Annotated in this window: 58 protein-coding genes and 1 tRNA gene (1 of these 59 running past the window's edge); 31 read left to right on the forward strand and 28 right to left on the reverse strand. The window is 69.9% G+C overall.

Annotation, left to right across the window (positions count from 1 at the left end; all coding sequences use genetic code 11):
• Nucleotides 1–20: 20 nt before the first annotated feature.
• Genes A5705_RS02405 through A5705_RS02415 form a run of 3 tightly spaced genes read left to right on the forward strand, consistent with a single transcriptional unit; the run spans nt 21 to nt 4,148 of the window.
• On the forward strand, nt 21–1,211 hold the full coding sequence (locus A5705_RS02405) for an amidohydrolase family protein (RefSeq protein ID WP_068275088.1): 1,191 nt from the start codon (nt 21–23) through the stop codon (nt 1,209–1,211).
• 10 nt (nt 1,212–1,221) lie between these two features.
• Nucleotides 1,222–2,943, forward strand: coding sequence for an amidohydrolase family protein (locus A5705_RS02410; protein WP_067874288.1), 1,722 nt, complete (start codon nt 1,222–1,224; stop codon nt 2,941–2,943).
• On the forward strand, nt 2,940–4,148 hold the full coding sequence (locus A5705_RS02415) for a cytochrome P450 (protein ID WP_231964230.1): 1,209 nt from the start codon (nt 2,940–2,942) through the stop codon (nt 4,146–4,148). The genes A5705_RS02410 and A5705_RS02415 overlap by 4 nt, the downstream gene beginning before the upstream one ends.
• A 6-nt stretch (nt 4,149–4,154) precedes the next feature.
• Here the strand turns inward: A5705_RS02415 and A5705_RS02420 are convergent, their stop codons facing one another.
• The 5 genes from A5705_RS02420 to cobC form a co-directional block, all read right to left on the reverse strand.
• Nucleotides 4,155–4,679 carry a TetR-like C-terminal domain-containing protein gene (locus tag A5705_RS02420; protein ID WP_231964229.1) on the reverse strand — a complete coding sequence of 175 codons (525 nt, stop codon included), beginning with the start codon at nt 4,677–4,679 and terminating at the stop codon, nt 4,155–4,157.
• Nucleotides 4,680–4,756: 77 nt separating this feature from the next.
• Nucleotides 4,757–5,872: a bifunctional RNase H/acid phosphatase gene (locus A5705_RS02425; RefSeq protein WP_067874282.1), complete on the reverse strand. Its 1,116-nt coding sequence runs from the start codon at nt 5,870–5,872 to the stop codon at nt 4,757–4,759.
• The gene (locus tag A5705_RS02430; RefSeq protein ID WP_067874280.1) at nt 5,869–6,606 is read right to left on the reverse strand and encodes a zinc ribbon domain-containing protein; all 738 of its coding nucleotides are present in this window, start codon (nt 6,604–6,606) and stop codon (nt 5,869–5,871) included. The genes A5705_RS02425 and A5705_RS02430 overlap by 4 nt, the downstream gene beginning before the upstream one ends.
• Nucleotides 6,603–7,751 (reverse strand): Nif3-like dinuclear metal center hexameric protein, encoded by a 1,149-nt coding sequence (locus A5705_RS02435; RefSeq protein ID WP_067874278.1) that lies wholly within the window; start codon nt 7,749–7,751, stop codon nt 6,603–6,605. Before A5705_RS02435 ends, A5705_RS02430 begins: the two co-directional genes overlap by 4 nt.
• Entirely contained in the window at nt 7,748–8,974 is a 1,227-nt protein-coding gene (gene cobC, locus A5705_RS02440; protein WP_369803292.1) for an Rv2231c family pyridoxal phosphate-dependent protein CobC, read from the reverse strand. Before cobC ends, A5705_RS02435 begins: the two co-directional genes overlap by 4 nt.
• Between cobC and A5705_RS02445 the strand changes: the two genes are divergently transcribed.
• From A5705_RS02445 to A5705_RS02455, 3 genes are read left to right on the forward strand one after another with little or no spacing between them, the layout of a single operon-like run.
• On the forward strand, nt 8,950–9,576 hold the full coding sequence (locus A5705_RS02445) for an HAD-IA family hydrolase (protein ID WP_067874494.1): 627 nt from the start codon (nt 8,950–8,952) through the stop codon (nt 9,574–9,576). The genes cobC and A5705_RS02445 overlap by 25 nt on opposite strands.
• Nucleotides 9,569–10,060, forward strand: a complete 492-nt coding sequence (locus A5705_RS02450; RefSeq protein ID WP_067874273.1) for a low molecular weight protein-tyrosine-phosphatase — start codon at nt 9,569–9,571, stop codon at nt 10,058–10,060. Before A5705_RS02445 ends, A5705_RS02450 begins: the two co-directional genes overlap by 8 nt.
• Nucleotides 10,060–10,869: an SURF1 family protein gene (locus A5705_RS02455; RefSeq protein WP_068275091.1), complete on the forward strand. Its 810-nt coding sequence runs from the start codon at nt 10,060–10,062 to the stop codon at nt 10,867–10,869. Before A5705_RS02450 ends, A5705_RS02455 begins: the two co-directional genes overlap by 1 nt.
• Nucleotides 10,870–10,948: 79 nt before the next feature.
• Here the strand turns inward: A5705_RS02455 and A5705_RS02460 are convergent, their stop codons facing one another.
• Both A5705_RS02460 and A5705_RS27635 read right to left on the reverse strand, forming a co-directional pair.
• Nucleotides 10,949–11,878 carry a cobalamin biosynthesis protein gene (locus A5705_RS02460; protein WP_068275094.1) on the reverse strand — a complete coding sequence of 310 codons (930 nt, stop codon included), beginning with the start codon at nt 11,876–11,878 and terminating at the stop codon, nt 10,949–10,951.
• A 38-nt stretch (nt 11,879–11,916) separates the two neighbouring features.
• A complete protein-coding gene (locus A5705_RS27635; protein WP_156763007.1) occupies nt 11,917–12,057 on the reverse strand; it encodes a hypothetical protein in 141 nt (46 codons plus the stop codon).
• Nucleotides 12,058–12,133: 76 nt separating this feature from the next.
• Between A5705_RS27635 and A5705_RS02465 the strand changes: the two genes are divergently transcribed.
• Entirely contained in the window at nt 12,134–12,949 is an 816-nt protein-coding gene (locus A5705_RS02465; protein WP_068275097.1) for an oxygenase MpaB family protein, read from the forward strand.
• Here the strand turns inward: A5705_RS02465 and A5705_RS02470 are convergent.
• A complete protein-coding gene (locus A5705_RS02470) occupies nt 12,946–14,064 on the reverse strand; it encodes an epoxide hydrolase family protein (protein WP_082956272.1) in 1,119 nt (372 codons plus the stop codon). The two genes, A5705_RS02465 and A5705_RS02470, sit on opposite strands and share 4 nt — an antisense overlap.
• 5 nt (nt 14,065–14,069) lie before the next feature.
• Entirely contained in the window at nt 14,070–14,321 is a 252-nt protein-coding gene (locus A5705_RS02475; protein ID WP_082956249.1) for a hypothetical protein, read from the reverse strand.
• A gap of 117 nt (nt 14,322–14,438) precedes the next feature.
• Between A5705_RS02475 and A5705_RS02480 the strand changes: the two genes are divergently transcribed.
• Nucleotides 14,439–16,310 (forward strand): propionyl-CoA synthetase, encoded by a 1,872-nt coding sequence (locus A5705_RS02480; protein ID WP_068275105.1) that lies wholly within the window; start codon nt 14,439–14,441, stop codon nt 16,308–16,310.
• Nucleotides 16,311–16,473: 163 nt separating this feature from the next.
• Here the strand turns inward: A5705_RS02480 and A5705_RS02485 are convergent.
• From A5705_RS02485 to A5705_RS02500, 4 genes are all read right to left on the reverse strand, one after another.
• Nucleotides 16,474–16,545: transfer RNA gene (locus A5705_RS02485), tRNA-Val, on the reverse strand.
• 49 nt (nt 16,546–16,594) lie between these two features.
• Entirely contained in the window at nt 16,595–17,056 is a 462-nt protein-coding gene (locus A5705_RS02490) for a peroxiredoxin (protein ID WP_067874238.1), read from the reverse strand.
• Nucleotides 17,056–17,478, reverse strand: coding sequence for a DUF3052 domain-containing protein (locus tag A5705_RS02495; RefSeq protein WP_067874235.1), 423 nt, complete (start codon nt 17,476–17,478; stop codon nt 17,056–17,058). Before A5705_RS02495 ends, A5705_RS02490 begins: the two co-directional genes overlap by 1 nt.
• A gap of 93 nt (nt 17,479–17,571) precedes the next feature.
• Entirely contained in the window at nt 17,572–18,162 is a 591-nt protein-coding gene (locus A5705_RS02500; RefSeq protein WP_067874232.1) for a hypothetical protein, read from the reverse strand.
• Between the two features lie 105 nt (nt 18,163–18,267).
• Between A5705_RS02500 and aceE the strand changes: the two genes are divergently transcribed.
• The 7 genes from aceE to A5705_RS02535 all read left to right on the forward strand — a co-directional run bounded on the left by aceE (nt 18,268) and on the right by A5705_RS02535 (nt 28,033).
• Nucleotides 18,268–21,057 carry a pyruvate dehydrogenase (acetyl-transferring), homodimeric type gene (aceE, locus tag A5705_RS02505; RefSeq protein ID WP_067874230.1) on the forward strand — a complete coding sequence of 930 codons (2,790 nt, stop codon included), beginning with the start codon at nt 18,268–18,270 and terminating at the stop codon, nt 21,055–21,057.
• 161 nt (nt 21,058–21,218) lie between these two features.
• A complete protein-coding gene (locus tag A5705_RS02510; RefSeq protein WP_067874228.1) occupies nt 21,219–22,535 on the forward strand; it encodes a CdaR family transcriptional regulator in 1,317 nt (438 codons plus the stop codon).
• A gap of 152 nt (nt 22,536–22,687) precedes the next feature.
• Complete coding sequence (locus A5705_RS02515; RefSeq protein ID WP_067874225.1) at nt 22,688–23,605, forward strand: ACP S-malonyltransferase; 918 nt, start codon at nt 22,688–22,690, stop codon at nt 23,603–23,605.
• A gap of 81 nt (nt 23,606–23,686) precedes the next feature.
• A complete protein-coding gene (gene acpM, locus A5705_RS02520) occupies nt 23,687–24,034 on the forward strand; it encodes a meromycolate extension acyl carrier protein AcpM (protein WP_003872368.1) in 348 nt (115 codons plus the stop codon).
• Nucleotides 24,031–25,281, forward strand: a complete 1,251-nt coding sequence (gene kasA / locus A5705_RS02525; RefSeq protein ID WP_067874222.1) for a 3-oxoacyl-ACP synthase KasA — start codon at nt 24,031–24,033, stop codon at nt 25,279–25,281. The genes acpM and kasA overlap by 4 nt, the downstream gene beginning before the upstream one ends.
• A 36-nt stretch (nt 25,282–25,317) precedes the next feature.
• Nucleotides 25,318–26,571: a 3-oxoacyl-ACP synthase KasB gene (gene kasB / locus A5705_RS02530; protein ID WP_067874218.1), complete on the forward strand. Its 1,254-nt coding sequence runs from the start codon at nt 25,318–25,320 to the stop codon at nt 26,569–26,571.
• A gap of 40 nt (nt 26,572–26,611) precedes the next feature.
• The gene (locus A5705_RS02535) at nt 26,612–28,033 is read left to right on the forward strand and encodes an acyl-CoA carboxylase subunit beta (RefSeq protein WP_067874215.1); all 1,422 of its coding nucleotides are present in this window, start codon (nt 26,612–26,614) and stop codon (nt 28,031–28,033) included.
• Between the two features lie 83 nt (nt 28,034–28,116).
• On the opposite strand, the gene A5705_RS02540 is transcribed toward A5705_RS02535, so the two are convergent.
• From A5705_RS02540 to A5705_RS02555, 4 genes are all read right to left on the reverse strand, one after another.
• Nucleotides 28,117–29,655, reverse strand: coding sequence for an FAD-dependent monooxygenase (locus A5705_RS02540; protein WP_067874213.1), 1,539 nt, complete (start codon nt 29,653–29,655; stop codon nt 28,117–28,119).
• A gap of 88 nt (nt 29,656–29,743) precedes the next feature.
• Nucleotides 29,744–30,361, reverse strand: a complete 618-nt coding sequence (locus tag A5705_RS02545) for a TetR/AcrR family transcriptional regulator (protein ID WP_067874211.1) — start codon at nt 30,359–30,361, stop codon at nt 29,744–29,746.
• A gap of 54 nt (nt 30,362–30,415) precedes the next feature.
• Complete coding sequence (locus A5705_RS02550; protein WP_067874210.1) at nt 30,416–31,948, reverse strand: glycerol-3-phosphate dehydrogenase/oxidase; 1,533 nt, start codon at nt 31,946–31,948, stop codon at nt 30,416–30,418.
• Entirely contained in the window at nt 31,945–32,514 is a 570-nt protein-coding gene (locus tag A5705_RS02555) for a TetR/AcrR family transcriptional regulator (RefSeq protein ID WP_068275108.1), read from the reverse strand. The genes A5705_RS02550 and A5705_RS02555 overlap by 4 nt, the downstream gene beginning before the upstream one ends.
• Before the next feature lie 47 nt (nt 32,515–32,561).
• On the opposite strand from A5705_RS02555, the gene A5705_RS02560 reads away from it, so the two are divergent.
• Together A5705_RS02560 and A5705_RS02565 are read left to right on the forward strand one after the other, a co-directional pair.
• Nucleotides 32,562–34,142, forward strand: coding sequence for an FAD-binding oxidoreductase (locus tag A5705_RS02560; RefSeq protein ID WP_068275414.1), 1,581 nt, complete (start codon nt 32,562–32,564; stop codon nt 34,140–34,142).
• Nucleotides 34,139–35,065 (forward strand): diacylglycerol kinase, encoded by a 927-nt coding sequence (locus tag A5705_RS02565; protein WP_067874206.1) that lies wholly within the window; start codon nt 34,139–34,141, stop codon nt 35,063–35,065. Before A5705_RS02560 ends, A5705_RS02565 begins: the two co-directional genes overlap by 4 nt.
• On the opposite strand, the gene A5705_RS02570 is transcribed toward A5705_RS02565, so the two are convergent.
• The 3 genes from A5705_RS02570 to A5705_RS02580 all read right to left on the reverse strand — a co-directional run bounded on the left by A5705_RS02570 (nt 35,046) and on the right by A5705_RS02580 (nt 37,556).
• Nucleotides 35,046–35,558 carry a DUF3145 domain-containing protein gene (locus tag A5705_RS02570; protein ID WP_067874489.1) on the reverse strand — a complete coding sequence of 171 codons (513 nt, stop codon included), beginning with the start codon at nt 35,556–35,558 and terminating at the stop codon, nt 35,046–35,048. The genes A5705_RS02565 and A5705_RS02570 overlap by 20 nt on opposite strands.
• A gap of 160 nt (nt 35,559–35,718) precedes the next feature.
• Nucleotides 35,719–36,540 carry a serine hydrolase gene (locus tag A5705_RS02575; protein WP_067874204.1) on the reverse strand — a complete coding sequence of 274 codons (822 nt, stop codon included), beginning with the start codon at nt 36,538–36,540 and terminating at the stop codon, nt 35,719–35,721.
• Nucleotides 36,537–37,556, reverse strand: coding sequence for a methyltransferase domain-containing protein (locus tag A5705_RS02580; protein ID WP_067874202.1), 1,020 nt, complete (start codon nt 37,554–37,556; stop codon nt 36,537–36,539). The genes A5705_RS02575 and A5705_RS02580 overlap by 4 nt, the downstream gene beginning before the upstream one ends.
• 180 nt (nt 37,557–37,736) lie before the next feature.
• Here A5705_RS02580 and A5705_RS02585 point away from each other — a divergent pair, with 180 nt between their 5' ends.
• Both A5705_RS02585 and A5705_RS02590 read left to right on the forward strand, forming a co-directional pair.
• Nucleotides 37,737–38,822 (forward strand): S-(hydroxymethyl)mycothiol dehydrogenase, encoded by a 1,086-nt coding sequence (locus A5705_RS02585; RefSeq protein ID WP_068275111.1) that lies wholly within the window; start codon nt 37,737–37,739, stop codon nt 38,820–38,822.
• Nucleotides 38,822–39,445 carry an MBL fold metallo-hydrolase gene (locus tag A5705_RS02590; RefSeq protein WP_068275114.1) on the forward strand — a complete coding sequence of 208 codons (624 nt, stop codon included), beginning with the start codon at nt 38,822–38,824 and terminating at the stop codon, nt 39,443–39,445. Before A5705_RS02585 ends, A5705_RS02590 begins: the two co-directional genes overlap by 1 nt.
• A gap of 20 nt (nt 39,446–39,465) precedes the next feature.
• Here A5705_RS02590 and A5705_RS02595 read toward each other — a convergent pair whose 3' ends face one another.
• Nucleotides 39,466–40,521 (reverse strand): PE family protein, encoded by a 1,056-nt coding sequence (locus A5705_RS02595; RefSeq protein WP_197521229.1) that lies wholly within the window; start codon nt 40,519–40,521, stop codon nt 39,466–39,468.
• A 161-nt stretch (nt 40,522–40,682) separates the two neighbouring features.
• The gene (locus A5705_RS02600) at nt 40,683–41,393 is read right to left on the reverse strand and encodes an SHOCT domain-containing protein (protein WP_068275120.1); all 711 of its coding nucleotides are present in this window, start codon (nt 41,391–41,393) and stop codon (nt 40,683–40,685) included.
• Nucleotides 41,394–41,490: 97 nt separating this feature from the next.
• On the opposite strand from A5705_RS02600, the gene A5705_RS02605 reads away from it, so the two are divergent.
• From A5705_RS02605 to A5705_RS02615, 3 genes are all read left to right on the forward strand, one after another.
• Nucleotides 41,491–42,447, forward strand: a complete 957-nt coding sequence (locus A5705_RS02605; RefSeq protein WP_068275123.1) for an SDR family oxidoreductase — start codon at nt 41,491–41,493, stop codon at nt 42,445–42,447.
• Between the two features lie 13 nt (nt 42,448–42,460).
• Complete coding sequence (locus A5705_RS02610; RefSeq protein WP_068275126.1) at nt 42,461–43,567, forward strand: SAM-dependent methyltransferase; 1,107 nt, start codon at nt 42,461–42,463, stop codon at nt 43,565–43,567.
• 74 nt (nt 43,568–43,641) lie between these two features.
• The gene (locus tag A5705_RS02615) at nt 43,642–43,995 is read left to right on the forward strand and encodes a hypothetical protein (RefSeq protein WP_067874185.1); all 354 of its coding nucleotides are present in this window, start codon (nt 43,642–43,644) and stop codon (nt 43,993–43,995) included.
• 13 nt (nt 43,996–44,008) lie between these two features.
• Here A5705_RS02615 and A5705_RS02620 read toward each other — a convergent pair whose 3' ends face one another.
• Together A5705_RS02620 and A5705_RS02625 are read right to left on the reverse strand one after the other, a co-directional pair.
• Nucleotides 44,009–45,709: an Hsp70 family protein gene (locus A5705_RS02620; RefSeq protein ID WP_067874183.1), complete on the reverse strand. Its 1,701-nt coding sequence runs from the start codon at nt 45,707–45,709 to the stop codon at nt 44,009–44,011.
• A 108-nt stretch (nt 45,710–45,817) separates the two neighbouring features.
• Complete coding sequence (locus A5705_RS02625; protein ID WP_067874484.1) at nt 45,818–46,903, reverse strand: dihydrodipicolinate reductase; 1,086 nt, start codon at nt 46,901–46,903, stop codon at nt 45,818–45,820.
• Nucleotides 46,904–46,988: 85 nt separating this feature from the next.
• Here A5705_RS02625 and A5705_RS02630 point away from each other — a divergent pair, with 85 nt between their 5' ends.
• The 3 genes from A5705_RS02630 (at nt 46,989) to A5705_RS02640 (ending at nt 49,269) form a co-directional block, all read left to right on the forward strand.
• Nucleotides 46,989–47,336, forward strand: a complete 348-nt coding sequence (locus A5705_RS02630; protein WP_067874180.1) for an MmpS family transport accessory protein — start codon at nt 46,989–46,991, stop codon at nt 47,334–47,336.
• 11 nt (nt 47,337–47,347) lie between these two features.
• Nucleotides 47,348–48,643, forward strand: a complete 1,296-nt coding sequence (locus A5705_RS02635; RefSeq protein WP_068275129.1) for a cytochrome P450 — start codon at nt 47,348–47,350, stop codon at nt 48,641–48,643.
• An 86-nt stretch (nt 48,644–48,729) separates the two neighbouring features.
• A complete protein-coding gene (locus tag A5705_RS02640) occupies nt 48,730–49,269 on the forward strand; it encodes an ester cyclase (RefSeq protein WP_068275132.1) in 540 nt (179 codons plus the stop codon).
• 21 nt (nt 49,270–49,290) lie between these two features.
• On the opposite strand, the gene A5705_RS02645 is transcribed toward A5705_RS02640, so the two are convergent.
• Nucleotides 49,291–49,998: a haloacid dehalogenase type II gene (locus A5705_RS02645; RefSeq protein WP_082956251.1), complete on the reverse strand. Its 708-nt coding sequence runs from the start codon at nt 49,996–49,998 to the stop codon at nt 49,291–49,293.
• A gap of 65 nt (nt 49,999–50,063) precedes the next feature.
• Here A5705_RS02645 and A5705_RS02650 point away from each other — a divergent pair, with 65 nt between their 5' ends.
• The 5 genes from A5705_RS02650 (at nt 50,064) to A5705_RS02670 (ending at nt 53,056) form a co-directional block, all read left to right on the forward strand.
• On the forward strand, nt 50,064–50,432 hold the full coding sequence (locus tag A5705_RS02650; RefSeq protein WP_067874172.1) for a YidH family protein: 369 nt from the start codon (nt 50,064–50,066) through the stop codon (nt 50,430–50,432).
• Nucleotides 50,429–50,749: a DUF202 domain-containing protein gene (locus A5705_RS02655; RefSeq protein ID WP_067874169.1), complete on the forward strand. Its 321-nt coding sequence runs from the start codon at nt 50,429–50,431 to the stop codon at nt 50,747–50,749. The genes A5705_RS02650 and A5705_RS02655 overlap by 4 nt, the downstream gene beginning before the upstream one ends.
• 107 nt (nt 50,750–50,856) lie before the next feature.
• On the forward strand, nt 50,857–51,588 hold the full coding sequence (locus A5705_RS02660; RefSeq protein ID WP_068275135.1) for a cutinase family protein: 732 nt from the start codon (nt 50,857–50,859) through the stop codon (nt 51,586–51,588).
• 68 nt (nt 51,589–51,656) lie between these two features.
• The gene (locus tag A5705_RS02665; RefSeq protein ID WP_156763008.1) at nt 51,657–52,175 is read left to right on the forward strand and encodes a nitroreductase family deazaflavin-dependent oxidoreductase; all 519 of its coding nucleotides are present in this window, start codon (nt 51,657–51,659) and stop codon (nt 52,173–52,175) included.
• Nucleotides 52,172–53,056 carry an alpha/beta fold hydrolase gene (locus tag A5705_RS02670; RefSeq protein WP_068275138.1) on the forward strand — a complete coding sequence of 295 codons (885 nt, stop codon included), beginning with the start codon at nt 52,172–52,174 and terminating at the stop codon, nt 53,054–53,056. Before A5705_RS02665 ends, A5705_RS02670 begins: the two co-directional genes overlap by 4 nt.
• Here the strand turns inward: A5705_RS02670 and A5705_RS02675 are convergent.
• Nucleotides 53,035–53,622 (reverse strand): TetR/AcrR family transcriptional regulator, encoded by a 588-nt coding sequence (locus A5705_RS02675; RefSeq protein WP_067874478.1) that lies wholly within the window; start codon nt 53,620–53,622, stop codon nt 53,035–53,037. The two genes, A5705_RS02670 and A5705_RS02675, sit on opposite strands and share 22 nt — an antisense overlap.
• 88 nt (nt 53,623–53,710) lie before the next feature.
• Here A5705_RS02675 and A5705_RS02680 point away from each other — a divergent pair, with 88 nt between their 5' ends.
• Nucleotides 53,711–54,937 (forward strand): S9 family peptidase, encoded by a 1,227-nt coding sequence (locus A5705_RS02680; RefSeq protein WP_068275141.1) that lies wholly within the window; start codon nt 53,711–53,713, stop codon nt 54,935–54,937.
• On the opposite strand, the gene A5705_RS02685 is transcribed toward A5705_RS02680, so the two are convergent.
• Nucleotides 54,934–55,623: an Rv3717 family N-acetylmuramoyl-L-alanine amidase gene (locus tag A5705_RS02685; protein ID WP_369803296.1), complete on the reverse strand. Its 690-nt coding sequence runs from the start codon at nt 55,621–55,623 to the stop codon at nt 54,934–54,936. The two genes, A5705_RS02680 and A5705_RS02685, sit on opposite strands and share 4 nt — an antisense overlap.
• Before the next feature lie 77 nt (nt 55,624–55,700).
• Nucleotides 55,701–55,807: the 3' end of a hypothetical protein gene (locus A5705_RS02690; RefSeq protein ID WP_082956255.1), read on the reverse strand. The gene runs 232 nt beyond the window's last position; only the last 107 of its 339 coding nucleotides appear in the window; its start codon lies beyond the right edge, outside the window; it ends in the stop codon at nt 55,701–55,703.

Consider the following 55,807-nt stretch of genomic DNA (forward strand, 5'->3'; position numbering starts at 1 on the left):
TCCGACCATAGTCGAAAGGTATGGCGCTGCTGCCAGACCCTGATCCCCGGCGGCGACAGCACGTCGTGATCTCGGTCGACGACCACGTCATCGAGCCGCCCGACCTGTTCGTGGGGCGGCTGCCGGCCGCGCTGGCCGAGCGCGCACCGAGGGTCGTCGAGACCGACGACGGGCGGCAGGTATGGCGCTACGAGGGCCGCGAGTACCCCAACATCGGCCTCAACGCCGTGATCGGCCGGCCGCGCGAGGAGTGGAGCATGGAAGCCGCCCGCTTCGACGAAATGCGGCGCGGCTGTTGGGATATCGACGCGCGAATCGACGACATGGACCTCGCCGGCATCTGGGCATCGGTCAACTTCCCGTCGCTGATCGCCGGGTTCGCCGGCACCGTGTTCTGGAAAAGCGACGACCTCGAGCTGGGCCTGGCCACCTTGCGGGCCTGGAACGACTGGCACCTCGAGGTGTGGGCCGGCAGCTACCCGGACCGCATCATCCCGCTGCAGCTGCCCTGGCTCGCCGACCCGCGGCTCGCCCCCGACGAGGTACGCCGCAACGCCGCGCGCGGATTCAAGGCGGTCAGCTTCCCCGAGCTGCCCGCGCAATGCGGGCTGCCGAGCCTGCACAGCGGTGCCTGGGAGCCGTTCTTCGCCGCCTGCGAGGACACCGGGACGGTGGTGTGCTTGCACACCGGCTCTGCGCAGTGGGCGCCAATCCCCGCCCCGGACACGCCATTCGAGACCATCACCACCCTGTTTCCGGTGAACGGCCTGGTCGCCTGCGCCGACATGCTCTGGTCGGGCATCCCGGTGCGGTACCCGAAGCTGAAAATCACCCTGGCCGAGGGCGGCCTGGGTTGGGCGGCCATGCTCGGCGACCGCGCCGATTACGTTCTGGCGCACTCGGCTTCGGGCCACGAGGGCGGCGCGTGGAAGAGTGACCTGCTGCCCAGCGAGGTGCTGCGGCGCAACTTCTGGTTCTGTTCGATCGACGACCCGCACGCGTTCGGCGCCCTCGACGCGATCGGCGCCGACCGCATCCTCGTCGAAAGCGACTACCCGCACGCCGATTCGACCTGGCCCGACACCCAAGAGGTGGTGGCCCGCAACGTCGCGGGTCTGCCGGCGGACGACGTGGCGCGGATCACCCACCTCAACGCGGCTCAGCTGTTCCGCCACCCGTTGCCGGACGAAAGCTGGCTGGCCACAGCGTAGGAGGCCTGAAATGCTCGACCTGCTCATCCGCGACGCCCAGATCGTCGACGGCACCGGCGCGCCCGCCCGCCACGGCGACGTCGGCGTCACCAACGGCCGCATCGTCGCGGTCGGCCAGGTCGACGACCCGGCCTCGAAAACCGTTGACGCCCATGGCCGGACGCTGGCCCCGGGCTTCGTCGACCTGCACACCCACTACGACGCGCAACTGTTCTGGGACCCGACCGCGAGCCCGTCGGTGCAGCACGGCGTCACCACGGTCTTCGGCGGCAACTGCGGCTTCACGCTGGCGCCGGCGGCCGCCGAGCAGCACGACTACCTCACCCGGATGCTGGCGCGGGTGGAAGGGATGCCGCTCGACGCGCTGCGGGCCGGACTCGACTGGGGCTGGGCGTCGTTCGGCGAGTGGCTGGGCCGCCTCGACGGCCGCATCGCCGTGAATGCCGGTTTTCTGGTGGGTCATTCGGCGCTGCGACTGGCCGCGATGGGCGGCGACGCCGTCGGCGGCGAGGCCACCGCCGAACAGGTCGACAAGATGGTCGCGGTGCTGCACGACGCGCTGGCCGCCGGCGCGCTCGGGTTGTCGACGAGCCAGTCCCCGACCCACAACGACGGCTCCGGCCAGCCGGTCCCGTCACGCAGCGCGACAAAGCAAGAACTCGTCGCGCTGGCGGGCGCTCTCCGCGACCACCCCGGCACCACCCTGGAGGGGATCATCGCCGGCTGCCTGTCCGGCTTCACCGACGAGGACATCGCGCTGCTCACCGACATGTCCGTGGCCGCCGACCGGCCGCTGAACTGGAACCTGCTGGGCGTCTCGGCGGCCAACCCCGCCGGGCACGAACGACAGCTGCGCGCCTACGACGCCTCGGCGCGACGCGGCGGCCGGGTGGTGGCGCTCACCTTGCCGCAAGCCATGAAGATCCGGCTGTCGTTCCTGTCCGGCTTCGTCCTCGACGGGCTGCCGGGCTGGCGCGACACGATGCACCTGCCGGTGCCGGAACGCCTTACCGCACTGGCCGATCCGCAAGTTCGCCGGCGCCTTGCCGAGGGCGCCGCCGCCAAAGAAGCGGGCATGCTGCGCGGCCTGGCGCAGTGGGACCGCCTGGTCATCGTCGAGACGTTCGCCCCCGAGAACGCCGACGCGACGGGCCGCAGCGTCGGCGAGGTCGCCGCCGCCCGCGGTAGCCAGCCGTTCGACACCCTGCTGGACGTCGTCATCGCCGACGAGTTGCGCACCGGCCTCTCCCCTCCGCTGACGGGCGACGACGCGGCCGACTGGAAGATGCGCGCGGAGGTGTGGCGGCACCCGGGGGCGGTGATCGGCGGCTCCGACGCGGGCGCCCACCTCGACATGATGTGCGGCGCGATCTACACGACTGCGCTGCTCAGCAAGGGCGTGCGCGAGCACCGGGTCGTCACGCTCGAGGAAGCCGTCCGGCTGATCACCGACGTGCCGGCCCGGTTCTACGGCCTGACCGAACGCGGCCGCATCACACCCGGCTGGCACGCCGATCTGGTGCTGTTCGACCCCGCGACCGTCGGCCACGGGCCGGAGCGCACCCGCTACGACCTGCCGTCGGGCGCGCCCCGGTTGGTCGCCGACGCCTACGGGATCGGCTCGGTGTGGGTCGGCGGCGTCGAGGTCTGCCGCGACGGCGCCGCCACCGGCGCCCTGCCCGGCAGGGTGCTGCGGTCGGGCCGCGACACCCAGACGGTGCCGGCCTCGTGACGGTCGACGGATTCGACCCCGCCGAGCTGCAGAGTGGCCTGCTCATGCAGGTCGAAAACGTGCACGAGCGGCTGCGCGAGGCGCGGGCCCGCCACCGGGTGATGGTCGGGAACCCTTTCGCCGAGGTCAGCTCCGGGCAGGTCGGCGACCTCGGGGTGACCGTGCTCGGATACGACGAGTGCCAAACGGTGCTCACCCACCCGGACGCGTTCTCGTCGTCGATCTACGACCAGATCATGGGCCCCGTGATGGGCCGCACCCTGCTCGAACTCGAGGGCGCCGAGCACCGGGCCGGCCGGGCCCTGGTGTCCCCGTCGTTCCGCACGGCGCTGCTGGAGCGCTGGCGCGCCGAGCTGGTGGAGGTGGTGGTCCACGAGCTCATCGACCGGTTCGCGCCGCGCGGGCGCGCCGAGCTGGCCCGCGAGTTCACCTTCGCGTTCCCGGTCCAGGTCATCGCGCGGATCATGGGCCTCCCACGCCGGGATTACCCGCGCTTCCAGCGGCTGTCGATCGAGTTGCTCAACGTGGTCTACGACTGGGACCGCGGCATCGCGGCGTCCCGGGAGCTGAAGAGCTACCTCGCGGAGATCCTGGCCCAACGGCGGCGTCGCCCCCAGGACGACCTGATCAGCACGCTGGCCGAGTCGGAGATCGACGGCGCGCGCCTGACCGACGACGCGATCTTCGCGTTTTTGCTGCTGATCCTGCCCGCCGGCGTCGAGACGACCTACCGCGCGTCGGGCAACCTGCTGGTCGCCCTGCTGTGCGAGCCCGGGCTGGTCGAGGCGCTGCGCTCCGATCGCGGCCTGGTGCGCGGCGCCTTCGAGGAGGCGCTGCGCTGGGAACCGCCGATCACCACGGTGGTGCGGCGGGCGGTCCGCGACTGCGAGCTCGGCGGCGTCGCGATCCCGGCCGGCACCAACGTCAGCGTCAGCGTCGCGGCGGCCAACCGCGACCCGGCGCGCTACCCCGACCCGGACCGCTTCGACCCCACCCGCAAGAACATCGCGCACCTGACCTTCGGCGGTGGCCCACACCTGTGCCTGGGCATGCACTTGGCGCGGATGGAGGGAACGGTGGCCATCAACGCGCTGCTCGACCGGCTGGGCGACCTGCGGCTCGACCCGAGCGCCCCGGCACCGCACGTCGTCGGTGTGGCGTTCCGCTCGCCGGCGGCGCTGCCGGTCGAGTTCGCCGCGACCTGAGGTCGGCTATTTTCGCGCCAGCGCGTGCCATGCCATATCGGCTACCGCCTCGCAATAGCGGTCGTCGACCGGGACATCGGAGTAGAGGGCGCGAACGTTCAACGGCGCCAGGACGATCTGCACGGCGGCCAGGGTGTTGACGCCGTCACGCAGATCGCCACGCTTCCTGGCCCGGTCAACGACCTCGCGCACGACGGCAAAACGAGCCTCCCACACCATCATTCGCGCCTCTTCGTCGTGTGGTCCGCGACGGTCCATGACCAGCGCCCGCATGAACGCGCGGCCCGCCTTGCTGTTGATCCGATCGGACAGCTTCCGGGTCAACGCCAGCAGGTCGCCGCGCAACGAGCCGGTGTCGGCTATCGAGCTGTAGGCCTCCGCATCGGCCAGGGCCGCGGCAACGATGAGTTGCTGCCGGCTGCCCCAGAAACGGTAGATCATCTCGCGGTCGAGATTGTGGCGCTCCGCCAAGGCCTCGATGCTGAACCGCTCGACACCCCAGAGGGTCAGCTCATCGAGCGCCGCCGCCATCACCCGCGCCCGGATGTCCGCGGGAACAGCTTCAACGGGTGGCTGAGACGGCTGCATCGGTGCCCCCTTATACCCGCCTAAAGATAACCCGTCTGGTTCACCAGCCGCACCGACGATGCTCCGTCCGAATAAAACTCTGCGATGCTCAACGATGCCAGATCAAGATGCAATCGGTACAGGATCCCCGGGCCGGCGTCCAGCGCGAGCCGCAACAGCATCTTGATCGGGGTCACGTGTGACACCACCAGCACCGTGGCGCCCCGGTGCGCGGCGATCACCCGCTCGCGCACCCTGAGCACCCGATCGAGCACCGCATCGAAGCTTTCACCGCCCGGCGGGGCGGTGCTGGTGTCGCGCAGCCAGCGCCGGTGCAGTTCCGGATCTCGTTCGGCCGCTTCGGCAAACGTCAACCCCTCCCACGCCCCGAAGTCGGTCTCGATCAAGTCCTCGTCCACGGTCACGTCCAGCCCGAGCGCCTTGGCGGCGGTGGCCGCGGTGTCGTAGGCGCGCTGCAGCGGCGACGAGATCACCGCGGCGATCCCGCCCCGCTGCGCCATGTAGCGCGCCGCGGCCCCCGCCTGTTGGCGCCCGGCGTCGGTCAGCGCCGGGTTGCCGCGCCCCGAGTAGCGGCGCTGCGCCGACAGCTCGGTCTGCCCGTGCCGCAGCAACAGCAGCCGGGTCGGGGTGCCGCGCGCGCCGGTCCAGCCGGGCGACGTCTTGGCCTCCACCGCTGCGGTTTTCTCCGGCTCGACGACCGGCGGATCGGATTGCGCCACCGGCTCGGCGGCGCCGGCGGCGGCGTCCATCGCCTCGTTGGCCAGCCGATCGGCGTGCGAGTTGCGGTCGCGCGGAACCCACCGGTAGCCGATCCGGTCGAACCGCGATGCCAGCTCGCGCGCCTGGGCGTGGAGCTTGATGAGGTCGGGATGTTTGACCTTCCACCGCCCGGACATCTGCTCGACCAACAGCTTGGAATCCAGGAAGACCTCGGCCTCGGTGGCGCCCGCCCGCAGGGCGTCGTCCAAACCGGCTATCAGCCCGCGGTATTCGGCGACGTTGTTGGTCGCGATGCCGATGGCCTGCTTGGCCTCGGCCAGCACGGTCTCGCGGTCCGCGCTGCGCACCACCGCGCCGTACCCGGCCGGCCCGGGGTTGCCGCGCGAGCCGCCGTCGGCCTCGATGACGACCTTCACTTGTCGAATCCCTTGACCCGCAGCAGGATTGCTCCGCATTCCGGGCAACGCACCAGCTCGTCCTCGGGGGCGGCGGAAATGCGGGACAGTTCACCGCGGCCGATCTCGATCCGGCAGGCCCCGCACCGATGCCCGAGCAACGGCCCGGCGCCCGGGCCGCCGCCGGCGCGCTGGCGCTCGTACAGGGCGGACAGGGCGGGATCCAGCGCCGCGGACAGCGCGTCGCGCCGCGACGAGTGCTGCTGGCGGGCCTCGTCGATTTCGGCGGCCGCGGCGTCGAGGGCCCGCTGGGCGTCGGCCAGCTCGGACTGCAGCGCCTCGACCGCCGCCTCGTCGGCGGCCAGCCGGGCCTGCAGCTCCTCGCGGCGCTCCATCACCTCCAGCAGGGAGTCCTCCAGGCTGGTCTGACGCCGCAGCAGGGTCTCCAGCTCGTGCTGAAGGTCCGCCAGCTGCTTGGCATCCGTGGCGCCCGATTGAAGCATCGCGCGGTCCCGGTCCTCACGCTGCCGCACCGCCTCGATCTCCGCCTCGAAGCGTGACACCTGGGCGTCCAAGTCTTCCAGGGCGATTCGCACCGCGCCCAGCCGGTCGGCGGCGGCGTTGTGGTCGGCGCGGATCCGATCGACCGCCTCTTGCTGCGGCAGGTGGGCGGCCCGGTGCTCGATGCGCGACAGCTCCGCGTCCAGCTTCGACAATTCGAGCAGCGAAAGTTGCTGTGTCACCTCGGCTTTCATGGCGGTCCTCCCCCGTCGTCGTAACCCAGATGCCCGACATTCCAAGGGTCGGTGCGGATGGTGCACACGTGCACGGGCAGCGCCGACCCGAAACGCGACCGCAGCACGCCGGCGGCCTGCTCGCACCAGGGGAATTCGCTTGCCCAGTGCGCCACGTCGACCAGGGCCACACTCGAGGCCCGGCGGTGCTCGTCGGCCGGATGGTGGCGCAGATCGGCGGTGACGTAGGCCTGCACGTCCGCGGCGGCCGCGGCGGCCAGCAGCGAGTCCCCGGCGCCGCCGCACACGGCGACCCGCGACACCGGCAGGTCGGGGTCCCCCGCCGCGCGCACGCCCCACGAGGTCCGCGGCAACGCGGCCCCGACGCGGGAGACGAAGTCGCGCAGCGGCTCCGGCCGCGGCAGCCTGCCGACGCGGCCGAGCCCGGCGTCGCTTGGCGGGGGCACCAGCGCGAAGATGTCGAACGCGGGCTCCTCGTAGGGATGGGCGGCGCGCATCGCCGCCAGCACCGCGCGCCGGGCGCGGGCGGGAGCGACGACCTCGAAGCGGTCCTCGGCCACCCGCTCGACGCTGCCGACGCTGCCGATCGCGGGAGAGGCACCCTCGTGCGGCAGGAACTGCCCGATGCCGCTGACGGTCCAGCTGCAGTGCGAGTAATCGCCGATGTGGCCGGCGCCGGCCTCGAACACGGCGTCCTGCACCGCCGCGGCGTTCTCGCGCGGCACGTAGACGACCCACTTCTCGAGATCGGCTGCGGCCGAGACCGGTTCGAGGGCGGCCTCGACGGTGAGGCCGAGGGCGTCGGCGAGCGCGTCGGACACACCCGGCGACGCGGAGTCGGCGTTGGTGTGCGCGGTGAACAGCGAACGCCGCGTTCGGATCAGGCGGTGCACCAGCGCGCCCTTCGGCGTGCTGGCGGCCACGGTGTCGACCCCGCGCAGCAGCAGCGGGTGATGGGCCAGCAGCAGGCCGGCTTCGGGCACCTCGTCGACGACGGCCGGGGTCGCGTCGACCGCGACGGTCACCGAGTCCACCGCGTCGTCGGGGTCGCCGCACACCAGCCCGACCGAATCCCACGACTGGGCCAGGCGCGGCGGGTACGCCTCGTCGAGCACGGCGATCACGTCGGCCAGCGGCACGGTCACCGCGACACCCCGGCGATCGCGTCGACCAGCAGCGGCCACTCGGGGCGCACCGCGGCCCGCAGGTACCTCTCGTCGAGGCCGACGAAGGTGTCGCACCGGCGCACGGCAATCCCCTTGCGCTCCAAATTGTTTCGCAGCGAGGCGGCGTCCGGATGCCGGAACAGGACGAACGGCGCCCGCCCGTCGACCACGTCTGCGCCCACCGACGCCAGGCCGGCCACCATCTCGGCACGCAACCGCGTCAACCGCAGCGCACCGGCCGCCGCCTCCGCCACGGCCCACGGCTCGCAGCAGGCCGCGATGGCGGTCAGCTGCAGCGTCCCCACCGGCCAGTGGGCGCGCCGCGCCGTCAACCGCGCCAGCACCTCCGGCGCGCCCAGCGCATAACCCACCCGCAGGCCGGCCAACGCCCACGTCTTGGTCAGGCTGCGCAGCACCAGCACGTCGGGCAGGGAGTCGCCGGCCAGCGACGCCGGCTCGCCGGGAACCGAATCGGCGAACGCCTCGTCGACCACCAGGATCCGGCCGGGCCGGCGCAGCGCGATCAGCTGCTCCCTGGTGTGCAGAACCGAGGTGGGGTTGGTCGGGTTGCCGACCACCACCAGGTCGGCGTCGTCGGGCACCCGCGCGCCGTCGAGGCGAAACGGCGGCTCGAGCACGACATGCTCGACGGGAACCCCGGCCGCGCCCAGCGCCACGGCCGGTTCGGTGAACGACGGCGCGACGAGCGCCGCGCGCGCCGGGCGCAGGTTGGGCAGCAGCCCGAACCCCTCGGCCGCCCCGGCCAGCGGCAGCACCTCGTCGCGGGCGCGGCCGTGTCGCGCGGCGGCCGCGTCCTGGGCCCTGTGCACGTCGCGCAGGCTCGGGTAGCTCGCCAGGTCTCCCAGCCGCTCGGCCAGTCGCCGCGTCAGCCACTCCGGCGGCCGCGGCTGCCGGACGTTGACGGCGAAATCGAGCATCCCGGGCGCGACCGCCTGATCACCGTGATAGCGGTCCGCCGCAGGCGGGCTCGGGTTCAGAGTCGCCATCCGAGAAACACTAGTGGGCCCCCGCGAGCGCGTGGCGGGAACGCCGTCGCACCAGGAAACCGGCCATCGAGGACAATAGTGAGGTGACAGGCACAGCCGCCCATTGCCCGCCTCCAGCTCACCGCGCCGCGCGTCGCGCTCCGTCGGGCGGCGCCCAGGTGGCGGACCTGGTGATCTTCGATCTCGACGGCACACTGACCGACTCGGCGGAAGGGATCGTCGCCAGCTTCCTGCACGCGCTGGGCCACATCGGGGCGGCGGTGCCCGAGGGCGATCTGGCCGCTCAGATCGTCGGCCCGCCGATGGACGACACCTTCCGCTCTCTGCTGGGCGACTCGGCCGAGGAGGCGATCGCGGCCTTTCGGGCCGAGTACGGCGCCCGCGGCTGGGCGATGAACACGCTGTTCGACGGGATCGAGCAGCTGCTGGCCGACCTGCGCGCCGCCGGCGTGCGGCTGGCGGTGGCCACCTCCAAGCTGGAGCCGACCGCCCGGCGCATCCTCGCCCATTTCGGGCTGGACCGATATTTCGAGGTCATCGCGGGCGCGGCGCCCGACGGCTCGCGCAAGAGCAAGGAAGAGGTGCTGGCCCACGCGCTGGCACAGCTGCGGCCGCTGCCCGAGCGGGTGCTCATGGTCGGCGACCGCAGTCACGACGTGCACGGCGCGGCCGCGCACGGCATCGACACCGTGGTGGTCGGCTGGGGCTACGGGCGCGACGACTTCGGCGACGCGAACAGCGCCGGGATCACGCACGCCGCGACGATCGACGACCTGCGGAGGGCCCTGGGTGTCTGAAACTCTGCACGTTACCTTCGTCTGCACCGGCAACATCTGCCGCTCCCCGATGGCCGAGAAGATGTTCGCCGACCAGCTGCAGCGGCGCGGCCTGGGTGACGCGGTGCGGGTGACCAGCGCCGGCACCGGCAATTGGCACGTCGGCAGCTGCGCCGACGACAGGGCCGCCCGGGTGCTGCGCGCCCACGGCTATTCCACCGCCCACTGCGCCGCCCAGCTCAACGATGACCACCTCGCGGCCGACCTGGTGGTGGCCTTGGGGCGCAACCACGTTCGGATGTTGCGCCAGCTCGGCGTCGACGAGGAGCGGATCCGGATGCTGCGGTCGTTCGACCCACGCTCGGGCGCCCACGCCCCCGACGTCGAGGACCCCTACTACGGCGACCCCGAGGACTTCGAGGAGGTGCTGGCCGTCATCGAGGCCGCGCTGCCCGGCCTGCACGACTGGGTCGACGAACGGCTCGCGGAGAACGGGCACGGCTGATGCGCCGCTGGGCATTTCTGCTGCGGCCGGGCTGGATAGCGCTGGCCCTGGTGGTCGTCTCCTTCACCTACCTGTGCTTCATGGTGCTCGCGCCGTGGCAGCTGGGGAAGAACACCAGGACCTCCCGGGAGAACCGCCAGATCGAGTACTCCCTCAACACCGCGCCTGTTCCCCTGAAAACGCTGCTGCCCCAGCAGGATTCGTCGGCGCCGGGCGCACAGTGGCGCCGGGTCACGGCGACCGGCCATTACCTGCCCGACGTTCAAGTCCTGGCCCGACTGCGGGTCGTCGAGGGTGACCCGGCGTTCGAAGTGCTGGCGCCGTTCGTCGTCGACGGCGGGCCCACCGTGCTGGTGGACCGCGGTTACGTGCGGCCCCAGCAGGGCTCACACGTGCCCCCGATCGCCCGCCCGCCGGCGGAGCCGGTCACCCTGACGGCCCGGCTGCGTGACTCGGAGCCCACCGCTCCGGGCAAGGATCCCTTCGTCGCAGACGGCGTGCGACAGGTGTATTCGATAAACACCGAGCAGGTCGCGGCGCTGACCACGGTGCCGCTGGCCGGGTCGTATCTCCAGTTGGTCGAGAACCAGCCCGGCGGGCTGGGCGTGATCGGCATCCCGCACCTCGACGCCGGACCGTTCCTGTCTTACGGCATCCAGTGGATTTCGTTCGGCATCCTGGCGCCGATCGGGTTGGGCTACTTCATCTACTCCGAGATCCGCGTCCGCCGCCGGGAGAAGCACGCGGCGCCGGAGGCCCCGACGACGGTCGAGGAGAAACTCGCCGACCGCTACGGCCGCCGGCGATAGCGACGATCAGTGTGCGCTGAGGGCTTTCAGTGTGCGCTGAGGGCGCGAAAATTGCGATGGTCCCGCCCTACACGCACTCTCAACGCCATCGATGCACACTCAACGCCCCGAAAAGCCCGATCAACAGCGCCGCGGCCGCTTGAACCGCCCGCGACAAGGCCACCGCGCGGCGCAGGTCGTCCACCTCGGGCTGCCGGCCGTCGCCGAGCGTCGGCCGGATCTGCAGCTCGTGGTGATACTGGGTGGGACCGCCGAGCCGGACGCCCAGCGCCCCGGCGAAGGCCGCCTCGACCACACCGGCGTTGGGGCTGGGATGCCGGGCCGCGTCGCGGCGCCAGGCGCGCAGCGCGGCCGCCGGGGATCCGCCGACGACGGGCGCACAGAGCACCACCAGCGCCGCGGTCGCGCGCGCCGCGCCATAGTTGGCTGCGTCATCCAATCGCGCTGCGGCCCAACCGAATCGGAGATAACGCGGAGACCGGTGGCCGACCATCGAGTCCAGCGTGTTGATCGCGCGGTAGGCCAGCGCCGCGGGCGCCCCGCCGGCCGCCGCCCACAGCAGCGGCGCCACCTGGGCGTCGGAGGTGTTCTCCGCGACCGATTCCAGCGCCGCGCGGGTCAGGCCGGCGGCGTCCAGCCGCGCCGGGTCGCGCCCACACAGCGACGGCAGCAGCCGTCGCGCGGCCGCGACGTCGTCCCGCTCGAGCAGCCGCGACATCTCCAGTCCCGTGCGCGCCAATGAAGTTCCGCCCAGGCATATCCACGTGGCCGCGCCGGTGGCGGCGGCGGACCGGCGGGCGACGGCCGCGGCCGGCACCGTCACCGCGCCGACCAGCAGGCCCGCGTGCAGGGCGCCGGCGGCCTTGCTGTCGCGGTAGGTGACGCGCTCCAGCGCCGCGGCCGCGCGGCCGAACAGGGCGACCGGATGGCCGCGTTGCGGGTCGCCCAGGGCGAGGTCGGCCAGGTACCCGGCCAGCACGCCCGCGATCCGGGGCCGCGTCGCAGACACCCCGGCAGCGTCTCACACGCGCCGCGGCGTCGGCCGCGCTAGATCGCCAGAACGGCGGCCACGATCACGACAAGGATCAGCAGGCCCACCACCCACCACAGCAAGGCGTCGGGGTCGGCCGTCGGTGCCAGGTTGGGCGGGCGGGCGAGTGGCCGCGGGTTACCGGGTTGAGTACTCATCGTCCTCGACTGCCCATTTTCCGGCGGAAATAACGCCCTGCCGTGGTGTACTCGACGCCATGAGGGGTAATCCGCGATGATGCGGCCGGCGACCCGGATCGCCGATTTGCTGAACCCGGCGGCGGTGTTGTTGCCCGCCGCGAACGTGATCATGCAGCTGTCCTTGCCCGGCGTGGGTTACGGCGTGCTGGAAAGCCCGGTGGACAGCGGCAACGTCTACAAGCATCCGTTCAAGCGGGCCCGCACCACCGGGACCTACCTGGCGGTGGCGGCCATCGGGACCGAGTCCGACCGGGCGTTGATCCGCGGCGCCGTGGACGTCGCGCACCGGCAGGTTCGCTCGACGTCGTCAAGTCCGGTGTCCTACAACGCCTTCGACCCCAAGCTGCAGCTGTGGGTGGCATCGTGCCTGTACCGCTACTTCGTGGATCAGCACGAGTTCTTGCATGGCCCACTCGACGACTCCACCGCCGACGCCGTCTACCGCGACGCGAAGCGGTTGGGCACCACGCTGCAGGTGCCCGAGCGCATGTGGCCGCCGGACCGCGCCGCGTTCGACGAGTACTGGAAGCGCTCCCTCGACGAGCTGCGCATCGACCCGCCGGTGCGCGAGCACCTGCGCGGGGTGGCGTCGGTGGCGTTTCTGCCGTGGCCGCTGCGGGTCCTGGCGGGACCGTTCAACCTGTTCGCGACGACGGGATTCCTGGCCCCCGAGTTCCGGGCGATGATGCGGCTGGAGTGGTCGCCGGGCCAGCAGCGCCGGTTCGAGTGGCTGCTGGCCGCCCTGCGGCTGGCCGACCGGCTGATCCCACACCGGGCGTGGATCCTCGGCTATCAGATTTACCTGTGGGACATGCGCTTTCGGGCGCGCAGGGGCTGGCGGATCGTCTAACGCACCGTCGCGAAAAACGCCCGCACGTCGTCGACGAACAGTTCCGGTTGCTCGAACGCGGCGAAGTGGCCGCCGCGCGGCATGTCCGTCCAGTGGGTGATGTTGTACACCGGCTCGCACCAGCTTCGCGGCGCCTTCAGCAGCTCGCCCGGGAAAGCGCTGACGCCGGTGGGCAATTCGACCCGGTCCATCTGGCCAAAGACCCGGAAGCTTTCCCAGTACAGCCGGGCCGACGACGCGCCGGTGGCGGTCGCCCAGTACACCATCACGTTGTCCAGCAGCTCGTCGCGGCTGAACACGTTCTCCGGGTGCCCGTCGCAATCGGACCACGCCCAGAACTTCTCGACGATCCACGCCAGCTGCCCCACCGGCGAATCGACCAGCCCGTAGCCCAGCGTCTGCGGACGGGTGGACTGCTGCTTGGAATAACCGGTGCCCCACTTGCGGTGCTCGGCCATCGCGGCCAGGGCGCGTTGCTCCTCGGCGGTCGGATTGGCCAGGGATTCCTTGGTGGGCCGCCCGATCGGCATGTTCAGGTGAATGGCCGCGCAGTGCCCCCGGTTTCGGCCCATCTGGGTGGTGACGGCGGCGCCCCAGTCGCCGCCCTGCGCGCCGTAGCGGTCGTAGCCCAGGCGCAGCATGAGCGTCTCCCACGCCTCGGCAATCCTTTCGACGCCCCAACCGGTGCGGGTGGGCTTGCCGGAGAACCCGTACCCCGGCAGCGACGGGCACACGACGTGAAAGGCGTCCTCGGCGCGCCCGGACGCCGGGTTGGTCAGCGGCTCGATCACCTTGTGGAACTCCACGATCGAGCCCGGCCAGCCGTGGGTGATCACCAGTGGGAAGGCGTCGTCGTGCGGCGAACGTTGGTGGATGAGATGAATGTCGAGCCCGTCGATGTCGGTGACGAACTGGTCGAAGCGGTTGAGCGCGGCCTCACGGGAGCGCCAGTCGTACTCGGTGGCCCAGTAGCCGGCCAGCTCGCGGGTGTAGCCCAACGGGATGCCCTGGCTCCAGTCGTCGACGCACTCGGCCTCGGGCCAGCGGGTGCGCTCCAGCCGCGACCGCAGGTCCACCAGGACGTCGTCGAAGACGTCGATGCGAAACGGTCTCACGCCGATCACCATTCGTCGTCGTCGATGTGCGGCCGCGCACCGGTGTCGGTGGCGCGGCGATCCGCGCCGGCGATCAGGGTGCGGACCTCGTCGAGCACATTGCGCATGTCGGCGCGCAGCGCATCGACCGCGGCGTACAGATCGGCCTTGGTGGCCGGCTGCTGGTCGGCCGGCAGTGGCCCGACGGGCGGCGCGGTGCGTCCGGCGCCGGCGCCGTGAAAATCGGGGTGCTCGCCCACGCCCCCAGACCTTGCCATACCGGTAGATCAGCGGCAACGCGCGGCGGCACCCAGGGGTCCAAGGGCCCTTGTGGCCGGGGCACCTATCGTCTGTACTGCACTGGCATCGTTCCCTTCAGCGGAGGAGAAGAGGCCATGGGCCGCTACCGCGACCTGCACCGAGGCAGCCTTGCAGACCCGGCACAGTTCTGGGGGGTCGCGGCGCGCGAGGTGACGTGGACCCGCCCACCGCGGCAGATCCTCGACGACAGCCGACCGCCGTTTTACCGCTGGTTTCCCGACGCCGAGCTGAACACGTGCGCCAACGCGTTGGACCGGCACGTCGAGGCCGGTCGCGGCGACCAAGCCGCGCTCGTCTACGACTCGCCGGTGACCGCAACGAAGCGCACGATCACCTACGCCGAACTGCTCGACGTCACTTCACGTTTCGCGGGCGTCCTGCGCACGCTCGGCGTTGAGAAGGGTGATCGGGTGGTGATCTACATGCCGATGATCCCCGAGGCGCTCGTCGCCATGTTGGCGTGCGCACGGATCGGGGCGGTGCACTCCGTGGTGTTCGGGGGATTCGCGGCCCATGAGCTGGCCACGCGCATCGACGACGCCCGCCCCGCCGTGGTCGTGACGGCGTCCTGCGGCATCGAGCCGACACGGGTCGTGCAGTACAAACCAATGCTCGACGCGGCGATCGACGCCAGCGTGCACCCGCCGCGGCACTGCATCATCGTTCAACGGGATCGCCTGCGCTGCAAGCTAATTGACGGCCGCGACCATGACTGGGACGCGCTGATGTCCGATGCGCAGCCCACGCCTGCCGTGCCGGTCGCGGCGACGGATCCGCTCTACATCCTGTACACCTCAGGCACGACCGGCAAGCCGAAGGGCGTCGTGCGTGACAACGGCGGTCACGCGGTGGCCCTGTTGTGGAGCATGCGCCACATTTATGGCGTATGCCCCGGGGACGTGTTCTGGGCGGCATCCGACGTCGGCTGGGTGGTTGGGCACTCCTATATCGTCTACGGGCCGCTGCTGGCCGGCGCGACCACCGTGCTGTACGAGGGCAAGCCGGTCGGAACGCCCGATGCCGGCGCGTTTTGGCGCGTGGTGGCCGAACACGGTGTCAACGTGCTCTTCACCGCCCCGACGGCCATCCGCGCGATTCGGAAGGAGGACCCGCTCGGCAGGTGGCTGGCCCGCTACGACCGCGCCTCGCTGCGATCGCTGTTCCTCGCCGGCGAGCGGCTCGACCCCGGCACCTATCACTGGGCGTCGCAGAAGCTGGACATCCCGGTCATCGACCATTGGTGGCAGACCGAGACCGGGTGGGCAATCGCCGCCAATCCGGTTGGCATCGAAGCTCTCCCGATCAAAGCAGGGTCACCCGGGGTGGCGATGCCGGGCTACGACGTCGCCATCCTGCACCCCGACGGCAGCGGATGCCGGCCCGGGGAGGAAGGTGCGATCTGTCTCAGCCTCCCACTGCCGCCGGGCACTTTCCCGACGTTGTGGCAGGACGACGCGCGGTTCGAGTCGTCGTACCTGTGCGAGCATCCCGGCTACTACCTCACCGGCGACGGCGGATTCGTCGACGAGGACGGATACCTGTTCGTCATGGGCCGCATCGACGACGTCATCAACGTGGCCGGGCACCGGTTGTCGACCGGTGAGATCGAGGCGGTCCTGGCGTCTCATCCGGCAGTGGCCGAATGCGCCGTGATCGGGGTCGCCGACGAAATCAAGGGCCAGATTCCGCGGGGATTCGTCGTCCTGAACGCCGGCGCGGCGCCGGACGGGATCGCGGCCGAGTTGGTCGATCTGGTCCGCGAAGAGATCGGCCCGGTCGCGTGCCTGAAACAGGTCGACATCGTCGCGGCGTTGCCAAAGACCCGGTCGGGCAAGATCTTACGCAAGTCGATGCGCGCGATCGCCCATGGTCATGACGAGCCGCCCCCCTCCACCATCGAAGATCCCGACGTGCTGCATCAGCTGTGCCCCGTGCTGCGCCGATAGGGCGGGAAGCGCTCAGCCGCGATGACTTGCGCGAGCCCGCAAGCGTAACCTCACTGCGAAACTCGGAGCACAATATCGCCGTGCCGTTACGCTCGCGGCGCCGGCCAAGTCTCCGCAGGCGTAGCCGATGCCGGTAGGCAACGCTCATCCGCATGCACATCGGTGGGCGCGGACGGTATCGAACCGCCGACCGCTGGTGTGTAAAACCAGAGCTCTACCACTGAGCTACGCGCCCCTGAAACGTCCGCAGCAGGCTACACGCCGACGGGCCGAGCACCCAAACATCAGGCGTGCAGAGCCGCCAGCGCCTCGCGCCAGAGCCGCTGGTCGCGTGACTCACCGGGCTGCTTCATCTCGGCGAAACGGATTATCCCCGACCGGTCGACGACAAAGGTACCGCGATTGGGATAGCCGGCGTCGGCGTTGAACACCCCGTAGGCCTGGCTGACCTCGCCGTGCGGCCAGAAATCCGAGAGCACCGGAAACATGAACCCGCTCTCGAGCGACCAGATCTTGTGCGTGGGTGGCGGACCCACCGAGATCGCCATGGCCACGCTCTCGTCGTTTTCGAACTCGGGCAGGTGGTCGCGCAGCTGATCCAGCTCGCCCTGGCAGATCCCGGTGAACGCCAGCGGGAAGAACACCAGCAGGACGTTCTTGGCGCCGCGGAAGGAGCTCAGGGTGACGGGCTGCTGGTTCTGGTCGCGCAAGGTGAAGTCGGGGGCGGCGGTGCCGACGGACAGCATCAACGCTTCCCGGTCCGCGACTTGGGCTGCACGAGCCGGCTGGCGCTCCAATCGCCGAGGTTGACCGACGAGGTCGGCATCAGGCCGGCGGTGGGGGCCGCCTCGGCGATCTCCGCGGGCAGCACGTGTCCCGGCTTGCCGGTCTTGGGCGTCAACACCCAGATCACCCCGTCCTCGGCCAGCGGGCTGATCGCGTCCATCAGGGTGTCCACCAAGTCGCCGTCGCCGTCGCGCCACCACAACAACACGACGTCGATGACCTCGTCGGTGTCCTCGTCGAGCAGCTCGCTGCCGCACGCTTCCTCGACCGCGGCCCGGATGTCGTCGTTGGAGTCCTCGTCCCAGCCCCATTCCTGGACGACCTGGTCCCGTTGGATGCCCAGTTTGCGAGCGAAGCTCGAGGCGTCATCCGCCGCGACCACCGTGAAACCTCCCTAGACCGTCCGCGCACCGTGCGATGGGAATTATCGTCGCACAGCAGTAACGCGGTCCATAGCCGTGCCTCGTCGGGCGCCTCAGAAGGATGCCAGGCAAAGTTTCAGCGCCTTGGTCTTGGTGTCGTTGAGCTGGTCGACCCGCCGGTTGAACTCCGCGATCGACGCGTGCGTGCCGATGGCATTGGCCACCCCGCGGGCCGCGTCCACATAGGCGTTGAAGGCGTCCTTCAACTGCTGCGACAGCGCATCGTTGAAGCTGTTGGACACCGTGGTGGCGCTGTCGTTCAGCGCCCCGATCGCCGGGCCCTCGGCCGGGCCGGTGCTGCGGCCGGCGTTGAACGCCGAGACGTAGTCGTTCACCTTGTCGATCGCGTCCTTGCTGGAGGTGGCCAGCGTGTCGCAGGAGGTGCGCACCGCCCTGGTCGTCAGCGATTGCTGCCGCTGCGACTCCTTCACGCGCGACGTGGCCGAGGATGCCGACACCGACGCGGACACCGACTGCCGGTAGGCCGGGGCGACATTGGTGTCGGGTGTGGCCGTGCCGTTGGTGACGCTGGTACACCCGACGATCCCCATGACCAGCGCCGCGACACAGCCGAGCGCCAGCGCGCCTCGCCTGGGGAGATCCCCCACCTGCGCGCGAGGGACGGCACGCCATCCGATGAGCACGATTGCTGACGTTACCGGGTGCCGATTGCAGCCGCGGCTACCCGCCCGCGACGTCGGTGCGGCACGATAGGAGGACAAGACGCAGCCGACTACAGGAGTAGTGAGTTGACCACGGAGTTCGCGCGCCACGATCTGGCCAAATCCCCCAGCAGCGCAAGCGAACCCGATCGCGTTCGGGTGATCCGCGAAGGTGTGGCTTCCTATCTGCCCGACATCGATCCCGACGAGACCTCGGAGTGGCTGGAGTCCTTCGACGAACTGCTGGAGCGCTCCGGGCCGGCCCGGGCGCGCTACCTGATGCTGCGCTTGCTGGAACGGGCCGGCGAGCAGCGGGTGGCCATCCCCTCGCTGACGTCGACCGACTATGTCAACACCATCCCGACCGAGCTGGAACCGTGGTTCCCCGGCGACGAGGACGTCGAGCGCCGCTTCCGGGCGTGGATCAGGTGGAACGCGGCGATCATGGTGCACCGCGCCCAGCGCCCGGGAATCGGTGTGGGGGGCCACATTTCGACCTACGCCTCGTCCGCGGCGCTGTATGAGGTCGGGTTCAACCACTTCTTCCGCGGCAAGTCCCATCCCGGCGGCGGGGACCAGGTGTTCATCCAGGGCCACGCCTCCCCCGGCATCTACGCCCGCGCCTTCCTCGAGGGCCGGCTCAGTGAGGACCGGCTCGACGGCTTCCGCCAGGAACACAGCCACGCCGGCGGCGGGCTGCCGTCGTACCCGCACCCGCGGCTGATGCCCGACTTCTGGGAGTTCCCCACCGTGTCGATGGGCCTGGGCCCGCTCAACGCGATCTATCAGGCCCGGTTCAACCACTACCTGCACGACCGCGGCATCAAGGACACCTCCGACCAGCATGTCTGGTGCTTTTTGGGCGACGGCGAGATGGACGAGCCGGAGAGCCGCGGGCTGGCGCACGTCGGGGCGCTCGAGGGCCTGGACAACCTGACCTTCGTGATCAACTGCAACCTGCAGCGCCTCGACGGCCCGGTGCGCGGCAACGGCAAGATCATCCAGGAGCTGGAGTCGTTCTTCCGGGGCGCCGGCTGGAACGTCATCAAGGTGGTCTGGGGCCGCGAGTGGGACGCACTGTTGCACGCCGACAAGGACGGCGCCCTGGTCAACCTGATGAACACGACGCCCGACGGCGACTACCAGACCTATAAGGCCAACGACGGCGCCTACGTGCGCGACCACTTCTTCGGCCGCGATCCGCGCACCAAGGCGCTCGTCGAGCACATGACCGACTCCGAGATCTGGAACCTCAAGCGCGGCGGCCACGACTACCGCAAGGTCTACGCCGCCTACCGCGCCGCCGTCGACCACAAGGGGCAGCCGACGGTGATCCTGGCCAAGACCATCAAGGGCTACTCGCTGGGCGCGCACTTCCAGGGCCGCAACGCCACCCACCAGATGAAAAAGCTTGCGCTGGAAGACCTCAAGTGGTTCCGCGACTCGATGCGGATCCCGATCAGCGACGCGCAGCTGGACGAGAACCCCTACCTGCCGCCCTACTACCACCCCGGCCCCGACGCCCCGGAGATCCGCTACATGCTCGACCGGCGCCGCACGCTGGGCGGCTTCCTGCCGGAACGGCGGACGAAGGCCAAGGCGCTCTCACTGCCCGGCCGCGACACCTACGCCGCGCTGCGGAAGGGATCGGGCAACCAGGAGGTCGCCACCACGATGGCGACCGTGCGGACATTCAAGGAAGTGTTGCGGCACAAGGAGATTGGGCCGCGCATAGTGCCGATCATTCCCGACGAGGCACGCACGTTCGGGATGGACTCGTGGTTCCCGTCGCTGAAGATCTACAACCGCCTCGGCCAGTTGTACACCGCCGTCGACGCCGACCTGATGCTGGCCTACAAGGAAAGCGAAGTCGGACAGATCCTGCACGAGGGCATCAACGAGGCCGGGTCGGTGGGCTCCTTCATCGCGGCCGGCACGTCGTACGCGACGCACAACGAGCCGATGATCCCGATCTACATCTTCTATTCCATGTTCGGGTTCCAGCGCACCGGCGACGGCCTGTGGGCGGCCGCCGACCAGATGGCGCGCGGCTTTTTGCTCGGGGCGACGGCGGGGCGCACCACGCTGACCGGCGAGGGCCTGCAGCACGCCGACGGCCACTCGCTGCTGCTGGCCGCCACCAACCCCGCGGTGGTGTCCTACGACCCGGCGTTCGCCTTCGAGATCGCCTACATCGTGGAGAGCGGGCTGGCCCGCATGTTCGGGGAGAACCCGGAGAACGTGTTCTTCTACATCACCGTCTACAACGAGCCGTACCCGCAGCCGCCGGAGCCGGACAACTTCGATCCCGAGGGCGTGCTGCGCGGCATCTACCGCTACCGCGCCGCCACCGAACAGCGCACGAACAAGGCGCAGCTCCTGGCGTCCGGCGTCGCGATGCCGTCGGCGCTGCAGGCCGCCGACATGCTGGCCGCCGAGTGGGACGTCGCCGCCGACGTGTGGTCGGTGACCAGCTGGGGCGAGCTCAACCGCGACGGCGTCGGCGTCGAGCGGGCCCGGCTGCGCCACCCCGACCAGCCGGCCGCCACCCCGTACGTGACCCGGGCCCTCGCGGGCGCCGAGGGCCCCGTGGTCGCCGTCTCGGACTGGATGCGGGCCGTGCCCGAGCAGATCCGGCCCTGGGTGCCCGGCACCTTCGTCACGCTGGGCACCGACGGGTTCGGCTTTTCCGACACCCGGCCCGCCGCGCGGCGCTACTTCAACACCGACGCCGAGTCGCAGGTTGTCGCGGTGCTCGAGGCGCTGGCGCGCGACGGCGAGATCGACCCGTCGGTGCCGGTGGCGGCCGCGCGTGAGTACCGGATCGACGACGTGCTGGCCGCGCCCGAGCAGACCTCCGACCCCGGCGTGGCCTGAGGGCGCCCCGCACCGCTCGGGGTGCCCCCGCCCGCCGAGCGTGAAGTTAGCTTCACGCTGGGCGCCGAGCGTGAGGCTAACTTCACGCTCACGGCCCGAACCGCCGCCAACACCCCGCCGCGTTGGCGGAAAGTTCCAGAAATCTGACGTAGATTTTAGGGATGAACGACAACGCCTTCGCCGGTCCGTTCGCCTCGGCGAGACCCAGGTCGCCGCTCGAACTGCTGGACCACGTGCCGGACTCGGTTTTGCGACGGCTGAAGCAGTACTCGGGCCGGCTGGCCACCGAGGCGGTCTCGGTCATGCAGGACCGGTTGCCGTTCTTCGCCGACCTGGAGGCCTCCCAGCGGGCCAGCGTGGCGTTGGTGGTGCAGACGGCGATCAACAACTTCGTCGAGTGGATGCAGGACCCGCACAGCAACGTCAGCTACACGGCGCAGGCCTTCGAGCTGGTGCCGCAGGATCTGGCCCGCCGGATCGCGCTGCGGCACAGCGTGGACATGGTGCGGGTCACCATGGAGTTCTTCGAGGAGGTGCTGCCGCTGGTGGCGCGCTCCGAGGAGCAGTTGACCGCGCTCACGGTGGGCGTGCTGAAGTACAGCCGCGACCTGGCGTTCACCGCCGCCTCGTCCTACGCGGAGGCCGCCGAGGCGCGCGGCACCTGGGACAGCCGGATGGAGGCCAGCGTCGTCGACGCGGTGGTCCGCGGCGACACCGGCCCGGAACTGCTGTCCCGGGCGGCCGCACTGAACTGGGACACCACCGCGCCCGCGACGGTCGTGGTCGGGATACCGGCGCCGGGTCGCGACGAGCCGGACGGCGAGATCGGCAGCCAGCGGGCCAGTCAGGGCGTGCGCGACATCGCCGCGCGGCACGGCCGGGCGGCGCTCACCGACGTGCACGGCACCTGGCTGGTGGCCATCGTGTCCGGCCAATTGTCGGCGACCGATAAATTCCTGGGCGATCTGCTGAACGCGTTCTCCGACGGCCCGGTGGTCATCGGACCGACGGCGCCCATGCTGACCGCGGCCTACCACAGCGCCAGCGAGGCGATCTCCGGGATGAACGCGGTCGCCGGCTGGCGCGGCGCGCCGCGGCCGGTGTTGGCCCGGGAGCTGCTGCCCGAACGGGCCCTGATGGGCGACGCGTCGGCGATCGTGGCGCTGCACACCGACGTGATGGGGCCGCTGGCCGACGCCGGGCCGACGCTGATCGAGACCCTGGACGCTTACTTGGATTGTGGCGGCGCGATTGAAGCTTGTGCCAGAAAGTTGTTCGTTCATCCAAACACCGTGCGCTACCGGCTCAAGCGCATCACCGACTTCACCGGGCGTGATCCCACCCAGCCGCGCGACGCATATGTGCTGCGTGTGGCCTCGACGGTCGGCCAACTCAACTACCCGGCGCCGCCGTCGAGCGTCGCCGCCAGGACCGTGGCGCCGGTTCCCCTGCCGGTCAGGAGCGGTACCACGGGTTAGCACCGGCGACAGTGATTTAGCCAACAGATCGCGCGCCGGTATCAAAAACGTAGCTTAAGAAGCCGTTTTGTAAGGTGTATACAAAAACCTAAGACGAGGTTCATAATCTGTTACACCCGCCAAAACCGTTTCCACAGTGTTCTCTTAGACACGTGATTGCATTGCTTGCGCCCGGACAAGGGTCGCAGACGGAGGGGATGCTGTCGCCGTGGCTGGAGCTGCCAGGCGCCGCCGACCAGCTCGCGCTGTGGTCGAAGGCCAGTGGCCTGGACCTGGTGCGGCTGGGCACCACCGCGTCGACCGAGGAGATCACCGACACCGCGGTGACGCAGCCGCTGGTGGTCGCGAACACGCTGCTGGCCCACCAGGAGCTGACGCGGCGCGGCCTGCTCAGCGATGAGGACCTCGCCGAAATCGTCGTCGCCGGCCACTCCGTCGGGGAGATCGCGGCCTACGCGATCGCCGGGGTGCTGGCCGCCGATGACGCCGTCGCGCTGGCCGCCACCCGGGGCGCCGAGATGGCCAAGGCCTGCGCCCTCGAGCCCACCGGCATGTCCGCGGTGCTCGGCGGCGACGAGGCCGAGGTGCTGACCCGCCTCGAGGAGCTCGAGCTGTTCCCCGCCAACCGCAACGCGCCCGGACAGATCGTCGCCGCCGGCCCGCTGTCGTCGCTGGAGAAGCTCGCCGAAGACCCGCCGGCCAAGGCGCGGGTGCGCGCCCTCGGGGTGGCCGGGGCGTTCCACACCAAGTACATGGCTCCGGCCCTGGACGGCTACGCGGCGGCCGCCGCCGCCGTCGTGACCGCCGAGCCCACCGCCACGCTGCTGTCCAACCGCGACGGCAAGCCCGTCGCCTCGGCGGCGGCCGCGATGGACACCCTCGTCGCCCAGCTGACCCAGCCGGTGCGCTGGGACCTGTGCACCGAGTACCTGCGTGCGCACAACGTGACGGCGATCGTGGAGTTCCCCCCCGCGGGGACGCTCACCGGCATCGCCAAGCGCGAACTTCGGGGGGTTACGGCTCGTGCCGTCAAGTCACCCGCAGATCTGGACGAGTTGGCAAACCTCTGAACCGCCGGCTTCTGCCAGTACAAATAACAACTGCAAACGTCAATCCGATTTGCACTCAACATATTACGAAGGGAATAGGCCGTGGCCGTCAGTCAGGAAGAAATCATCGCCGGTATCGCCGAGATCATCGAAGAGGTGACCGGTATCGAGCCGTCGGAGGTCACCCCGGAGAAGTCGTTCGTCGACGACCTGGACATCGACTCGCTGTCGATGGTCGAGATCGCGGTGCAGACCGAGGACAAGTACGGCGTCAAGATCCCCGACGAGGACCTCGCCGGCCTGCGCACCGTGGGTGACGTCGTCGCCTACATCCAGAAGCTCGAGGAAGAGAACCCCGAGGCCGCCGAGGCTCTGCGCGCCAAGCTGGAGACCGAGAACCCCGAGGCCGTTGCCAACGTCAAGGCGAGGCTGGAAGCGGACAGCAAGTGACCAAGCCTTCCACTGCCAATGGCGGTTACCCCAGCGTTGTGGTAACCGCCGTCACGGCGACGACATCGATCGCGCCGGACATCGAGAGCACGTGGAAGGGTTTGTTGGCCGGCGAGAGCGGCATCCGCGTACTCGAGGACGAGTTCGTCTCCAAGTGGGACCTGCCCGTCAAGATCGGTGGGCACCTCAAGGAGCCCGTCGATAACCACATGGGCAGGCTCGACCTGCGCCGCATGTCCTACGTCCAGCGGATGAGCAAGTTGCTGTCCGGTCAGCTCTGGGAGACCGCGGGCAGCCCCGAGGTCGACCCCGACCGGTTCAGCGTCGTGGTCGGCACGGGCCTGGGCGGTGCCGAGCGGGTCATCGAGAGCTATGACCTGATGAACGAGGGCGGCCCCCGCAAGGTGTCGCCGCTCGCCGTTCAGATGATCATGCCCAACGGTGCGGCCGCCGTCGTCGGTCTGCAGCTCGGCGCCCGCGCCGGGGTGATGACCCCGGTGTCGGCCTGTTCGTCGGGCTCGGAAGCAATCGCGCACGCGTGGCGTCAAATAGTCATGGGTGACGCTGACGTCGCCGTGTGCGGCGGCGTCGAGGGTCCCATCGAGGCGCTGCCCATCGCGGCGTTCTCGATGATGCGGGCCATGTCGACCCGCAACGACGAGCCCGAGCGTGCCTCGCGCCCGTTCGACAAGGACCGCGACGGCTTCGTGTTCGGCGAGGCCGGGGCGCTGATGATGATCGAGACCGAGGAGCACGCCAAGGCCCGCGGCGCCAAGCCGCTGGCCCGGCTGCTGGGTGCCGGCATCACCTCGGACGCGTTCCACATGGTGGCGCCCGCGGCGGACGGCGTGCGCGCCGGCCGCGCGATGACGCGGTCGCTGGAGCTGGCGGGCTTGTCCCCCAAGGACGTTGACCACATCAACGCGCACGGCACCGCGACGCCGATCGGCGACACCGCGGAGGCCAACGCCATCCGGGTCGCCGGTTGCGAGCAGGCCGCGGTCTACGCGCCGAAGTCGGCGCTGGGCCACTCGATCGGGGCGGTCGGCGCGCTGGAATCTGTACTGACGGTATTGAGCCTGCGGGACGGCGTGATACCGCCCACCCTCAACTACGAGACACCGGACCCGGAGATCGACCTCGATGTCGTCGCGGGCGAACCCCGCTACGGCGAATTCCGTTACGCGATCAACAACTCGTTCGGTTTCGGTGGCCACAACGTCGCGCTCGCCTTCGGGCGTTACTGAAGCACGGCAAGTACGGAAGGAACTTTCGTTAGACCCATGACCGAACTGGTAACCGGGAAGACGCTCCCGAATGTCGTCGTCACCGGCATCGCGATGACGACCGCCCTGGCGACCGACGCCGAGAACACCTGGAAGTTGCTGCAGGACGGCCAAAGTGGCATCCGCGTCCTCGACGACCCGTTCGTCGAGGAGTTCGACCTCCCGGTTCGCATCGGCGGGCACCTGCTGGAAGAGTTCGACAGTCAGCTGACGCGCATCGAGCTGCGCCGGACGGGCTACCTGCAGCGGATGTCGACCGTTCTGGGCCGGCGGGTGTGGGAGAACGCCGGCTCGCCCGAGGTCGACACCAACCGGCTGATGGTCTCCATCGGCACCGGGATGGGTTCGTCGGAGGAAATGGTCTTCAGCTACGACGACATGCGGGCCCGCGGGCTCAAGGCGGTGTCGCCGCTCGGCGTGCAGAAGTACATGCCCAACGGCGCCGCCGCGGCGGTGGGTTTGGAGCGGCACGCCAAAGCCGGTGTCATCACGCCGGTTTCGGCGTGCGCCTCGGGTTCGGAGGGCATCGCCCAGGCCTGGCGCAACATCGTGTTCGGCGAGGCCGACATCGCGATCTGCGGTGGTGTGGAGACCAAGATCGAGGCCGTGCCGATCGCGGCGTTCGCCCAGATGCGCATCGTGATGTCCACCAAGAACGACGACCCGGTGGGCGCGTGCCGCCCGTTCGACCGGGACCGGACCGGCTTCGTGTTCGGCGAGGCCGGCGCGCTCATGGTGATCGAGACCGAGGAGCACGCCAAGGCCCGCGGCGCGAACATCCTGGCCCGGCTGATGGGGGCCAGCATCACCTCCGACGGCTACCACATGGTGGCCCCGGACCCCAACGGCGAGCGCGCCGGGCACGCGATGGCCCGGGCGATCCAGCTGGCGGGCCTGTCGCCCAAGGACATCGACCACGTCAACGCGCACGCCACCGGCACCTCGGTGGGCGACGTGGCCGAGAGCCGCGCCATCAATAAGGCACTCGGCGGCCACCAGCCGGCGGTGTACGCACCGAAGGCCGCGCTGGGTCACTCGGTGGGCGCGGTCGGTGCGGTGGAGTCGATCCTGACCGTGCTCGCGTTGCGCGACCAGGTCGTTCCGCCGACACTGAACCTGGAAAACCTCGATCCGGAGATCGATTTGGATGTGGTGGCGGGCAAGCCGCGGCCGGGCGAATACAACTACGCGATCAACAACTCGTTCGGATTCGGCGGCCACAACGTGGCACTCGCCTTCGGGCGGTACTGAACCCGCTCCCCGCGAGCACCCTCGGAACAGGAGACCTGCGATGACACTCATGGCCCCCGAGTCGGTTGGCGAGTCGCTCGACCCCCGGGACCCGTTGCTGCGTCTGAGCAACTTCTTCGACGACGGCAGCGTGGAGCTCCTGCACGAGCGTGACCGCTCGGGCGTGCTGTCCGCCGCGGGAACCGTGAACGGTGTGCGCACCATCGCGTTCTGCACGGACGGGACCGTGATGGGCGGTGCGATGGGCACCGAGGGGTGCCGGCACATCGTCAACGCCTACGACACCGCCATCGAGGAGCAGAGCCCGATCGTCGGTATCTGGCACTCCGGGGGGGCGCGGCTGGCCGAGGGGGTGCGCGCTCTGCACGCGGTCGGCACGGTGTTCGAGGCCATGATTCGCGCGTCCGGCTACATTCCACAGGTCTCGGTGGTCGTCGGCTTCGCCGCCGGCGGCGCCGCCTACGGACCCGCGCTGACGGACGTCATCATCATGGCGCCGGAGAGCCGGGTGTTCGTCACGGGGCCCGACGTGGTGCGCAGCGTCACCGGCGAGGACGTCGACATGGCCTCGCTCGGCGGCCCGGAGACCCACCACAAGAAGTCCGGGGTGTGCCACATCGTCGCCGACGACGAGCTCGACGCCTATGAGCGCGGCCGCCGGTTGGTCGGATTGTTCTGCCAGCAGGGCCATTTCGACCGCAGCAAGGCCGAGGCCGGCGAGACCGACATCCACGCGCTGCTGCCCGAGTCCGCGCGGCGGGCCTACGACGTGCACCCGATCGTGACGGCGATCCTCGACACGGACGCGCCGTTCGACGAGTTCCAGGCCAACTGGGCGCCATCGATGGTGGTCGGGCTGGGCCGGTTGTCCGGCCGCACGGTCGGCGTGCTGGCCAACAACCCGCTGCGCCTCGGCGGCTGCCTGAACTCCGAAAGCGCCGAGAAGGCGGCGCGTTTCGTGCGGCTGTGCGACGCATTCGGAATCCCGCTGATCGTGGTCGTCGACGTCCCGGGCTACCTGCCGGGCGTCGACCAGGAGTGGGGCGGTGTGGTGCGCCGCGGTGCCAAGCTGCTGCACGCGTTCGGCGAGTGCACGGTGCCGCGCGTCACGCTGGTCACCCGAAAGACCTACGGCGGGGCCTACATCGCGATGAACTCCCGTTCGCTGAACGCCACCAAGGTGTTCGCCTGGCCGGACGCCGAGGTCGCGGTGATGGGCGCCAAGGCCGCCGTCGGCATCCTGCACAAGAAGAAGCTGGCCGCCGCGCCCGAGCACGAGCGCGAGGCGCTGCACGAGGAACTGGCGGCCGAGCACGAGCGGATCGCCGGTGGCGTGGACAGCGCCATCGAGATCGGCGTGGTCGACGAGAAGATCGACCCGGCGCACACCCGCGGCAAGCTCACCGAGGCGCTGGCCCAGGCGCCGGCGCGCCGCGGCCGCCACAAGAACATCCCGCTGTAGGTCACCTTTTCTTCCGCGAGCAGACGCAAAAGCCCCGCGACACGCCGAGTGTGGGGGGCTTTTGTGTCTGCTCGCGGAGGTGGTTACCGGCACACGATCGCCGAGAGCGCCTGGCGTAGTGCGCCATCCGGGTCGGCGGGAAACTCCTCGCAACGCCAGCCGACGAAATCGTCCGGGCGAACCAACAGCGCCCCGGACGCGTCGAGCCCGGTAATCGACTCCCACTCCGCGCTCCGGATGCGATGTGCGGCGACCGACACGGAAGCCGCTGCCGCACACCATCGCTCGTCCCCGGTCAGCACGGTGAACCCCGGACCGAGCAGGTCGAGCGTCGAGACGCCGTCGCGCACCCACACGTGCGGAACCCGGGTCCCCGGTTGCCCGCGCAGCTCCTCCACCAGTTGCACCGCATCAGCCGCGGGCTCGGCAGGCAACACCGCCGCCGAGCGGTACCGGTAGCCGATGAGCAACGAAAACATCGAACACTCCTCATCGGCGGGCAGTTGCGGCCGGTCGTCGCTCAAGGGCAGCACGGCCAGCGTCGGGCCGGTCAGCGACTGCCGGGCCGCGAAGCGCCCCACCGGATGACGCTCGGCGTGGTAGGTGTCTAGCAGTGCCGGACCGGCGGTCCCGTCCAAGACCGCGGCCAGCTTCCAGGCCAGGTTGTGCGCGCTCTGGATGGCGGTGTTGGCTCCCCCGGCCTTGAACGGCGGCATGGTGTGCGCCGCGTCGCCGACGAGAAAGACTCGCCCACAACGGAATTGGTCGGCCACCTGTTCGTAGGGCTGCCACGCCGCAACCTCGATGATCTCGGTGTCCAGCGGCTCGCCGAACGCCTTCGTGAGCGTCTCCCGGCAGCGTTGCGGCGTGAACTGGTCCGCCGTCTCGCCCTTGCCGGGGAAATAGGTGGTGATGAACATGCCGAGATCGCCCTTGGCCACCAGAAAGATGCCATCCACGTCGGCGTTCTTCACTTGCACGCCATCACCGTCACCGAGGTGCGGCACCAGCTTTCGCCACGGCGCGCGGAAGTAGATGAAGACGACATAGATCGGCAGCGCACCGTAACCAGACGTGTTGATGCCCAATCGCTTCCGGATCGGGCTGTGCACGCCGTCGGCGGCGACGAGGTAGTCGGCCCGGACCGTGTCGCCGCCGGACAGCACCGCGGTGACGCCGTCGTCGTCGACTTCGAGCGACGACAGTTCGGTCCCGTACCGCACTTCGCCACCGCGCCGTCGTGTCTCCTCGAGCAGCATCGGCTCGAGCCGGCTCTGCGGGCAGTACTGCGCGGCGGGCTCGGGGCTGAGCTTCTCCATGCCTGCGAAGATCGAGTCGACGTCGATGGCCAGCTTTTCGTCGGGGCTGTTCAGCGCCGGCTTGACCGTCATCGCCGACACGCGGTCGGCGACCGCATGGACTTCCTCGCTCAAGCCCAGGGCGCGCAGGATCTCCAGGCTGCGGAAGCTCAGGTTGCGGGCTTTCGGGTAGATGAAGGTTTCGCGCCGCTTCTCGACCAGCAGCGACCGAACGCCGTATTTGGCCAGCAGGGCCGAGCTGGCGAGCCCCGCCGCGCCGGCGCCCACGATCAGGACGGGGACGCGTGTGTCGTTGCTGCTCATGTCACCTCCGCGCAGTGTGCGAACCAGGCGGAACGTATCAGTTCCGTTCCACGGCTAGAGTCGCACGGATCGCGGCGCCACGCAAGCGCTAGTCGCCCGAGCCGGCCGTCGTCAGCGGCAGCAACAGCTGCTCGAGAGCGCGGCGAACGTAGACGCGATCGATCGGCCGTCCCGTCATCAGGCGCAACACGTTGAGGCCCATCAGCGCGTCGGGGACCAGGCTCACGTCGCGGCCCGGCGGAATCTCGCCGCGGGCAACCGCGTGGTCGAGGACCACCCTCATCATCTGGCGGGGGGCGGACAGCACGAGCTCGTCCAGCGCCGCCGCCAGGACCGGGTGGTGCATCGCCGCCGTCGCCACCCCGACGATCACTTTGATCGTGCTCAGGGCGGTTTCGTCGAAGTCGGGCACCGCGGCCACCAGCGCGTCGATGTCACCGCGAAGGCTTCCGGTGTCCGGCGGCTCGACCGGCCCGAGGCCCCGTCGCCAGTGGGCGATCGCATCGGCGACCACTGCGGCCTTCGACGGCCATCGGCGATAGATCGCGGCCTTGCCCACTTTCGCCCGCGCCGCGATGTCGTCCATGCTCATCCGGTCGTAGCCGCGTTCGGCCACCCCCTGCAGAGCGGCCTCGAGGATGGCGGCGTCGAGGGAGGGATCAAAGCGTCCGGGATTTCTCCCCACCGGTCGGCGTGCCGTGGTCAATGACGGGTATTCCTTCGCTTGAGGCGATACGTGTCAGTTCCGCCCAATCTATCATCAGCCCCGCAAGGCCAGGAACTCTTCCGCCACCGGCACCACCCGCTCCCGGTCCCCCGCCACCAGGCCGATGCGGGTCCGCCGATCGACGATGTCGTCGACGTCCAGCGCGCCCTCGTGGGTCACCGCGTACTCGAACTCCGCCCGCGTCACGTCGATGCCGTCGGCGACCGGATCGGCCGGACGGTCACACGTCGCGCTCGCGATGACCGTCGCCGCTTCACCGCCGTAGCGCGCCACCAGCGACGCCGGCACGGCACGGGACCCCGAGCCCGCACCCGGGTTGGCCGGCGCACCGATCAGCGGCAGGTCGCGGGTGCGGCAGTCGGCCGCGCGCAGGGGCCGCCGTCCGATCGCAAAGTCCAGCACGTCCTCGGCCATGTAGCGGTATTCGGTCAGCTTGCCGCCGATCACGCTGATGACGCCCGACGGCGCTTCGATGACGGCGTGCTCGCGCGACACGTCGGCGGTGCGGCCCTCACCGGTGTCGATCAGCGGCCGCAGCCCGGCGTAGGCGCCGGTCACGTCGCCGGCGCCGAGGGCGGTCCCGAGCGCGGTGTTCACCGTGTCCAGCAGGAACGCGACCTCCTTGCCCGACGGCTCCGGTACGTCGGGGATCGGGCCGGGCGCCTCCTCGTCGGTCAGGCCCAGGTAGACGCGGCCCAACTGCTCGGGCATTGCGAACACGAAGCGGTTGAGCTCGCCGGGGATCGGAATGGTAAGGGCCGCAGTCGGATTCCCGAACGCCCGTGCATCGAAGACCAGGTGTGTGCCGCGGCTGGGCCGCAACCGCAACGAACCGTCGATCTCGGCCGCCCACACGCCGGCCGCGTTGATCACCGCGGCGGCCGACACGTCGAACGACTGCCCGGTGCGCCGATCGGTCAACCGCACCGAGGTGCCCGTCGCCTCGGACGCCGCGACGTAGGTCAGGATCCGGGCGCCGTGCTGCGCGGCGGTGCGCGCGACCGCGGTGACGAGCCGGGCGTCGTCGATCAATTGGCCGTCGTAGGCCAGAAAGCCGCCGTCGAGGCCGTCGCGCCGAACCGTGGGCGCCATCTCCACGACGCGCTGCGCCGAAACCCGCCGCGACCGCGGCAGCACCGACGACGGCGTGCCCGCCAGCGCCCGCAACCCGTCACCGGCCAGGAACCCGGCGCGCACCAGCGCGCGCTTGCCGCGGCCCATCGACGGCAGCAGCGGCACCACTTGCGGCATCGCGTGAACCAGATGAGGGGCGTTGCGCGTCATCAGGATTCCGCGCTCGACGGCGCTGCGCCGGGCGATGCCCACGTTGCCGCTGGCCAGATAGCGCAGGCCGCCGTGCACCAGCTTGGAGCTCCAGCGGCTGGTGCCGAACGCCAGATCGTGCTTCTCCACCAGCGCCACCCGCAGGCCGCGCGACGCGGCATCCAGGGCGATGCCGGCGCCGGTGATGCCGCCGCCGATCACGACGACGTCCAGCGCGGCGCCGTCGGCGAGGGCATTCAGGTCGGCGGTGCGACGCGCGGCGTTCAGCGCGGTGGACCTCATGCCAGGTATCCGTTCAGCGAGTACGCGAGTTCGGCGGCCAGCGCGTGGGCGTCGAGGATCGGCCGCACGATCCGCTCGGACTGGATCGTCGACTGGGCGATCAGCAGCACCATGGTGGCCATCTGCAGCGGATCGCCGGCGCGGACGCTGCCATGGCGCTGGGCGACCCGCAGCCGCTCGGCCAGGGCGTCGATCAACATCTGCTGGCTGGCCCCCAGGCGTTCGGTGATGTAGATGGGCGCGAGCTCCGAGTGCAGCACCGACATCACCAGCCGGTCGCGACGCAGCAGGTCGGCCACCGTAACGATCTGTCGCACAAGCGATTCCCGGTCATCACCGAGCAGCGGGGCGTCGCGCAGCACGCCGGTGACGTGTTGGGTCAGCAGCGCCGCGACGATCGACTTGGTGTCGGGCCAGCGGCGGTACACGGTCGGCCGGCTGACGCCCGCCCGACGCGCGATCTCGGCCAGGGTCACCCGGTCCACCCCGAAATCGACCACGCAGCTCGCCGCCGCCGCCAGGATCCGGTCCCCGGTGTCCGACGGAACGTTACTGATTGACAGCATGTGTAATACTGTAACGCATGACGCACGCCGAGGAACTCCTCCCGCCGATGAAATGGGACGCGTGGGGGGATCCCGCCGCGGCGAAGCCCCTGTCCGAGGGCATCCGCTCGCTGCTGGAACAGACTGTGGGCCTGCGGGATTCGCCCGAAGCCGAGCTCGGCGCCGACGACGTCAGGCTGCGACCGTCGGCGCTGTCGCCGGCCGACCAAGACGCGCTGGCCGGCATCGTCGGCGCCGAATACTGCCGCACCGGCGACCGCGACCGGCTGCTGCACGCCGGCGGCAAGTCCACCCTCGACCTGCTGCGCCGCAAGGACCGCGGGATCCAGGACGCGCCCGACGCCGTCCTGCTGCCCGGAGACGACGACGCCGTCGCGGCGGTCCTGCGCTACTGCTCCGAGCACCGCATCGCCGTCATCCCGTTCGGCGGCGGGACCAACGTGGTCGGCGGGCTCGATCCCACGCGCGCCGGCTTCGACGCGGTGGTGTCGCTGGACCTGCGCCGGTTCAACGAGCTCATCGAGCTCGACGAGGTGTCGGGCCAGGCCGTCTTCGGCGCCGGCGTCGCCGGGCCGGACGCCGAACGTTTGCTTGGCGCCCAAGGCTTTTCGCTCGGGCATTTCCCGCAGAGCTTCGAGTACGCCACCATCGGCGGCTTCGCGGCGACCCGATCGTCGGGTCAGGACTCGGCCGGCTACGGCCGGTTCAACGACATGGTGCGCGGGCTGCGGATGGTCACGCCGGTCGGCACGCTGGAGCTCGGCCGCGCGCCGGAATCCGCCGCCGGCCCCGACCTGCGCCAGCTGGTGCTCGGGTCGGAGGGCACCTTCGGCGTCATCACCCGGGTCCGGCTGCGGGTGCATCGCATCCCGGAGGCCGTGCGCTACGAGGCCTGGTCGTTCCCCGATTTCGAGACCGGCTCCGCCGCCCTGCGCGCCGTCACCCAGACTGGCACCGGCCCCACGGTCATCCGGCTCTCCGACGAGGTCGAGACCGGCGTCAACCTGGCCACCACCGAGGCGATCGGCGAAAGCCAGATCACCGGCGGTTGCCTGGGAATCACGGTGTTCGAGGGCACCAAGGAGCACGTCGAAAGCCGACACGCCGAGACCGGCGCCCTGCTGGCGGCGCGGGGCGGCACATCGCTGGGTGAGGCACCGGCGCGGGCCTGGGAACGGGGCCGGTTCGGGGCGCCGTACCTGCGCGACTCGCTGTTGTCCGCGGGCGCGCTCTGCGAGACGCTCGAGACGGCCACCGACTGGTCGAACGTTCCCACGCTGAAAGCCGCTGTCACCCAAGCGCTTACCAGCGCGCTGGCCGAGTCGGGCACCCCGGCGCTGGTGATGTGCCACATCTCGCACGTCTACCCCACCGGCGCCTCGCTCTACTTCACCATCGTCGCCGGGCAGCGTGGCAATCCGATCGAGCAGTGGCGCGCGGCCAAGAAGGCCGCGTCGGACGCGATCGTCGCCAACGGCGGCACCATCACGCACCACCACGCCGTGGGCGCCGACCACCGACCCTGGATGCGCGACGAGGTCGGCGAGCTGGGCGTCCAGGTGTTGCGCGCGGTCAAGGCGACGCTCGATCCGGCGGGAATCCTCAACCCCGGCAAGCTGATTCCGTGATCGGGCGTGAGGTCGCCAAGGTGACCGCGCTGACGAATCCCGTCTCGGGACACGGCGCCGCGATCCGCGCGGCCCAGGTCGCGATCGCCCGGCTGCACGAGCGGGGGGTGGAGGTCACGGAGATCATCGGCGACGACGCGCGGGACGCGCGTTATCTCGTCGGCGCGGAGCTGGAGCGCGGGACCGATGCGGTGATGGTCACCGGCGGTGACGGCGTCGTCTCCAACGCGCTGCAGGTGCTGGCGGGCACCGATGTCCCGCTCGGCATCGTCCCGGCCGGCACCGGCAACGACCATGCCCGTGAATTCGGGATCCCGACAAAGGATCCCGCGGCCGCCGCGGACGTCGTCGCCGACGGCTGGGCGGAAACCATCGACCTGGGCCGGATCCGGTGGGGCGACGACGACAAGTGGTTCGGCACCGTCGCGGCCACCGGCTTCGACTCGCTGGTGACCGACCGCGCCAACCGGATGAGCTGGCCGCACGGGCGGTTGCGCTACTACCTCGCGATGCTCGCCGAGCTATCAGCGCTGCGGCTGCTGCCGTTCCGGCTGGTGCTCGACGGCACCAAGGAGATCGACGCCGACATCACGCTGGCCGCCTTCGGCAACACCCGCAGCTACGGCGGCGGGCTGCTGATCTGTCCCAATGCCGATCCCACCGACGGTTTGCTCGACATCACCATGGCGCACTCGGCGTCCCGGACCAAGCTGGTCCGCCTGTTCCCCACCGTCATGAAGGGCACGCACGTCGACCTCGACGAGGTGACCACCGCGCGGGCCACGACGATCCACGTCGAGTGTCCGGGCATCAACGTCTACGCCGACGGCGACTTCGCGTGCGCGCTGCCCGCCGAGATCTCGGCGGTGCCCGCGGCGCTGCGGATCCTGCGGCCGAGTGCGCCTAGCCGACGCCCCGGCTGAGCCAGGTCACCTCGCCGGCGTCGCCGCCGTCGCGATAGACCTCGAGCGCCTCGTCCCACGCCGTGCCCAGCACCGAGTCCAACTCGGCGGCCAGATAGTCGGCGCCCTGCGCCATCATCGAGCGCAGCCGCATCTCGCCGACCATGATGTCGCCGTTGGCGCTCATCGACCCGCTCCACAGGCCCAGTTGGGGGGTGTGGCTGAACCGCTGGCCGTCGACCCCGGGGCTGGGATCCTCGGTGACCTCGAAGCGCAGCACCGACCAGGACCGCAGGGCGTTGGCCAGCCGGGCGCCGGTGCCGACCGGCCCGACCCAGTTGGTGACCGCGCGCAGCTGCCCCGGCATCGCCGGCTGCGGTGTCCAGACCAGGTTGGCCTTGGACTGCAGGGTCGATGACAACGCCCACTCGACATGCGGGCATACCGCCGCCGGCGAGGCATGAACGTACACCACGCCTGTCGTCACGTCGGCGAATTGGTTCGACGCACGCATCTCCTGCTCCTTCGGTTCCACGAGGGACGTCTTCCCCAACGACCTGGTGGACCGCTCGAAGCGGGATGCATGGCGGATATCCGCCCGTATTTTTTGTGTCCTGCGTGTCTATTGTGCCCTCTGATACCCCTGTTGCGCTAGTGTGCGGAGTGGCTGAATATCACTGGGCCAAGACCCGGTCCGAAAGCGCAGGCCACGGCGCCAAAGCCCACTCCCCGAAATCGCGGTCGGTGAGGACCACCAGCGCCAGGTCCGCCTCGGGATCCACCCAGATGAAGCCGCCCGCCTGGCCGAAGTGGCCGTACGTCCGCGCCGAGTTGCGCGCCCCCGTCCAGTGCGGCGACTTGGCGTCCCGGATCTCGAAGCCCAGGCCCCAGTCGTTGGGTCGCTGCACCCCGTAACCCGGCAGCACCCCGTCCAGGCCGGGGAATTGCACGGTCGTGGCCTCGGTGTGCAGCTGCGCCGACACCGTCGACGGGCGCAGCAGGTCAGCGGCGAATAACGCCAGGTCGGCGACCGTCGACGTCGCCCCGAACCCGGCGGCCTCGGCGCCGCCGACCAGCCGGGTGCGCGCCATGCCCAGCGGCTCGCACACGGCCTCGGTCAGGTAGCGGCCGAATTCGATGCCCGACTCGGCCTGCAGGGTCCGGGCCAGCACCTCGAAACCGTAGTTCGAGTAAATCCGCCGGGTGCCGGGCCTGGCCAGCACTCGATCGTTGTGCATCGCCAGACCCGACGCGTGCGCCAGCAGGTGGCGGATCGTGGCGCCGGGCGGGCCGGCCGGGGTGTCCAGCTCGACGACGCCCTCCTCGATCGCGACGTGCGCGGCCCGGGCCACCAGCGGCTTGGTGACCGACGCCAGCTCGAAGACCCGCCCGGTGTCGCCGTGGCCGGCCAGGAGCCCGTCGGGCCCGACGATCGCGGCGGCCGCATTGGCCACCGGCCAGTCGGCAATGAAGTCGAGCGCGTCGAGGGCGGTCACTTCCTGGCGATGTAGTAGTTGTTGATCGGGTCGCCCTCGACCTCGGTCACCCGGACGTCGTCGAACCCGGCGTCGGCGAGCATCGAGGTGGCCAGCTGCGTCCCCCAGGCAGTGCCCAGCCCGGCGCCGTCCAGCGCCAGCGACACCGTCATGCAGTGCATCAGCGAGACGGTGTACAGGTAGGTACTCATCGGGATGCCGACGTTCTCCTCGAGCCGGCTCGACGCCTTGATGTCGGCCATCAGGAAGACACCGCCCGGCCGCAGCGCGCGGTAGATGTTCTCCAGCACCCGCGCCGGGTGTGCCTGATCGTGGATGGCGTCGAACACGGTGATGACGTCGTAGGCCTCGCGCTTGTCGAGCTGCGTCAGGTTGTGGCTCTCGAAGGTGGCGTTCGTCAGGCCGAGGGCGGCCGCCTCGGCGACGCCGGCCGCGACGGCCTCCTCGGAGAAGTCGATGCCGGTGAACCGGCTCGCCGGAAACGCCCGGGCCATCACGTTGATCGCGTGGCCGCTGCCGCACCCGAAGTCGGCCACGTCGGCCCCCGCCCGCAGCCGTTGCGGCAGGCCGTCGACCAACGGCAGCACGACGTTGACGAGCGAGATGTCGTACACCGCGGCGCTCTGCTCGGCCATCAGCGCGTGGAAGCGCGGGAATTCGCTGTACGGCAGCCCGCCACCCTCGCGGAAGCAGCCGACGATCTTCTGCTCGACCTCGGCGAGGTGCGGAATGAACAGCGCGACGAGCGCCAGGTTGTCCGGCCCGGCCGCGCGGGTCAGCACGCCGGCCCGGTGCGCGGGCAACGAGTAGGTGCCGGCGTCGGCGTCGTAGTCGATGACGTGCCCGGTCGTCATGCCGCCCAGCCACTCCCGGACGTAGCGTTCGTTGAGGCCGGCGGCCCCGGCGATCTGCGCGCTGGTGGCGGGCGGCAGGCCGGCCATCGTGTCCAGCAGGCCGGTCTGATGCCCGATGCTCAGCAGGAGCGTCAGGCTCGCGCCGTCGATGGCCGCAACCATTCGCCCCGCGAAATCTTCGGTGGTTTCCGAGGTGGTCTCAGGTGCCGTCACGCTCTGCAGACGCTACACCGCCTTCCTTCACACCGAGACTGCGCTCAGCGCGTCCATTTCGCCGAGTTGGGCGATCTCAGCGCAGACTCGATGCGACCAGAGCGCCAGGCCGCCAGTAGGTTGGAGGCCATGAGTCAGACAGTGCGCGGAGTGATTTCACGCAAGAAGGGCGAACCGGTCGAGCTGGTCGACATCGTCGTCCCGGACCCCGGGCCCGGCGAAGCGGTGGTCGACATCATCGCCTGCGGGGTGTGCCACACCGACCTGACCTACCGCGAGGGCGGCATCAACGACGAGTACCCGTTCCTCCTCGGCCACGAGGCCGCCGGCACCGTCGAGGCGGTCGGGCCGGGCGTGACGGCGGTGGAGCCGGGCGACTTCGTGATCCTGAACTGGCGCGCGGTGTGCGGGCAGTGCCGGGCCTGCAGGCGCGGCCGGCCGCAGTACTGCTTCAGCAGCCTCAACGCCGAACAGAAGATGACGCTGACCGACGGCACCGAGCTGACGCCGGCGCTGGGCATCGGCGCGTTCTGCGACAAGACGCTGGTGGCCGCGGGCCAGTGCACCAAGGTCGACCGACAGGCCGACCCGGCGGTCGCCGGGCTGCTGGGCTGCGGCGTGATGGCCGGGCTGGGCGCGGCGATCAACACCGGCGGCATCACCCGCGACGACACCGTCGCCGTGATCGGCTGCGGCGGCGTGGGCGACGCCGCGATCGCGGGGGCCGCGCTGGTCGGGGCCCGGCAGATCATCGCCGTCGACACCGACAACACCAAGCTGGACCTGGCCCGCAAGTTCGGCGCCACCCACACCATCAACGCCCGCGAGTTCGACGTCGTCAAGACCATCCAGGACCTCACCGACGGCTTCGGGGTCAACGTGGCGATCGACGCGGTGGGCCGGCCGGAAACGTGGAAGCAGGCGTTCTACGCCCGTGACCTCGCCGGAACCGTTGTGCTGGTTGGGGTTCCGACGCCCGACATGCAACTGGACATGCCGCTGCTGGACTTCTTCAGCCACGGCGGGTCGCTGAAGTCGTCGTGGTACGGCGACTGCCTGCCCGAACGCGACTTTCCCACCCTGGTCGACCTGTACCTGCAGGGCCGGCTCCCGCTGGACAAGTTCGTCTCCGAGCGCATCGGCCTCGGCGACGTCGAGGAGGCGTTCCACCGGATGCACGGCGGCAAGGTGCTGCGTTCGGTGGTGATCCTGTAATGGTCACGATCGATCGGGTGGTCACGCACGGCACGTTCGAACTGGACGGCGGCAGTTGGGAAGTCGACAACAACATCTGGCTCATCGGTGACAATTCGAACGTCGTGGTCTTCGACGCCGCTCATGACGCGGCGCCGATCGTCGAGGCCGTCGGCGGCCGCCACGTGGTGGCGGTGGTGTGCACGCACGGGCACAACGACCACGTCACGGTGGCCCCCGAACTGGGTAGGACACTCGACGCGCCGGTGCTGCTACATCCCGCCGACGAGGTGCTGTGGCGAATGACCCACCCGGACAAAGATTTTCGCAGCGTGTCCGATGGTGAGAGGTTGAGTGTCGGCGGAACCGAGCTGACGGCGCTGCACACCCCGGGCCACTCCCCCGGATCGGTGTGCTGGTACGTGCATGACCTGGGCGTCGTGTTCAGCGGCGACACCCTGTTCGCCGGCGGTCCCGGCGCGACGGGACGCTCCTACTCGGACTTCCCGACGATTTTGCAGTCCATCTCCGAGCGGCTGGGCACGTTGCCCGGCGACACCGTCGTGCATACCGGTCACGGCGACAGCACCACCGTCGGCGACGAGATCGTCCACTACGAGGAGTGGGTCGCCCGGGGGCACTGAAAGGTGTTGCCGGCGAACGGCTATGCGTTTCCGGGCGGTCGAAGGCCCAGAGCGCCCAGCAGTTCCTCGCGTCCCCACGGCTTGCTCTTGGCAGCCTCGCGGAGTTCCTCGCGCCATTCCTCTTTGTCTCGAAGCCCGGACCGCATGCCGCGGCGTAACCCCCTCGGTATGCGAAGCCTGAGCAGGGGAAGGGGCACCGCCGCCTTGTCGTGGGGAATATCGGCCGGGTGGGACGCATCGCCGGATTGCGCCGGGTTGCCCTGATGCAGCGGCTGGCCCTTGGGGGCCGTCGGTATCGGCGGCGGGGCCGCCGGGGAGGCGGCCACGGCGGCGGCCGCGGGTACCACCGGTTCAGCGAAGCCGCCGATCGCGGCCGGATCGCCGCCAAGGCCGATCGCGGCAGGCACGCCCAGCCCCGCCGCTGCCGGGTAGCCACCCGCGACGACGGGGGGCGCGGCCGGCGGCGTGGCAAAGTGCGGCATCACTGGCCCAGTCGGCGCCGCCGGCGCCACCGGTGCCCAAGCGGCTGGGACGGCGGCGGCCGCGGCAAGGCCCGGACCGGCGACGCCCCCGCCATTGGTCGCGCCCACGGCTGCGCCGCCATCACCGCTGGCGCCGCCGCCGGCCGTGACGCCTTGCGGACCACCGGGCGCGGCCGGGTGGGCGTCCGCGCCGGATGGGCCGAGCCCGCCGCCCGCCAGGTTGCCGCTGGACATGCTGACGCCGCCGCTGGGCACCGGCGCGGCCATGCCCGCATGCTGGGCGGTACCCGCGCCGCTGCCCAGGTGCGACGCGTTCGCGGTCTCGGCATTGCCGTAGGTTCCCGCGCTCGCCCGCAGGACCTGTACAAACATGTCGTGAAAGTAGTTCGCCTGAATGCCGGCGGCCTGATAGGACTCGGCGTGCGCGGCGAACAGCGCCGATACGTACGCCGACACCGCGTCGCCGCCCGGGGCGTCCACTTCAGCGGTGCCGGCCGCCGCGTTCGCGTTGGCCGTGTTGATCGACGAACCGACCGAGGCCAAATCCCCGGCCGCAGCCTCCACCGCGTGCGGCGTTGTTGTCACGTGCGACATGAGCGAACTCCCAACCATGCTGCCCGTGCAGATCGTAGCGCGGCGGGAACCGACATCCTAGGGTTTCGTGGCACGGCCTTCTGGGTGCCGCGAGCGTAACCACCCTGTGAAATTCGGCCGCGACATTCGCGGCCAGGTTACGCTCGCGGACGACAAAGGCCCTAATGCCCCTCGAGGATCCGGCGCTTCTCGGCCTCGAACTCCTCGGCGGTCAGCGCGCCGGAATCCCGCAGCGCGGCAAGGGTTTTGAGCCGTTCGAGGCGCACCCCCTCGTCACTGGGCTCCACAGGCGCCACGGCGGGCGGGTGGTACGGGCTGGCCGCCACCACGGCCCGCCGCCGCGTGCGACCCAGCCACATTCCGGACATGATCGATCCGGCCAGCCCCACCACGAACAGCCCGACGAACAACCACACCAGAAAGCCGTAGGAACTCCTGCGGCCGAAGGCCAGTCGCGGATTGATGTATCCGTTGACCTGGCCGTCGGTGGTGATGTCGTAGTTGCCGCTGACCGGAATCTGAGCCACCCACACCCGCACGTGCGCCTCGTTGTTGACCGTCGTTGTGCTGCCGATGCTTTCGTTCAGCGCGGGCTGCGCCACCCCCTCGGGCGGCGCGATCGTGACGCCCAGCGGCGGCACCGGCAGCCCGCCGTTGGGACTGCCGATGATGACGGTGTGCAGGCTGACGGTGACCTCGCCGGCCGGCAGGTAGACCCTGCCGGTTCCCGGGATTGGCACCTCGCCGTAGGCGTTGTACTTGTCCAGGAAGAACGCGTTGAGTACCAGGGCGACGATGAAGCCGCCCACCGACACGATCATCAGCACGACGGCGGCGGCCAGCGAAACCTTGGCGAGCCGCCTGCTGTTCATCCAGGCAGTGTGTCACCTCCGCGTCGGGGACGACACTGTCGACGAGCCGAGACAAAGAGCACACTATGACGGGGCGCTCAGGAAAGGAGTTGAACGCATGGCCAACGATCTCGTCGCCACGGTGCCCGACCTGTCAGGGAAGCTGGCGATCATCACCGGCGCCAACAGCGGGCTGGGCTTCGGGCTGGCCCGGCGCCTGTCGGCCGCCGGCGCCGACGTCGTCATGGCGATCCGCAACCGCGCCAAAGGGGAAAAGGCGATCGAGGAGATCCGCGCCACGGTCCCCGACGCGAAGCTGACCATCAAGGCGCTGGACCTGTCGTCGCTGGCCTCGGTCGCCGCCCTGGGCGAACAACTCAACGCCGAGGGCCGCCCGATCGACATCCTGATCAACAACGCCGGCGTCATGACGCCACCGGAACGCGACACCACCGCCGACGGTTTCGAATTGCAGTTCGGCAGCAACCATCTCGGGCACTTCGCGCTGACCGGGCACGTGCTGCCGCTGCTGCGCGCCGCCGACAAGGCGCGCGTCGTCTCGCTGAGCAGCCTGGCCGCGCGCCAGAGCGGCAAGATCCATTTCGACGACCCCAACTTCGAGAAGTCCTACGCGGCGATGTCGGCCTACGGCCAGTCCAAGCTGGCGGTGTTGATGTTCGCCCTCGAGCTGGACCGGCGCAGCCGCGCGGGCGGCTGGGGCATCGTGTCCAACGCCGCGCACCCCGGCCTGACCAAGACCAACCTGCAGATCGCCGGGCCCTCGCACGGCCGCGAACAGCCCGCGCTGATGGAGCGGTTGTACCGGGCGTCGTGGCGTTTCACCCCGTTCTTGTGGCAAGAGATCGACGAGGGCATCCTGCCCGCGCTGTACGCGGCCGCCGCGCCGCACGCCGAGGGCGGCGCGTTCTACGGCCCCCGCGGGTTCCAGGAGCTGGCCGGCGGAGGGGTCCGGCAGGCCAGGGTCCCTGCGAATGCCCGCAACCAGGACGACTGCCGGCGGCTGTGGGAGCTGTCCGAGCAGCTCACCGGCGTGCGCTACCCGGAGACCGACTGACTATCGTTGGTGCATGCGGCCGGAACCCCGTCTGCCCGAATCGAGCATCGTGGTCCGGCCCGAGCCGACGGACAGCGCCACCTACACCCAGTCGTCGCGGCTGCAGGCCGCCGGCCTGGCGCACGCCATCGCGTTGTTCGAGCGGGCCGCGGAGCAGGTGCCGCTCCCGGCGGCCCCGCAGCCGATCGTCATCGCCGACTACGGCGCCGCCGACGGGCACAACTCGCTGAAGCCGCTGTCGGCGGCCATCGCGGTGCTGCGCCGGCGCACCCGCTCCGACCACGCGATCCTGGTGGCGCACACCGATGTTCCCGGAAACGACTTCACCGCGCTTTTCCAAACCCTGGCCGACGACCCGGACAGCTACTTGCACACGGACACAACGAGTTTCGCCTCGGCGATCGGCCGGTCCTTCTACGGACAGATCGTGCCGTCCAAGACGGTCAACCTCGGCTGGACGTCGTGGGCCACGCAGTGGGTGAGCCGGATCCCCCACGAGCTCCACGACCACGTGCACGCCGCCTACAGCACCGACGAGGCGGCCCGCGCCGCCTACACCCAGCAGGCGGCCAAGGACTGGCACGACTTCGTGGCGTTCCGCGGGCGCGAGTTGGCGCCCGAGGGGCGGTTGGTGGTGCTCACGCTGGGCGTCGACGACGACGGCAAGCCGGGCTTCAAGACGCTGCTCGACGCGATCGTGGCGGCGCTGGCCGATCAGGCGCGCGACGGCCTGCTCGGCGAGGACGAGCTTCGGCGCATGGCCATCCCCACGTTTGGCCGCAGCGAGAAGGACTTTCGGGCCCCGTTCGCCCCGAGCGGGCGGTTCGAGGGCTTGACCATCGAGCACCTCGAGATGTTCAACGCCGAGGACCGGTTCTGGGCCCGCTACCAAATTGACGACGACGCAAACGCTTTCGGAGCGCGGTGGGCGGCGTTCGCGCGGTCCGCGGTGTTCGCGGCCCTGGCTTGCGGGCTGGACGGCGGCGCCGGCGACCCGCGGGCGGCCCAGTTCGTCGACCGGCTGGAGTCCGCGGTCGCCGGACGTTTGTCAAGCGCGCCAGAGCCGATGCGGATTCCGCTCGCGTCGGTGGTGCTGGTCAAGACCCGCCGCTCGGGCTGACGAGAGTTTCGACACAGTGCAACAGCGGGTACCCGCCGCATGGTCGGAACTGCGACTCCAAAGGGGGTAGGTGCATGAGCGTGCAGGACGACAAAGAGGCTGGCCAGGAAGAGGACCAGAAGTTAACCGAAAAGCCCGAGGTCCAGGAAGAGCACAAGCAACAGGCCGCCGAGATGATGAAGGCCTATAAGGACGAGCCGACCGTGGTGCTGCCCGGATCCGGCGGCATGGTGTCCGGCACGGCGGTCAACGATTGGCTGGACGAGGGCGGCAACCCCCAACACAACGTTCCTGATGGGCGCGACTCGGACGAGGGCGACGAAGGCAGGGACGATGAGGCCCGCAAAGAGCAGATCGAGAAGGACAAGGCTCTCAACGAGGAGCTGAGGAAGGCCGCGGCCGCGGAGAACAAGGGCGAAAAGGGCTGAGCTGAAATCCAATTCAGTGGGCGCGCGGGGCGATCTGGCTGATCAGGGTGGGGATTTCCGGGAAACCGGGGATCGGCGCGTTGAGCCCCGGTATTGGAGGCAGCGGCGGGATCTCGGGGATTCGGATGCGCGGAATCGCGGCCCGCGGGGGCGGCGGCGCAGGCGCCGCCGGGACGTCTTGAACCGCAGGTGGAGCGGCGGCGGTCGGCGTATCCGGCGCCGGTGCCGGGGTGGTGTCCGGGCTTGAGGGCGGCGGTGGCTGCTGGGTCGGCGGCGGGGGCGGAGAACTGGTGGTGCTCGTCGGGGGCGCCGGCGAGGCGGGAGTCGTGCTTGCGCCCGGATTGGTCATCACCTGGTTATTCGAGCCCAACCCGATCGCCAGGGCGACGCCGGCCAGCACCATCACCGCCAGGGCGCCGAGGACCAGGATCAGCGGCAGCCGGCGCCAGGGAATCACCGACTTCTTGGGTGCCGGCGCGGCGGGTTCGGGCTCCTCGACCTTCACCGCGGCACCGGCGGCGGTTTTAGGCCAGGGGCGCGCGGCAGTGGGCATGGCGCTCGAGCCGGCGCCGTCCTGCGCCCAGGCCCGGGCGGGCATCCCGCCGGACACCGCCGCCGGCGCCCAAGCCGCGGCCGCCGCTGTCGCCGTTGCCGTTGCCGTTGCCGCCGGGGCCTGCGCGGTCGGGCCGTTGTCGTCGGGACGGCGCTCCGCGCGCAAGGCGGCGCCCGTGGCGGCCGCCAATTGCGGTCGGGGCGTCGTGACGACCGGGACGCGGAGGTGTCCGGACAGCCGGGTGGTGACCGCCGGGATGTTCGCGCCACCGCCCACCGAGACCACCGCGACGAGATCGCGAATGCCATTGCGCCGCAAGGACTCATCCAGCAGCGCGACGAAGTTGTTCAGCGAGTCGCGGATCGCGTCGTCGAGCTCGTCGCGGGTGAGCCGGACGTCGGACAGCGTGGCCACGGTGTTTGACGAGAGCTGCTCCTTGGCGCCGCGGCACCCGGTTCGCAGCCGGCTCAGCGAGCCGATCGCCGAGGTACCCGAGGGGTCGAACGCGCCCGTGCTCGGCATGTTGGCCATGACGGCGGTCAACAACGCCTGGTCGATCATGTCGCCGCAGAAGTCGTGATGCCGCACGGTCGGCGCGATCGGCTGGTCGCCGGCGGCGTCCATCAACGTGATGCTGGTGCCGCTGCCGCCGAAATCGCATACGGCCACCGTTCCGCGCCCGGGAATGCCCGGACTGGTCCGCACCGCCGTCAGCGTCGCCGCCGCGTCGGAAATCAGCACCGGCGGCCGGGCAAGATCGGACCATTCGACCACCCCACGCAGCGCACCGCGCAGGGCGTCCACCGACTTGGCTGACCAGTGCGCCGGGTAGGTCACCGCGACGCTCTCGGGCAACGGGCGCCCGCCGGTGGCGGCGTAGGCCAGGGCGCGCAGGGCGTCGGCGATCAGCGCGCCGCTGCGGTGCACCGAGCCGTCGGCGGCCACGATGCCCACCGAGTCGCCGACCCTATCCACGAAATCGGTGACGACCAGGCCGGGCTCATCAAGCCGCGGGTTCTCCGAGGGCACGCCGACCTCGGGCCCGCGCTGGCGATACAGCGTGAGGACAGGCTTGCGGACGAGTGCGAGATCTGCGGTCACGGCCGCCAGGTTGGTGGAACCTATCGACAAACCCAGCGCCGGTCTTGCTCTGACGGCCATCTATCCATCCCCATATTCAGCGGCACTGGTTATTGTGTCGCTGATTCCTATAGCCATTCAAAGCGTCCGCTATGCGTGAGCTGTGCGACTCCAGGGCCGCGGGCGCGCTCAGCGAATGGCGCCCACCCCGGCGATCAGCGGCAGGTCCAGCGGGGTGACCCAGCCCGGACGCAGGTCGTTGACGGCCGGCACCGCGTTGAGGGCCCGCATCCCCGTCGCCAGGCACCCGGCGGTGGCCGCGTCGCGGCCCGAGCCGTCGGTGAACCGGAACGCGGTCTCCTGAAAGATGCTCGGGGTGCCCTCGATGTCCACCCGGTAGACGTCGTTGTCGTGGCCCGACGGCCAGTCCGGGGCGGCGTCGAGCCCGATACGGTTGACGTGCTCGAGCTGAATTCGCGTCTCCCCCTTGTAGATTCCGTTGATGGTGAACCGCACGGCGGCGACGTGCCCGGCCTTGATGACGCCCTTGACCGTCGTGCGCTCCGTCGGGGTCACCCACTTGTCCCACGTGGTGGTGATCTCGTCGAGCATGATGCCGGCGGCGTGCGCGATCATCGGGACTGTGGCGCCCCACGCGAAGATCAACATGTTGGAGTCTTCGAGCAGCGGGCTGTATTCGGGCTCGCGCCCGATGCCCATCTCGACTTCGTAGTCGCCCTCGTAGTTCGTGTAGTCCAACAGCTCCGAGGCCCGGACCCGGCGCACCTCCGAGCACAGGCCCATCAGCGTCATGGGGAACAGGTCGTTGGCGAAGCCGGGGTCGATGCCGGTGGTGAAGCACGACGACTCGCCCAGCTCGCACGCCTCGGTGATGGGCTCGATCCAGCTCGGCGGGTTGAGGTGCATCGTCGGCCACACCCACGGCGTCATCGCCGTCGAGCACACGTCGATGCCGGCCCGCAGGAAGCGGGTGATCAGCGCGATGTTGTCCTTGGCGTGCATCGCCGTCGGACCGTAGTGCACCAGCGCGTCGGGCTTGAGGGCGATCAGCGCGTCGACGTCGTCGGTGGCGATGATGCCGGTCGGTTCGGGCAGCCCGCAGATGTCGGCGACGTCGCGGCCGACCTTGTCGGGGTTGCTCACGCCGACACCGACCAACTCGAACAGCGGATGCTTGACGATCTCGGCGATCACCATCTTGCCGACGAAGCCGGTGCCCCAGACCACCACGCGCTTTGAGCCGTGTTCCGACATACACACCTTCCTGACCTTCAGCCCCCGGTTCACCCGCGTTCACCCTATAGACCAGGCGATGTTCGTGGTGACACGATGTGAAACCATGACCAGTCATCTGCGCGGGCCCGCGATCCTGTTCGCCGTCGGCATCGGGCTCGCCAACAGCTGCGGCGGCGTGGCGAGCGCGAACGAGAACCCCCAAGTCCGCTACGAGGTGAGCGGACCCGGCGTCGCGGAGTACATCTCGTATCAAACCAACGGCGGCCAGCAGCGCGCGGTGAACGCGAAGCTGCCGTGGTCGACGCAGTTCACCGGCTTCGGGGGCGAGGTGTTCGTGCTCAGTGCGCAAGGGCCCGGGCCGATCAACTGCAAGATCCTGATGGACGGCAACGTCGTGAGCGATGCGACGGCAACGGTGGGGGCGCCGGCCAGGACCGTCTGCACCCACTGAGAGGAATTTCCGTGCCACTCACGACCGGTATCGCGACGCGAGTCAACGGTGCGCCACCGCCCGAGGTGCCGCTTTCCGACATTCATCTCGAGTCGCTGGAGTTCTGGGGGCGCGACGACGACTACCGCGACGGCGCTTTCGCCACCCTGCGCCGCCAGGCGCCGATCTCGTTCTGGCCGGCCATCGAGTACGAGGGCTTCGAGGCCGGCCCCGGGTATTGGGCGCTGACCAAGCTGGACGACGTGCACTACGCGAGCCGGCACCCGGACGTCTTCAGCTCCGCGGGCGGCATCACGATCGGTGATCAGATGCCGGAGTTGGCCGAGTACTTCGGTTCGATGATCGTGATGGACGATCCGCGACACCAGCGGCTGCGCTCGATCGTCAGCCGGGCGTTCACCCCGAAGGTGGTGGCGCGCATCGAGGCGTCGGTGCGCGAGCGGGCGCGGCGGCTGGTGGCGTCGCTGATCGCCAATCATCCCGGCGGCGAGGCCGACCTGGTCAGCGAGCTCGCCGGGCCGCTGCCGTTGCAGATCATCTGCGACATGATGGGGATTCCCGAGGACGATCACCAGCGCGTATTCCATTGGACCAACGTGATTCTCGGGTTCGGCGACCCCGACCTGTCGACCGATTTCGAGGAGTTCACCCGGGTTTCGATGGACATCGGCGCCTACGCCACCGCGCTGGCCGAGGATCGCCGCGTCAACCACCACGACGACCTGACCACCAGCCTGGTGGAGGCCGAGGTCGACGGCGAGCGGCTGACGTCGCAGGAGATCGCGTCGTTCTTCATCCTGCTGGTGGTCGCCGGCAACGAGACCACGCGCAACGCGATCAGCCACGGCGTGCTGGCCCTGTCGCGCTACCCCGACCAGCGGGAGAGGTGGTGGGCCGACTACGACGGCCTGGCTCCCACCGCGGTCGAGGAGATCGTGCGGTGGGCCTCGCCCGTCGTCTACATGCGGCGCACCCTGACCCGCGACGTCGAGCTGAGCGGCGTCAAGATGGCGGCCGGCGACAAGGCCGCGCTGTGGTACAACTCGGCCAACCGGGACGAGTCAAAGTTCGCCAATCCCTGGATGTTCGACGTCGGCCGCGACCCGAATCCGCATCTCGGTTTCGGCGGCGGCGGCGCGCATTTCTGTCTGGGCGCCAACCTGGCCCGCCGCGAGATCCGGGTCGTCTTCGACGAACTGCGGCGCGAGATCCCCGACATCGTCGCGGTCGAGGAACCCGCGATGCTGCTGTCGCAGTTCATTCACGGCATCAAGCGGCTGCCGGTCGCCTGGACTCCCCCGAGCTGACCTCTCGCGAGCAGTCACAAAAGCCCCCTGCGCCCCGGCGTGTCGCGGGCTTTTGCGTCTGCTCGCCGGACCCTAGGCTCACCCCCGTGACCATTCCCGCGTTCCCCGCTCCCGAGGTGCTCGCCGCCCGCGAGAAGCTCGTGCTCGACCACTTCCACGACGAGGTCCGCCAGGACTGGGACGACGTGTTGGCGACCTTCCCGCATCCACGCTACGAGCTGATCCCGCAGATGGTCGTCCACGACGGCGACGAGGCGGTGCGCGGCTACTACGTCTACACCCGGACCGCGTTCCCCGACCAGGATCACGAGATCATCGCGCTGCGGCACAGCGCCGACGCGGTGATCGTGGAGTTCTGGCTGATGGGCACCCACCGCGGGTATCTCGGCAAGGTTCCGCCGACGGGCAGCCGGTTCCGCGTCCGCATGACCGCCTACTTCGTCTTTGACGACGCCGAAACCCTTGTCTGCGAACGCATCTACTTCGACACGCTGACCATGATCAAGCAGCTGCTGGGCGGGCTGGACATGAAGAAGCCGGCGAACTGGCTGGTGGCCGCCCGCTGCGTGCGCGGCTTCCTGTCGATGTCGTCGGAAAAGCCGGACCCCGCACTGACTTCGGCATAGCACGGCCGCAGCGGCCCACCGCTAGCAGCCCAGTTGGGCTGCTAGGTCGAGGAAGTCGGACGCGTTGACGTCGAAGTCGTCGGAGTAGGCCACGTCGGCGTCGCCGTCGGCCCCGAACTCCAGCGGCCGCGCGACGAAGGCCGTCGCAAACCCCAGCCGGCCCGCCGCACGGATGTCGTATTTGTGGCTGGCCACCATCATGATGTCGCGGGGGTCCAAGCCGAGGTAGGTCGCGGCCAGGCGATAGATCGCCGGGTCGGGCTTGAACACCCCGGCCATCTCGGCGGCGAAGATCGCGTCCCAGGGCAGGCCCGCGCGCTTGGAGATGTTGATCACCGCCGACACGTCGGCGTTCGACAGGGTAGCCAGCGTGTACCGGCTCTTCAACCGCGTCAGCCCGGGCACCACGTCGGGCCACGGCCTCAGCCGCTGCCAGGCCAGCGTGAGCTCGTCGCGTTCGGCGTCGGTGAATCCCGCGATGCCGCAGCCGTCCAGGGCGGTGTCGAGCGCGCGGCGATACACCGAGTGCACCGAAACCCAGCCGCTCCCCTGCCCGCCCTGCAGCGCCGCGAAGTAGCCTGCGCGCCAACGGCGCACCAGCCCGGGCCAATCGGCGCCCGGGTGCCGCCCCGCACTGATCCGCGCCGCCTCGTCGCACACGGTCGAATGGAAATCCGTCGCCGTGCCCTGCACGTCGAACAACAGCGCCTTGACCACACGCCTCATCATGCCTTGCTGCGATTAGAATCTGCGGCGTCCAAACGCTTGACCCCACAAGCCCTGCGAGGTACGCCGTGGCCGACGACACCGCCACCGGGCACGACGAGCGCGAACCCGACTACCGCTTCACCCTCGCCAATGAGCGCACGTTCCTGGCGTGGCAGCGCACCGCGCTGGGGTTGCTCGCCGCGGCGGTCGCCCTGGTGCAGCTGGTTCCGGAGCTGGCCGTCCCCGGCGCGCGGCGCGCGCTCGGGATCGGGCTCGCGGCGCTGGCCACCCTCACCAGCGGGATGGGGCTGCTGCGCTGGCAGCAGGCGGACCGCGCGATGCGGCGCGGCGATCCCCTGCCGCGCCATCCCACGCCGGCCTACCTCGCGGTGGGTCTCAGCGTGGTCGGGCTGGTCGCGCTCGGGCTGGTGATCGCCAAGGCGGTCATGGGTTGAGCGATTATCGGCGGCCGCCCGGCCAGACCGAGGATCGGACGGTCCTGGCCTGGACGCGAACGTCGTTCGCGTTCCTGGGCAACGGCGCGCTGCTGATGATCCGGAACCTGCACGGCCCTGCCGGCCCGCTGCAGTTGCTGCCCGCCTATCTGGCCGCCGCCGTGGCGTTGGGCACATATCTGATCGCGCTGCAGCGCCAGCGCACGCTGCAGCGACGGCCCCTCCCGGCGCGGATAAACCCCCGCCGCTCGGTGTACGTCATCGGTACGGCCGTGCTGGTGCTCATCGTCGTCACCACCGTTGCCCAGCTGATTTAGCGGGCAATACCGGCGGTTCGTCGTTTCGTGGCGCGAGCCGAGCCAGGCCCGAAACCCCAAGCAATTTCACAGGTTTGGGACACGCTCCCGCGGGCAAATTTGCCGTCATGATCGCACGTCACATCACCCGTTTCGTTGTTTCTGCAGTCGTCGCGGCGTCCGGTCTCAGCGCCTCGGTCCTCGCGCCTGCCCTCCCCTCCGCCTCCGCCCAATGCCCGGACGTGCAAGTGGTTTACGCCCGCGGCACCGGTGAGCCCCCCGGCGTCGGCGCCACGGGGCAGGCGTTCGTCGACGACCTGCGCTCGCGCATCGGCGGCAAGTCGCTCGACGTCTACCCGGTCAACTACCCCGCCAGCAACGACTGGGACACCGGCCTCGACGGCATCCGCGACGCCGGCGCCCACGTCGTGTCCATGGCCCACGACTGCCCCAACACCAAAATGGTGCTCAGCGGCTACTCCCAGGGCGCGGCCGTGATGGGCTTCGTCACCTCCGCCGCCGTGCCCGACGGCGTCGACCCCAACACCGTGCCCAAGCCCATGGACCCCTCGGTCGCCGACCACGTGTCCTCGGTCGTGCTCTTCGGCATGCCCAACGTCCGCGCGATGAACTTCCTCAACGAGCCCCCGGTCGCCATCGGCCCGCTGTATCAGCCCAAGACGATCAAGGTCTGCGCCCCCGAGGATCCGGTGTGCTCCGACGGCATGAACTTCGCCGCGCACAACACCTACGCCTCCGACGAGCAGATGATCGACAAGGGCGCGGCCTTCGCGGCCAGCCACCTCGGCGGGAACGGCGCAGCGCCCGCGTCGGCTCCCGGAGGAGGCTTCGGCAGCTGAGCCGATGACTTTCGTCCCTGGCGGACCACCCGGTGCCGGCGGTCAACTGGGTGCCGAGGGAGGTGGTCATGGGCAAGCGACTGGCTGGGCTGCTGCTGGTGCTCGCGGTTCTCGGCTGGCTGGTGGTGTTGCCGAGAATCATCAGGCGCAACCGTGGCATTTTGTTCAACCGCGGCTGGTTCAGGACGTTTTTGACGACGTATAACGGGATGACCCGCAAGATTTCGGGAACGAAACGCTCGTCGTGGGGGCTGCTGACCCACGTCGGGCGCCGTAGCGGGCGCGTCTACCAGACGTCGCTGGGCACGGCCGCGTACGGTGACGGCTTCCTGTTGCCGCTGGGTTACGGCCGGCAGACCGACTGGTACCGCAACCTGATGTCCGCGGGGATCGGCACGCTCGCCTGGAAGGGGCGCACCTATGCGCTCGAGCGGCCCGAACTGATTTCCGGGCCCGAGGCGATGCGAGCGTGGCCGCTCGTGTCGCGGATGCTGTTGCGGCTGTCAGGAATACACGAGTTCGTGTGGCTGCACCACAGCCAGGCCGCGGAGCCGCTCGCCTCGTCGGCGCAACACGCAACGCAGTGAAGACCTTGCCGGTCCCGGGCGGGGTGGACAGCCGTGACGTCGTCGTGCGCGGCGTCCGCACCCGGGTGTACGAGGTTGACCCTCGCAACGACGCCACCCCGCTGTTCCTGCTGCACGGTGGTGGGGTCGACTCGGCGCTCGTCACGTTCGGATCCGCGCTGGTGGCCCTGGGGCAGCGCCGGCGGGTAATCGCTCCCGACCTTCCCGGGTACGGCGAAACCGACTTCCCCGAGTCGGACTTCTCCATCCCGTGGTACGCCGACTGGGTCGACGCTCTCATTGGGGGCTACGGCTTCGACCGGGTCGATCTCGGGGGGCTGTCGCTCGGCGGATGGATCACGCTCGAAGTGGCCATCAGCCACCCCGAGGTGGTGCGCCGCATCGTCGCGATCAATCCCGGCGGTATCACCGAGACGTTCAAGTTCCTGCGCACCGCGAAGTGGTTGGCCAACCGACCGCGACTGGCGAACCGCATGGACTGGTTGTCGGTGAGCCTGGGCCGCAAGCTCCTTCGCATGCAACTGCGCGCCGGCCTCGGCATGCAGAATGCCTCGGCGTTGACCGACGAGCTGGTCGACGCGGTCATCGTCAGCGGCAAGCGCCCGCATGCGGGCGAAGCGTTCGCGGGCACGCAGCGCTGGGCCTTCAGCGCGGGGTCCGAAGGCCTGTCGCTGGTGTCCCGGCTGCCAAGGATCGGCGCCAAGGCGCTGTTCATCGCAGGGCGTGACGACAGGCTGGTGCCCGTCGCGGATTCGATTAGGGCCGCGCAGCTCGTCGCGAACGGGGACGTGCGCGTGCTGGAGCCCTGTGGGCACTGGCTCGTGCGCGACTGCCCGGCGGAGTTCGTCGACGCGGTGAATCAATTCCTCGACGCGCCATGACCTTTGGGCGGCCGGGCGAGCGCGCGATCGACATAGGCCGCGAGGCGCGCCTCGGTGATCCCGCCGATACCGAAGATCGTTCGGAAGTAAATCGGCGCCAAGATGCAGTCGTAGACATCGGTCTGGTCGAGGGCGGCCTCGCCGCGTTCGCCACCGCGGTCAAGCATCGCCTGGATCCGTGCACCACGCGCACGCAGCGCGGCGCTACGCGAAGGTTGGCCTTGCTCACCGACGGCGAGCACGGCCTGCAGGAAAGCCAACCCCCCGGGGCGGGCGACGTCGCCGGCCGCACGGGCGGCGAAGGCGAGCAAGTCGCCGCGCAGTGTTCCCGTGTCGGGAAGCGGCGGAAGCCGCGCCGCCTCGACATCGAGGACGAGCGCCTCAAGGGTGCCCCAGCGCCGGTAGATGCTGGTCGGGTTCACGCCCGCCCGCTCGGCTATCTCGGCAACCGTGAGCTGACGCGGGTTTCCCTGCGCCACAATCTTATTGACCGCGCCGTGCACCGCCGCGACGACCCTTGCGCTGCGCCCACCCGTGCGTCGTCGTACCTCCCGTACATCCGTCACGCTCAAATGTTAACGCAACTCTTATTGCTTTAGCGGGCGATCCGGTCGTATTGTCGGTGACTACTAGCTGTTGATTGAGGAATCCGCAATGAAGCCGCTCCTGTTTCCCGAGGACACCTCGTTCTGGTTTGAGACCCTGCGGGTCCTGGGCCACACCGCGTACGGCGGTGCCGACATCGGCGAGGTGCTCACCACAGCGCAGGCCATCACCGCCGGCGATTACGACAGCTGGTATGACAAATGGTCGGCCACCGCGGACTGGGTTGCGGCCGAGGCCGAAAAGGCTCTGGCCGCAGGCCACCGCATCAGCGCCCGCGATGGGCTCATGCGGGCCAACAACTACTATCGGTCCGCCGAGTTCTACTTGCACGGAAACCCCGATGATCCCCGCATCGACCACGTCTACAACCGAAGCCGCGAGTGCTTTCACACCGCCGCCACTCTCTTCGACCCACCGATCGAGCCCGTTGAGATCCCTTATGAGGGAACCGTGTTGCACGGCTACTTCTATCGGGCGTCCGGAACCGGCGACGAAAGCGCCACGCGCCCAACGGTGATCATGCACAGTGGATTCGACGGCACGTGCGAGGAGCTGCACTGGTTCGGCGCCGCCGCCGGGCAGGAACGCGGCTACCACGTGCTGACGTTCGACGGGCCAGGGCAGCCCGCGGCCCGTCGCCTCGACGGCCTGGTCTTTCGTCCCGACTGGGAGAACGTCGTCACTCCCGTGCTCGACTGGCTCCTTGAGCGTCCCGGCATCGACCCGGCCCGAACCGCGCTCTTCGGTCTCTCCATGGGAGGCCTGCTCGCTCCACGGGCCGCCGCATTCGAGCACCGATTGGCCGCCTGCATTGCCATGGACGGCGCCTACGACCTCGGCATCACTGTCACCGAGCCCATGCCGTTGGCACGCGCGGACGCCGAGGCCCTACTCCGGGCCAAATCGGCACCGGAGGCCGACGCGATGATCGAGCAGTTGATCGCGTCCAACCCGAATATCAGATGGGCGACCGCCCACGGCCAATACGTTATGGGCGTCAACACCCCCCGCGCCTTCCTGGCCTGCTATCTCGACTACACGCTGGCCGATGGCATCGCCGAGCGCATCAGCTGCCCCACCCTGGTCTGCGACGCCGCCGAGGACATCTTCTTCCCGGGTCAACCCAAGCTGCTTTTCGAGCACCTGACGTGTGAGAAAACGCTTTTGGCGTTCACGGCAGCCGAAGGCGCGGAAGCGCACTGCCAATCCGGCGCCCAACGCCTCGCGCTGGGGCGCGTCTACGACTGGCTCGACACCGTACTGGCCGGCACCTAGCCGACCTTGGCGTTCAGGAACGCGACGATCCCCCGGGTGACGGCGTCGGCGTACCTCGCCCGGCCGTCGGGGGTTTCCATCCGCGCGGCTTCGTCGGCGTTCTTCATATTGCCCAGCTCGACGAGGACGGCCGGATACTCGGCCAGGTTCAGCCCCGCCAGGTCGTCGCGCCCATACAGGCCGTCCGACCCGATGTAGGTGGACGGGTGGAAACCCGCCTGCACCAACGCGTCCCGCATCGCGCGCGCCAGCTGCAGGGAGGGTCCGGCTTGGGCGTCGTTCAACGGCGGGCTCGAGTAGTTCACGTGGAATCCCGAGCCCGACGCCGGTCCGCCGTCGGCGTGGACGCTCACGATGGCGTCCGGGCGCATCGCGTTGGCCAGCGCGGCACGCTGGTCGACGCACGGTCCAACGGACCCGTCGTTGTCGCGGGACAGCTGGGTGCGAACGCCCATCTGGTTGAGCTGACCGGCGATCAGCCCCACCACCGCCCAGGTGAACGCGTGCTCCGGGTAGCCGTCGTCGGCCGCGGCGCCCGACGTCTGACACTCCTTGGTCCCGCCCCGGCCATTGGGCACCTGCCGGGTGATCGAGGCGTCGTTCACCGCGTTGTGGCCCGGGTCGAGAAAGACGCCCATCCCCGCGATGCCGGCCCCCGCGCGGGGGGCGTTGATCAGCGCGCCCATCCCCAGCAGTGCCGGCGCGGCGACGGCGCAGCGCAAGGCGTCACGCCGTGAAAGGGGCCGCAGCCAACCGGGGTCACTCACTCGCGCGATGGTAACAACCGCTGCAGAGACCTCCTTTCGGGATAGAGGTAGTGCATGAGCTTGGCGCCTTCGACGCCGTAGACGCCGCGGTCGTCGCCGCGCA

The sequence above is a fragment of the Mycobacterium sp. E787 genome, from assembly GCF_001668725.1.
In the GTDB taxonomy this organism is placed as follows: domain Bacteria; phylum Actinomycetota; class Actinomycetes; order Mycobacteriales; family Mycobacteriaceae; genus Mycobacterium.

Coding starts and splice junctions, on each gene's coding strand:
- A5705_RS02560 (WP_068275414.1), top strand. CDS start 32,562: ATGAAATGGGACGCGTGGGGGGATCCCGCCGCGGCGAAGCCCCTGTCC.
- A5705_RS02590 (WP_068275114.1), top strand. CDS start 38,822: ATGGTCACGATCGATCGGGTGGTCACGCACGGCACGTTCGAACTGGAC.
- A5705_RS02480 (WP_068275105.1), top strand. CDS start 14,439: ATGGGCCGCTACCGCGACCTGCACCGAGGCAGCCTTGCAGACCCGGCA.
- A5705_RS02680 (WP_068275141.1), top strand. CDS start 53,711: ATGAAGCCGCTCCTGTTTCCCGAGGACACCTCGTTCTGGTTTGAGACC.
- A5705_RS02630 (WP_067874180.1), top strand. CDS start 46,989: ATGACCAGTCATCTGCGCGGGCCCGCGATCCTGTTCGCCGTCGGCATC.
- A5705_RS02595 (WP_197521229.1), bottom strand. CDS start 40,521: ATGTCGCACGTGACAACAACGCCGCACGCGGTGGAGGCTGCGGCCGGG.
- A5705_RS02410 (WP_067874288.1), top strand. CDS start 1,222: ATGCTCGACCTGCTCATCCGCGACGCCCAGATCGTCGACGGCACCGGC.
- A5705_RS02535 (WP_067874215.1), top strand. CDS start 26,612: ATGACACTCATGGCCCCCGAGTCGGTTGGCGAGTCGCTCGACCCCCGG.
- A5705_RS02580 (WP_067874202.1), bottom strand. CDS start 37,556: ATGGTTGCGGCCATCGACGGCGCGAGCCTGACGCTCCTGCTGAGCATC.
- A5705_RS02660 (WP_068275135.1), top strand. CDS start 50,857: ATGATCGCACGTCACATCACCCGTTTCGTTGTTTCTGCAGTCGTCGCG.
- A5705_RS02625 (WP_067874484.1), bottom strand. CDS start 46,903: ATGTCGGAACACGGCTCAAAGCGCGTGGTGGTCTGGGGCACCGGCTTC.
- A5705_RS02665 (WP_156763008.1), top strand. CDS start 51,657: ATGGGCAAGCGACTGGCTGGGCTGCTGCTGGTGCTCGCGGTTCTCGGC.
- A5705_RS02620 (WP_067874183.1), bottom strand. CDS start 45,709: ATGGCCGTCAGAGCAAGACCGGCGCTGGGTTTGTCGATAGGTTCCACC.
- A5705_RS02605 (WP_068275123.1), top strand. CDS start 41,491: ATGGCCAACGATCTCGTCGCCACGGTGCCCGACCTGTCAGGGAAGCTG.
- A5705_RS02585 (WP_068275111.1), top strand. CDS start 37,737: ATGAGTCAGACAGTGCGCGGAGTGATTTCACGCAAGAAGGGCGAACCG.
- A5705_RS02645 (WP_082956251.1), bottom strand. CDS start 49,998: ATGATGAGGCGTGTGGTCAAGGCGCTGTTGTTCGACGTGCAGGGCACG.
- A5705_RS02490 (WP_067874238.1), bottom strand. CDS start 17,056: ATGCTGTCCGTCGGCACCGCCGCCCCCGACTTCACCTTGCGCGACCAG.
- A5705_RS02465 (WP_068275097.1), top strand. CDS start 12,134: ATGATGCGGCCGGCGACCCGGATCGCCGATTTGCTGAACCCGGCGGCG.
- A5705_RS02430 (WP_067874280.1), bottom strand. CDS start 6,606: ATGAAAGCCGAGGTGACACAGCAACTTTCGCTGCTCGAATTGTCGAAG.
- A5705_RS02475 (WP_082956249.1), bottom strand. CDS start 14,321: ATGGCAAGGTCTGGGGGCGTGGGCGAGCACCCCGATTTTCACGGCGCC.
- A5705_RS02685 (WP_369803296.1), bottom strand. CDS start 55,623: ATGGGCGCGCTGATCAACGCCCCCCGCGCGGGGGCCGGCATCGCGGGG.
- A5705_RS02405 (WP_068275088.1), top strand. CDS start 21: ATGGCGCTGCTGCCAGACCCTGATCCCCGGCGGCGACAGCACGTCGTG.
- A5705_RS02540 (WP_067874213.1), bottom strand. CDS start 29,655: ATGAGCAGCAACGACACACGCGTCCCCGTCCTGATCGTGGGCGCCGGC.
- A5705_RS02555 (WP_068275108.1), bottom strand. CDS start 32,514: ATGCTGTCAATCAGTAACGTTCCGTCGGACACCGGGGACCGGATCCTG.
- A5705_RS02615 (WP_067874185.1), top strand. CDS start 43,642: ATGAGCGTGCAGGACGACAAAGAGGCTGGCCAGGAAGAGGACCAGAAG.
- A5705_RS02455 (WP_068275091.1), top strand. CDS start 10,060: ATGCGCCGCTGGGCATTTCTGCTGCGGCCGGGCTGGATAGCGCTGGCC.
- A5705_RS27635 (WP_156763007.1), bottom strand. CDS start 12,057: ATGAGTACTCAACCCGGTAACCCGCGGCCACTCGCCCGCCCGCCCAAC.
- A5705_RS02600 (WP_068275120.1), bottom strand. CDS start 41,393: ATGAACAGCAGGCGGCTCGCCAAGGTTTCGCTGGCCGCCGCCGTCGTG.
- kasB (WP_067874218.1), top strand. CDS start 25,318: ATGACCGAACTGGTAACCGGGAAGACGCTCCCGAATGTCGTCGTCACC.
- A5705_RS02420 (WP_231964229.1), bottom strand. CDS start 4,679: ATGGCGGCGGCGCTCGATGAGCTGACCCTCTGGGGTGTCGAGCGGTTC.
- A5705_RS02570 (WP_067874489.1), bottom strand. CDS start 35,558: ATGCGTGCGTCGAACCAATTCGCCGACGTGACGACAGGCGTGGTGTAC.
- A5705_RS02610 (WP_068275126.1), top strand. CDS start 42,461: ATGCGGCCGGAACCCCGTCTGCCCGAATCGAGCATCGTGGTCCGGCCC.
- A5705_RS02550 (WP_067874210.1), bottom strand. CDS start 31,948: ATGAGGTCCACCGCGCTGAACGCCGCGCGTCGCACCGCCGACCTGAAT.
- A5705_RS02510 (WP_067874228.1), top strand. CDS start 21,219: ATGAACGACAACGCCTTCGCCGGTCCGTTCGCCTCGGCGAGACCCAGG.